The following is a 50,262-nucleotide window of genomic DNA, read 5'->3' as shown; positions in this document are numbered from 1 at the left end:
TGCTGTCGGTGCAACAGAAACAGTAACACCACACTCCCCGGTAAGGTCCGGCAGACTGGCTACATCCGCAACAGGAGCTGTTGTGTCATCCACGATCACTGTTTGTGATTGGGTCGATGTGTTGCCATTCCCATCATCATACGTCCAGCTGATGCTGTATGTGCCCTGCGTGCTATAAGTTGTGGGATCTGTTGTCGTCCCGGTAATCGTGCCCTCGCAGTTGTCCGTTGCTGTCGGTGCAACAGAAACAGTAACACCACACTCCCCGGTAAGGTCCGGCAGACTGGCTACATCCGCAACAGGAGCCTCGCCATCTGATATATTATGCACAAACGTCGTATCATTATTTGAGAGATCTGGCTCATTTGAATTATTAGTAGTATAAACGCTGGCAACATCAGTCAATTCTGTAATACTGCTACTACAATCAGCAGTTACTTGAATCGTTCTTGTGATTGCTGCTCCTTCAGCCAAATCACCAATAGTCCAAGTTACCACACCGCCAGATTCACTTCCAGCATCGGAAGGGGTAACAGAGGAAAAAGTCAAACCAGAAGGAAGCGTATTTTCAACTACAACAGTAGTTGCATCGGCCATTCCAATATTACTGATAGTAAGAGTATAAGTATAACTTTCTCCAAAATTAACAGATGCAGGACCATCAATAATAATCTTTAAATCAGGAAGAAGAGTCACTAAAACTGTGGCCGATGTGGTATTATTATAGCTACTTCTATCTGTCTCAACTAGAGTGGCATTTAGATAATTGGTTACAGGAGTAACTATTTGTGTAAACTCACTTCGATCTTTTATCGTTAATTCATAAGTATATTCCTCAAATTCACCAGGTGCCAAAGTTCCGGCATTCCAATAAATTTCTCCTGGTGTGGTAGTATAATCGCCAGTACCTCCATCACTAATATCAGAATATATTTCATCAAAATCATCAATCAATTCAACACCAGTAGCTGTGTAATTACCTACATTTTCCACTCGAACTGTATATAATACGGCATCTCCTGGATACGCCTCATTCTTATCGGCAATCTTTGTGACTTGCAGATCTGGAGCGGAGTGAACAGTAGTTTCACAGGAAGCAGTTTCTGATCCAGGTTCAGTTTTTTGTGCATCTTCAAAATAACTTATTGTTGAATTATTAACTAAAATAGTACTATCTACAATATCCGTTTTAAGCTGAGCTACAATCTCAATTTTAACAGGAGCAGAACCAATATCTCCCAGATCCCAGATATTATCCGTACCAGCTCTGGTTGCAGGATCCGTGCTTATAATATGATCAATGTATAAAGGATCGTATGTATCTGTGACAACTGCACCATAGGCATTATCACCTGCATTTGAAATAAACAAATTATAAGATAAAACACCTCCAGCCTGAACTGGGTCAGGAGAATCAGTTTTATTAAAAGATATAGCAGGTCCCTGTGGATTTAAAATAAAAGTAGTAATGGTAGCAGGTCCGGCAATACAACCGGGAGAAGACGATTCATCCCAGGTGGAAGAAACCAGAATATCAGTATAATCATAGGTATTTGCCGGAGATTGATGAACGTATACCTGAACAAAGAATATATAATTGCTACCGGGGGCAATTGAAGGTGTAGTCCAACTTCCGGTTTCGCTGTTAATAGCCGAAACTGTATCCTGATTCTCATCTAAAATTACACGATATATAGTTCCACCTGTCTGATCATCCCCTGTACCTTCAAACACATCAACATCAAATTTATCAGTAATATTTCCATTGTTGGTCAGTACGTATTGAAAAATAGTATATGACCCTTTACTTGATTTTACAGCCCCATCTAATCCTGCTGGAGGTGTCACTCCACAAAACTGTAGGACGTCGGTAGAATATGAATCAGAGTAAGGATCAAAATCTACGCCATCTGAAATAGTAACGTTGGTAGTAACAATAGTTGAAGACTGAGTTGTTGGCATATAATAAGCACCAGGATCGGGCATACTAGAAACATTCGTTGATCCAAATCGTCCTGTTATAGTCAACAAATTCCTTCGTGCGGTCACATTTCCTAATTCAGGCTTCTCGTTTTTAGTCCAAGTTACTGTTTGAGTAGAACCTACAACTTCATGGATTCCGTCATCAGAAGAAGCTTCATACGTAAAATATGTTGTATCAGGAAGCTGAACAACTACTTCTGCATCTTGTGGATTTGTTCCAGCCTCGTTCCAAAATGTAATTGTGTATGATACCAGTTCTCCCGGAGTCGCCTCATCAGGCCCAACAATTTCAATATGCAAACCTGCAGGTTGCGCATAACTTGGTACTGCAATGACCATAAGTAATCCACATACTATTGCTATCTTGAAGAAATAGTATTTGAGCTGTCTCATATTCAATATATTTTTCATACAAATAATTTTTTATCAGTATCATTGATCAATTGAGAAAGTATCATCTTTGAAAATCTTGTATTATTATGATGATAATATGATGTAGAGTAAAACAAGCATACAACTGACAAATAATCAACGATGCTTATTCTCACCAATTTTATAAGAAAAACAATGGGAAAAACCTGACCGATAGGTTCCAAGTTAAAGAATCGATTAAACTTTGTATAAACTCTCCACAAACCAACTCCAATATTGATTTCTTTCACGTCCACAATTTGCTAGGTTAATTAAAACTTGAATTCTTTGATAATTTTGCGATCTAAAAACTTTGCATTTTCAGATAAATAGTCAACAAAAAAAACAAGTTGTTTCCCACAAGTTACGGTTTTCAGGTGATTCAAGGCAAGAACATGATATGAGTAATTACCGAATTCAGTACAAACTACATGATTGAGGTATCAAACAAATGTTCTCATTGAGCAAATGAGACATTTTGCTAAGAATTTAGAATGGATCAATACAGTGTGAAATACGTAATTTACGCACCAAAACGATGCATCTATTAGCCTAACTTACAGAAATGTAATATATTATCGAAACAATTTATTAGTCCGATATTATGAAATCATCAGAATCTTTTAAAACTGGAAAATTACGTCGAAACTTCATTAACGAGGCTTTATTTAACTTAGCAATTACAATTTCCTCATTGTTCCCGGAGGAAGCCATTTCACTGCCTTTTGCATCCACTATTTGGCTTCCTCCGCTATAGCGAATTCCATTGTTATCAACTCCAACTCTATTAACACCAGCAACAAAAGCCTGATTTTCGATTGCCCGTGCTTTTAGAAGTATATTCCAAACGGTTTGACGAGGGGCTGGCCAGTTAGCACAATTTATTAGAAGATCATAATCATTTTGGTTCCGACTAAATACGGGGAAACGTAAATCGTAACATACCTGAGGTAAAATTCTAAATCCACTAATTTCAAAAACCTTTCTTTTATTTCCTGCAGTAAAATGAAGATTTTCCTGTCCCATGGCAAACAAATGGCGCTTATCGTAGGAGTCAATTTTATCGTCGGCACCAATAAATACAAACCGATTGTAAAAGTTCTCGTTTTCTTTTATCATTAAACTCCCTGCCAGTGTAATATTCCTTGCTGAAGCCTGCTGTTTCATCCAGGATATAGTTTCCCCTTGCATACCTTCTGCAAATTGTTGGACCTGCATGCTAAAGCCAGTAGCAAACATCTCCGGTAAAACCACCAAATCGACATTCGCTTCAAGACTTCCGAAAAGCGATTCAAAATGCAATCGGTTTTTCTTTGGCTCTTCCCAAAAAAGATCGGTTTGGATCAGGGCAATATTTAAAGTGTCATTTATAGTCATTGGTCATTTATTGCATTTCAATTTCTTAGTGGCCACACTCTCATTTTCATTTTGAAATTTGGAACTGGCAACATGGTGTTTCATTCTTCGGCTGTAAAGAGTGCTGGATTTTTTCCAATCACGCCTCGCTCTCGATAATAAGCTTTCATACGCTTTATATCTTCTTGCGAATCATCGCTTAAATCCATTGTCTCGATCCATCCAACCTGTTTTCTTCCAAAGTCAAAAAAACCTAAATATACGGTTGCCCCGGTTGCTTTTGCAATCGTATGAAATCCTGCTTTCCACCGCTTATTCAACTGTCTGGTTCCTTCAGGCGTTATTGCCAAATGCATTACCTCCCGGCTGTTCATTTCATTTATGATTTGCTTAACTACCGAAGTTCCCTTGCTGCGATCAATAGGAATGGCTCCCATTTTTCTTAAAAAATATCCGAGTGGCCAAACGAAAAATTCCTTTTTGATGACAACATTAGCAACTCCTCCCACAGCAGTATAATACAGGTAGGAAATAACAAAATCCCACGCACTGGTATGAGGGACTCCAATAATAATAGCTTTTTTATGAGGCATTACACCATTGACGGCTTTCCACCCCCAAAGTTTCATTAGAAATTTACAAATCAACTTCATAAATTACCGCTTATTGTTTTTATTTCAAATGCATCTGCGCTAGCAAAATCTTTCAAATATTCAACAGCCATTTTAGTCGATTCTTCCAGACCTTCCATTCCACCATATGATACAATAATCATCAAAAAATGCTTCGTTTCCAGCGAAACGCCAGTTCGCTCAGAATCAGATGTTGACGTTCCAAAAGCTCCCTGGTCATCTCTAAATACGGGCATTCCTTCAATATTCAATTCGCCCCTTCCTAAGCCGATGTAAGGTTCACCAGCAACTCCAATTTCCAATTCAATACTACCCAAAATCTTGTCAACATCGTAACCACCAATTGAATATCCTGTTGAAATTGAAACAAGATTCAGCAAATCGACAACCGTATTTATTTGATAGAGCCCTTTTCCTGAAACTACCCTTCGTAATAATGCTTCTGCCGACAACCGGTATCGAGCCGGATCTTTCCCACAAGCTTTGTAGGCCTTTCTGGCAGATGCAATAGGTGGCATCTTGCTTATTTGTTCGGTTTTCAATTCGTTTGATAATTCATCACATTTTTTATTGATGAGTTGCCATAAATTGGAATTATTCTCCCTAACATCGACAGAACATTCTATGCAGGATAGGCTAATTTCGGGACAGGCTGTACAAATATTTTCACTTAATAAAATCGAGTTCATCTTTTTGGCTGATTTCATGCAAAATTATAAAACATTGAAGAGTAGACATTCTCCGAGCTCATAAAATTAATTACAGAAAGTTTAAATTTCATTTATTAATATACTCAGGATTGCACAGGATAGGCATATTAAGTGTTTTTTCTTAATTTGTTATCCTCTTAAAATGATAGTAAACAAACTTATGCAAAAACATCACTTTTTAGCTTTCGACCTTGGAGCATCCAGCGGAAGAGCAATCCTCGGAAGCCTCGAATCCAGCAAAATTACACTTACTGAAGTGCATCGTTTTGAAAATCAAATGCAATATATAAATGGCCATTTTTTCTGGAACGTATTCAGTTTATTTAACGAACTTAAAACCGGACTTAAAAAATGTGTTCAGGATCTTGGCATTCAACCAGATTCCATCGGTGTTGATACCTGGGGAGTCGATTTTGTTCATTTGAATAAAGAAGGAATGATTGCCTCATTACCTTTTGCGTACAGAGATTCAAGAACAGAAAGCAGCATGGACGACTTGTTTCAAATTATTTCAAAAGAGGAAGTTTATTTGAAAACGGGAATCCAGTTTATGCAATTTAATAGCTTGTTTCAACTTTACTCAATGGTAAAAGAAAAGGCATCAATCCTTGATGTGACTGATAAAATATTGTTTATGCCTGATGCTTTAAATTACCTTTTTTCAGGCGTTGCAAAAACTGAATTTTCCATAGCAAGTACCAGTCAAATGATTGTCCCCGGAAAAAATGAATGGCAACTTCCAATCATCGAAAAAGCGGGAATTCCAATGTCAATTCTAACAGAAATTGTTGATCCCGGAACAAAAATTGGTTTTATAAAAGATGATGTTGCAGAAGAAACCGGAAGTAACCCAGTTCCTGTTATTGCAGTTGCCGGGCATGATACAGCCTCTGCAATCGCTGCAGTACCGGCAAAAGGTAGAAACTATGCATACATCAGTTCTGGAACATGGTCGTTAATGGGCATCGAAAGTGATCAACCATTAATTTCAGAAAAAACGTTGGAAATGAATTACACCAATGAAGGTGGTGTTGAAGGTACTACCCGGTTCTTAAAGAACATCATGGGCATGTGGTTGATTCAAGAATGCCGCCGTGCATGGGAAGATGAAAAAAATTATACATGGGACGAAATGGTACAATTAGCGAAGACAGTTGATCCATTCAAATATTTGGTAAATCCGGATGATGCTTCTTTTCTAAATCCCGGGAATATGCCAAAAGCAATCGTTGAATTTTGCAAAAAAACAAATCAAGGAACTCCATCAACTCATGCCGAAATTATACGCTGTGTTTATGATAGTTTGGCTTTAAAGTATCGCTATACACTCGATCAAATAAAAACTGTGAGTGATCAACCCATTGAAAAAATACACATCATAGGTGGAGGTGCAAATAACCACTTTTTGAATCAGTTGACAGCAGACGCCACAGGGCTGGATGTTCTAGCAGGTCCAACAGAGGCAACAGCTACCGGCAATATACTATTACAGGCAAAAGCTATGGGAGCACTTCATTCACTAGATGAAATGCGGGAAGTGGTTCGAAATTCGTTTGAAGTGATAACCTTCACTCCTCAAAAAGAATTGAACTGGGAGAAAGCCTATTTGAATTTTGTGAATTTAGTTGAATAAAAATATCAGTACCTTTAAATAGTGGGAAAATTCCGGTCCTTTTTTGCCAAATAAACCTACAAACATGAAAAAATTCGTTTCACTAATTGCAGCTCTAATAATTGTTCTGGGTTCTTATGCACAACAAGTGTTTGTTGATAAAATCAATCCTGATCTTCTGATCAAACCATGGAATGCTAAATGGATTAACCATCCGACAACATCAGCAACTGATTATGGGGTCTTCAATTTTAGAAAAACATTTTCGTTAAACGAGGTTCCCGGAGAGTTTATCATTCATGTGTCAGCAGATAACCGCTACAAATTGTTTGTAAACGGAAAATTTGTTTGTCTGGGTCCCAGCCGTGGTGATCAGCTGCATTGGCGTTTTGAATCGGTTGATATTTCATCGTTCTTACAAAAAGGTGATAATTTAGTTGCAGCTGTTGTTTGGAACTATGCGGAACAAAAACCGTGGGCACAAATAAGTTATAAAACGGGATTCATACTACAAGGGAATTCATCTGCTGAATCCTTCATCAATACAAATGACAGTTGGAAAGTAGTAAAAAATGAAGCATTTTCTCCCAGTGGTGGAAAAACTTCTGGCGGCCAATTTATTGTTGTTGGTCCGTGTGACAGAATCGATGCATCACTCTACCCATGGAATTGGGAACAATTAGCTTTTGATGACTCAAACTGGAAAAATGCGAAAATCATTACCTGGGGACAGCCACGAGAAGCAGGTACCGGAATTGAATGGGGACTTGAACCTCGCCAAATACCTTTTATGGAATTGATTCCACAAGAATTCGCAAACATTCGAAGATCATCAAATATTGAAATCAGCGAAGATTTCCTAAGAGGTAATAACCCTATTACAATTAAGGCAAATCAACATTGTAGTTTTCTGTTAGACCAAAAAGTTTTAACAACAGCATATCCTAAACTATTAGTTTCCGGAGGAAAAGGAAGCGATATAAAATTAACCTATTCCGAAGCTTTGTTTGATGATAACAATCAAAAAGGGAATCGCAATGAGATTGAAGGGAAACATATAGATGGTTATAGTGACACTTTCATACCAGATGGCGCAGATAGTCGCTTATTCGAGCCTCTGTGGTTTCGCACATGGAGGTACGTTCTGGTAGAAATTAACACTTCATCGGAACCTTTAATTATAAACAAATTAACAAGTGAATTTACAGCCTACCCCCTCGAGGAAAATGCAGCCTTTATTTCTGATCAAACTGATTTAAGTAAGATCTGGGATGTAGGTTGGCACACTGCCAGACTTTGTGCAGGCGAAACCTACTTTGATTGCCCATATTACGAGCAATTGCAATATGTTGGGGATACTCGCATCCAAGCACTTGTTTCGCTCTATGTATCGGGTGACGACCGGCTCATACGAAATGCCATCCAATTGCTGGACAACTCAAGAATAAGCGAAGGACTGACAACCAGCAGATACCCAACTTCAATTCCTCAAGTAATTCCACCATTCTCCCTATACTGGGTAAATATGATTCATGACTACTGGATGCATCGGGACGATCCTGAATTTGTAATATCGTTTATGGATGGAATGGATCAGGTTCTAAATTGGTTTATTCAACGCGTTGACCCTGAAACAGGAATATTGGGCAGAATACCGTATTGGAACTTTGTAGATTGGGCAAACGAATGGTTTTGGGATGGTGAAAAAGCGGTGGGAGGAATTCCAAAAGGTGGCTATTATGGACAATCTTCCATACTTACCATGCATTTGGCATATACCGCAAAACATGCTGCGGAACTTCACCGGTACTTTGGCGAAAATAACATAGCACTTAAATATGAAAGAATAGCTTCTGATTTGTTAAAAGCAACTAAAGATCAATGTTGGGATGAGTCGAAAAATTACATAGCAGACACTCCTGAGAAAACTGATTTCAGCATGCATGCTCAAATTTTTGCAGTTCTCACTGACCTTATTTCGAAAGAAGAACAAGCTGATTTTGTTGAGCGATTTAAAGACGACAAAAGCTTAATACAGGCAACCATGTATTTCCGCTTTTATCTGACACGTTGTTTGCAAAAAACAAGCCTTGGAGATGAATACTTATCGACGCTAGGTTTATGGCATGAGATGCTGGCCAATGGTTTAACAACTTTTGCCGAAAAGCCTGACCCAACACGTTCTGATTGCCATGCATGGAGCGCTAGTCCTAATTATGATTTCCTTTCGTTGGTAGCTGGAATTCGACCTGCGGAGCCAGGTTTTAAATCAGTAGTAATTGAGCCTAACATGGGTGACCTCAAGAACATTGAAGGAAAAATGCCACATCCAAACGGGATGATAAACTTTAAACTCAAAAGAGTTGGCATAAATGGCATTAAAGGGACTATTGATTTACCTGGGACGCTGACAGGAACATTTCGTTGGAAAGGAAACGAAATTTCTTTAAAAAAGTCGACTATCATTGATCTTTAGCCGATTACCAGTACATTAATTATATTTTCAAGATCTGCTTTGAATTTAACATTCTTCCTATTAACTTCGGATTGCGGTTTGTGGTGATTCGATAATCCAGGGGATGTATTAAAGACAGATGCTAATATCCTGGAACAAAAATACTTTTACAGCTTTCATGGCCGTAATGGTCATTTTTTTATGCATAAAAAAAGTGGAGGCTGTTGGGTTTGAACCTGAAGGGTTCTCCTTTGATAACGACAAAATTGAAATTGAAGGAAGCCTTCGTCCTTTTACTTCTTCAATCGAAATTGAAGAACTAAATATGAGACGATTTCTGGTCAAGATATATTTGCATGCCCAGACTCCAAGTGCTCCCCCATCCTTTTCAGTAAAAATCAATTTTCCAAAAGACAATATCAATCAGCTTTGGAATTCACAGACATGGTCAAACAAATCGTACTTTACGATGCCATCATACGACCGGGCTGCAGCCAGTTTTGCTATTGTTTCCGGATTAACCATCAATGATCAGAATCAAATTACATTTACCTCCAGAGATAGGTATGAAAATCGGTTTATCAACACTTTTGTACAGGAAAAAGGAGACACGCTAGTATTTGGATTAGGTCTTTTTGAAGACAATCCGCCCATCTCGCAAATACAAGATTATGAAGTGCAGATTTTAGTAGATTTTCGGAACGTGCATTTCTCCAATGCCATCTATGAGGCTTCAAAGTGGAGATTGGCTGATAAATTTCAATCCATAACAACTGCAGTTGATACAAGTAAAGTTCCTGTATATTCGACTTGGTATCCGATGCATCGTAACATTCCACTTGAAAATATTTCACGGGAATTAGACTCGCTGTCAGCATTCAATTTCAAATCAATTTTAGTTGATGACGGTTGGCGATCCCTGGTAAAAATGAAGATAGATACGGTTTATAACTACGATGAAGAGAGCTTTGAAATCATGACAGATTTCAATCAAAAACGTAAAGATCTGGGATTGAAGCTTTACTTATGGTATTCCTTTCCATTTCTTGGTGGCAACCCGGCTGTTTCCGAAAAGTTTGAAGGTAAATACTTGCACTACAAAGCCCCCTTACAAAATTACGTATTAGATCCTCGTTACCCTGAAGTTCGAAAACACCTGATAAGTACATATGCCAATTTTTATAGCAATTGGATGTTCGACGGCTTTTGGTTCGATTTTCTGAGCAATTTTTACCCACCTGAAAATATATCTGTAAATGATGATTTAGGCAGAGATTATACAGATGTTGGTATCGCATTGGATAGCTTGACAAACGAACTGAACAAGCGCCTAAAAAGCATCAATCCTAATATTTTCATGGGAAATAAATTTGCTTCAGTAGGCCCAAACCGAAGCAATTACGAGAATTTTCTGGCAGGTTTTGTTGGTGTGAACAGTATTAAAATTGTTCGTGAGAAAATGGTCAACAATCGTTTACTCTATGGAAGCAAAACACCATTCCTTGAAATTATGGGAGTTCACCCAAGAGATAAAAGTATAGAAGTTGCCCGAAAGTTTCAAGCAATTATGTACGGAAATCCTTACTTGTCATTTTATATCACTACCATGCCAGAAGATAACAAACAGACAATCAGGTTTTGGTTAGAATATTGGAAGAAAAATTACGATGTTATTATGAAAGGTGATTTTGAGCCTATTAAAGTTGCCAGGCAATACCCCGCCATTCACGTTGAAAATAAAACCAAATCCATCTATACTTTATATGAAGATTATACACTTGCACTTCCGTACAGTATGACAAAAACATTGGATGTAATCAATTCAAAAGAATCCGAGCTTCTCAATTTTGTAATTAGTCAGCCAGGAATGGAATACAGCTACGAAATATATAATCATTTAGGGGCTATGACAGAAAAAGATATTTTAAAAACAAAACGCAAAAACACGGTAGAATTTTTGATTCCGTCAGGTGGTTTTATACGCTTCCTGTGATAAAATTACTTGTATTCAATTCGTGACAATTTGAAACCTAAATTTCATCTGTCGCAGGTCTGTAATGTCTTTTTAACCACCGGGCCAATCCGTCCAAGCCTGGAAACAGTACCCTCTCCGTAATATTTGCCTGATCCAACTTATCTCGAACTTCCCACTTCAATTCTTTTGGAATAATAATCCGTCGGAAAAGTTCTGGATGTTCTATGAGCCAGTCATCTAATATGGCCGTTGGATTGCTCATCACCGAGAAAAAGGCAAACTGGTTCACAATCCGTTGGTCAAGTGACGGAGGCTCGAAAAAAATAAGTTGGCTTTTTTCCAATTTATGATCCAAATCTGAAAGTGACATGATGTTTTCCTCCAGCATCTCAACGGTAAAAGCATTGCACTTTTCTTCAGAAAGCTGGCTCTTTAATGGCTCGCAAATCAAACGGTTTGCCCGAACAAAATCAACTTTCCAAATTACGCCATCAATATCAAACTTGTCCGTATTAGCCGTTGCAAAATGCATTGCAATAAATGGCGAATAAGTCCAATCTAACAGTCGGGTTGGTAAACCATGATGCTGAGCCATTACCAACGATCGCCAAAAGGATGCACTCAATTGAGCATCTTTCGAAATGGAGTATTTTCTAAAATTTCGAAGCATATGATACTCCAATTCAGGGCGCGAACCACAATTACGAATGTAACTACTCTTCAATTCATAACTTGAATCGGACAGTCCACGAAATGCATAATCCGAACGGTATCGACTCATTTGAGGTTTCCACGAATCATGATAAACTTCTTCGCAAAGTTCTTCCCACGATTCCACGACCTTATCATTTTGATATATTTCCTTGGAATTCATTTCTTTCAAAGTTGATGAAAAAATATCAAATCCAAATATGTTTTAAGCTATTTTTCCTGTTAAATAATATTTTCAAAAATGAATAGGCATGTCGCATGAATAAAGGATATTTGTATATTAGATTTTAATTTAACGACAACTTTATGAGTGCCTACCTTTTTGTTATCAGCCTTTGTGTAATAGTTATTGTATCATTCTTCTTTAACATGATCGCTAAGCGCACGAACATTCCAAGTGTGCTTATGTTGATTCTCCTTGGGCTAGGTATTCAACAGGTTTTAAACGTATACGGAATTACACCTCAATACTTTAACACCTTGGAAGTACTGGGAATAGTCGGGTTGATAATGATTGTTTTAGAGGCAGCTCTCGATCTGGAATTAAGAAAAGAAAAATGGCCAATAATATGGAAATCATTGGTAATTGCTTTTAGTTCACTATTATTTACCAGTTTGCTTATTGCATATATATTACAATTCTTTATTCAAAACATGGAATTCCTACCTGCATTGGTATATGCAATTCCTTTTTCCATTATGAGCAGTGCCATAATTATTCCAAGTGTGGCCAATCTAGGTAAAGACAAACGCGAATTCATGATTTATGAAAGCACTTTTTCGGATATACTGGGAATCATGTTTTTTTATTTTCTAATTGAAAATGTAAATGCTGCAGGTGTTGGCGAAGTTGCTCTTTTATTAAGTGGTAACATTATCATTACGCTTGTTATTTCTGTTGTGCTAAGTTATTTTTTAACGTATATAATTCAGTTCATAAAATCAGACGCTAAATTTTTCTTATTCCTTGCTGTATTGGTTCTATTATATGCCTCAGCGAAGTTGCTGCACCTTTCTTCATTACTCATCATTTTAATGTTTGGCTTGCTCCTGAGAAACCATAAGGTTCTGTTATTTGGCAAACTGAAAAGATTACTGAATGATGAATCCATTGATGCCCTGTTTGAGGATTTCAAGATGATCACCATTGAATCTTCCTTTTTGGTAAGAACATTTTTCTTCGTTGTTTTTGGAATCAGTCTGTCATTGTCCTCCCTTTTGAATTGGGAAGTTTGGACCATAAGCTTATTGTTTTTAACAGTAATATATGGAGTTAGATATTTTATGTTTTTAGGCGTCGAACGAAAAGATATTATTCCCCAGGTATTTCTTGCTCCTCGAGGTTTAGTCTCAGTACTCTTATTTTTTGCGATTCCTGAGGACTTCAAAGTACCGGAATTCGAAAGCGGTGCATTACTGGTTGTGATAATCGTCTCGAGTCTTGTTATGGCATTTTCTCTAATTGCAAATAAAACCGATGGTGCTGCCAACACTGAAAATCATAATATAGCGCAACCAGAAACAACCATAAAATAACAAAACTGCAAATTTTAAAAGCTAACTTATGAAACTAACATATTTTCTAATCCTACTATTATTTTCATGTGCATCAATGGCACAACGTCCAGCTTCTATTACAGATGAGGATGAAGTCCCTGCTTACCAATCGCCCGAACTACTAAAAAGTAAAACTGGGAAGAAGATAAAATCTGTTAAGAAATGGGAGAAAAGCAGAAGACCGGAAATACTCAAATTATTTACTCAGGAGATTTATGGTGAAATACCAGGAGAAATTGAAATCTCCAGCATACACGTTTTCGACGAAGACGAAAATGCCTTAGATGGAACGGCAATCAGAAAACAAGTTGAACTTTCCTTTGAAAAAAACGGACATAAAATCAGCTTTGATATTCTGATTTATTTGCCAAAATCTGAGCAGAAAGCCCCAATTTTTTTAGGACTTAATTTTTATGGGAACCACACCATTGACAAAGATCCCAATATACGATTAACAGAATCCTGGGCTCCAGACAATCCGTCTATCGGAATTATTCACAATCAAATTACCGAACAATCAAGAGGCGCCAGTTCCAATCGTTGGCCTGTAAAAAAGATATTAGAAGCAGGATATGGTCTAGCCACCATTTATTGTGGAGATATTGATCCAGACTGGAATGATTTTTCAAATGGAGTTCACCCACTTTTGTACAAAGAAGGTCAAATGAACCCTAGGGTGAATGAATGGGGAGCTATTTCTGCATGGTCATGGGGACTATCCAGAGCTCTGGATTACTTTGAAACTGATGAAGATATCGATGAAGAAAAAGTGGTTGTTGTGGGACACTCACGTTTGGGCAAGACTTCATTGTGGGCGGCAGCGCAAGATCAACGTTTTGCAATATGCGTTTCTAATGAATCTGGCTGCATGGGAGCAGCTTTATCAAGAAGACGATTTGGTGAAACGGTTGGACGAATTGCGTATACCTTTCCGTATTGGTTTTGCGATAACATTAAAAAATATGCTGGATTAGAAGGTGAAATGCCAGTTGATCAACACATGCTCCTCGCATTAATTGCACCAAGACCACTTTATGTTGCAAGTGCAAAAGAAGATTTATGGTCCGATCCAAAAGGGGAATTCCTTTCCGCACTTTATGCGTCTCCAGCTTATAAATTATATGATCTGGAAGGGCTACCTGCAACAGAAATGCCAGATATAGAACATCCCGTTATGGGATCAATTGGTTATCACATTCGAAACGGGAAACACAATTTGACCGATTATGACTGGGATCAGTTCATCAAGTTTGCAAATATGCATTTCATAAAAGCTCAGCCTTAAAATTGAATTTGAGGTCTCAAAGCACCGAAAAATACATCCGGAAAGCTCAAACTGTCTTAAAAAATGAATTCTTAACGCTATTCAAGTCTTCAAGATTACTGTTGTATGACAGATATTCCATGCCTATTTCTAATGAAATAATCAATTGGACTTGGTTCGGTCTCTATTATTTTAGCGCAAATCAGCAGGAAATTAAGCCGATAATAATACTAACGGAAGTAGAAGAAATGCGAAGCTAGTGGATCTATTTCAAGTTTTAAAAGAGCTAATATTAATGAGTTTGAATACTCCACCAAAAATTTGAAGCTGGGTTAGTCACCTTAAACTCACCACAACACCAGACACAACATGCTGAATACAAAGACAATACACTTCTATGAAATTCATAAAAAAAGCAGCAAATCAATGATTTGCCGCTTTTGCGGAGAGAGAGGGATTCGAACCCCCGGATCCGTGAAGATCAACGGTTTTCAAGACCGCCGCATTCGACCACTCTGCCATCTCTCCGTGATGTGGCGGCAAAAGTAGAGGATTTTTTTAAAAACCAAAAACTTTTACTGAAAAAAAACTTTCGATTACTAAAAAAAAAATAAGCCGCAAAGGTTGTTTTTTTGAATCATATTTTAGAATTTTATAAACTGTAAATTTAAAGCTTCGAAAATGCTTGATTTTACTGAGGTTTTAGAAAGTTTAAACTCGTTCTAAACAGTATTTAAAAATTAATATGTCAATAAACAAACAATTATAATCAGTTTATTTTTTAACCCTAAACATGTTTTCTTATGAACAAAGCTCAATTAATTGACGCCATCGCTGAAAAAGCTGGTCTTACTAAAGCAGATGCAAAAAAAGCACTGGATGCTTTCGTTGATTCAACAACTGACGCATTAAAAAATGGTGATCGTGTAGCATTGATCGGATTTGGATCTTTCTCTGTTGCTACTCGTAGTGCAAGAACTGGAAGAAACCCTCAATCGGGTGCTCCTATCGAGATTCCAGAAAAGAAAGTTGTTAAATTCAAGCCAGGTGCTGAATTAGCTGATACAATCTAGTAAGTATCCTGAGAAGAAATTTTGAAAGGGAAGCTATAAAAAAGCTTCCCTTTTCTATTTTTGTAGCTGCATTAATAAAAAACCCGGCTTATGAATACTGACCTGATTGAATATCTTTCGGACTTTGTTACGCCTGAACGATTGCAGTTATTCAACAACGTAATTGAAAATCGTACGCGATACCTTACTGTTGCTCTAGAAGACATTTTTCAACCACAAAATGCAAGCGCTGTATTAAGAACGTGCGACTGCTTTGGCATTCAGAATGTACATATCATAGAAAATCGAAATAAGTTTAGTGTTGACCGCGAGGTGGCGATGGGTGCTTCTAAATGGTTGAATCTGCACAAATACAACGAAAATGAGCAAAATAGTCTTGTAGCCATTCACGAATTAAAAAAACAAGGTTATCGAATTGTGGCCACCACACCACACGAAGGAGATACCAAGCTGGAAGAATTTGATCTTTCAAAAGGAAAAGCGGCCATTGTTTTTGGGACTGAATTAACCGGGATAACAGACATCATTAAAGAAGAAGCAGACGAATTCGTTAAAATTCCAATGTATGGCTTCACTGAAAGTTTCAATATTTCAGTATCTGCTGCCATCACCATGCATCATCTCACCCACCAGCTACGGTTTCACTCGGGTATTGAGTGGATGCTAAGTGAAAAAGAAAAACAGGAAGTAAAATTAGAATGGCTTCGTCGAACTATTAAAAGCTCTAAATTGTTAGAGAAACGATTTATTAAAAACAGAGAGACTAAATAAAGGTATGAATGTATTTGTAGAGAAATTTGCGGACCTCAAGATATTACGATATAAACTGGATGGATTTGAAAAGCTAAACCTCCAGCAAAAAAAATATATTTACTATTTAGCGTTAGCAGCCAAAAGCGGACGGGATATCCTTTGGGATCAAAACAACCGGTATAACCTGAAAATCCGCAAATTGCTTGAAACGGCACTAGCAACATACAAAGGAGACAAAACGTCGGAGCTGTTCCGAAACGTTCATTTATATTTAAAAAGAATTTGGTTCTCAAATGGGATCCACCACCATTACTCTACCGATAAAATCACCCCAAAATTCTCTGCATCCGAATTGAGAGAATTTCTGGATCAATCAAATATATCTTCTCTCCCATTCATTTCAGAGTTGGACGAGATTATTGAAGTTATCACCAACCCTGAAAAAGAAGCCAAACGAATTTCACTCGACAGTAATACCGATATATTGAAAGCTTCAGCAATGAATTATTATCAGGATATTTCGCAAGAAGAAGCTGAAACATTTTATGCTGAGAAAAGAAAAGCGGCTGGGGAAAAAGCCCCATCATTTGGCTTGAACTCTCAACTTATTAAAGAAAATGGTAAGCTAACTGAGCGAATATGGAAAGTTGGCGGCATGTATGGAGAGGCAATCTCTGAAATTATCTCGAATCTTGAAAAAGCAGTTACGTATGTTGAAAATGATTTGCAAAAAAAACTAATTGGCGAACTCATAGAATATTATCAAACTGGAGACCTTAAAAAGTTTGACGACTACTCTGTTTCCTGGGTAGAAGAGTTGGATGGCATGGTTGATTTTGTAAATGGATTTATCGAGATCTACGGGGATCCACTTGGGATAAAAGCAAGCTGGGAATCAATTGTTAACTATAAAGATATTGAAGGGACCAAACGTGCAGTAATTCTAGCAGATAACGCGAATTGGTTTGAGGCCAATTCACCAGTAAATGATGCTTTCAAAAAGAAAGAAGTTAAAGGTGTAAGCGCAAAAGTTATCAATGTAGCTATGCTTGGCGGCGACTGTCATCCATATACTCCAATTGGTATTAACTTACCAAATGCAGAATGGATTAGGGAGGAACATGGCTCAAAGTCCGTTACAATTGAAAACATTACAAAAGCATATTTTGAAGACTCCCTGGGAAATGGTATGCTGGAAGAATTCGCGGCATCAGAAGAAGAAATTAACAGAGCCCGCCAATATGGATATTTGGCTGGTAATCTGCATACTGATTTACACGAGTGTTTGGGGCATGGTTCAGGCAAAATGAATTCCGGAGTTAGTCCTGAAAATTTAAAGAATTATTACTCTACAATTGAAGAAACTCGTGCCGATCTATTTGCACTGTATTATATCGCTGATTCAAAGCTTTTGGAACTAGGGCTGGTTCCATCAGAAGAATCGGGGAAAGCAGCATTTGATTCCTATCTGAGAAATGGATTGATCACCCAACTTACAAGAATTGAACCGGGCAAAAATCTGGAAGAATCACACATGCGCAATAGGCAGCTCATCGCTAAATGGGCCTACGAACATGGCAAAAACGAAAATGTGGTTTCATTTGTCAAAAAAGATGATAAAACTTTTATTGAAATCAATGACTATCAGAAACTGCGGGATCTATTCGGAAAACTTCTTGCCGAAGTGCAAAGAATTAAATCAGAAGGAGACTTTATAGCCGCCAAAGAATTGGTTGAAAACTACGGAGTAAAAATTGACACTGCTACACACAATGAAGTATTGGAACGCTTTAAAAGGCTTGAGATTGCTCCTTATGCTGGGTTCCTGAACCCAGAACTCGAATTGGTTGAAAATGATTCAAGAGAAGTTATAGATGTTACCGTAAATTATGCAGATGATTTTACAACGCAAATGCTTGATTATTCCGATAGGTTTGGATATCTAATTTGAACTTTTAATTCAAACAATCAGAAAAATCTTTGACAATTCCCATGTTGATTTCTTTATGATCTTTTGTTTCCTGAAAACAAGGTAATGAAACGGTAAACGTACACCCTTTATTCTCGACACACTCGACGTTTATCTCACCATTTAATGCATTTATAAAATCCTTGCAAACGGACAAGCCAAGTCCGGTACTCTTCTCTCCCAGAGTTCCTTTTCGAATTTCTCTCTGATCAGTATCGAATAAAAGCTTGACCTGCTCTGGCGACATTCCAATTCCCGTGTCTGCTACATTTATTTCAACAATATTATCATTCATTTGATACGAAACGGCAACATTCCCATGTTCAGGAGTAAACTTAATGGCATTATTAATCAGGTTTCTCATAATGGTTTTTACCATATTTCTATCGGTCCACAACAAACAGTCTTCCGTTTCCTCAAAACTTAATTCTATGCTTTTTTCATTGCTGATGCTACTGTATATTTCCAGGCACTGTTCTACTATTTCTTTAATACTAACTCTTTCAAATTGAGGGTCTAAATCTTCTGATTGACTTTTAGCCCATGAAAGCAAATTGTCAGTTAACTCCAATACATAGTCATTATTTGTCTCCAGATCTTTTCCAACCCTCTTCAACTCCTCTAATTTATTATCTCGAAGATAAAAATCAATAAGGCGAGAAAAATTCCCAATTGAAATTAGTGGACTTCTTAGGTCATGGGCAATAATGCTGAAAAGCCTGTCACGTGTCTCAATTGCTTTTTGCAACTTTTTATTCTGATTGAATATTTGCTCACTTTGCGCAACAATACGTTTACTCTGTGCTTGTAGCAAACGATTTAACTTTCTGTTGCGATTTAATGCATACATAAAAAAGCCCAACACTCCCAATATAAAAATGGCAAAAATCAATAATGAATTCCGCTGGCTATGTTGAAGTTTAATTTCTTCTTCTTTAATTTGATTATCTTTCTGCAGAAGTGCAATTTGCCCGTTTTTCTTTTCTGTTTCATATTGCTTTTCCAACTCAAAGATCTTATCAGTCATCTCTGTTTGATACATACTATCTTTCAGAAAAGCCCATTTTTGGAAATACTCCAACTCTTTTCTCAACATTTCAGAATCAGATGTTTCATCGCCAAGACGCTCATAAATCAAATATAGATTTTTGTAATTCCCAAGAATTTTTCGTCTGTTATCAATTTGCCTAGCGATATCCAAGGCTTGGAAACTTAAACGTTCTGCTTCAGCATAATTTTCCATGTCGAGCTGGATGGCGGCTAAACTCCGGGTAGAATTTTCTATCCCATTAAAATCAGACATTTTCCGGTATTCAACCAGCGCACTATTAATGAAATTATCTGCCTTTTTATATTCTTGTAACCGAACATATACAACTCCAAGGTTATAACTTACCTTAGCTAAGTTCTCCGGATTGTCTGCGCTCTTGATAATCTCATATGCTTCTAACATATACTTTTCAGCACTACTATAATCCCTTTGTGATGCCTCAACTATTCCTAAGTTATTGTAAACCGAGAATTTTTGGACGACGTCTAACTGGAAAAAGTAATTGTCTAAAATATTCTGAAATATCTCTAACGCCTTACCATAATCTTTCATAAATCGGTGGGTAATAGCCAACCCATTCATGATGTCAAACCGCAAACTAAAATCATCAGAATCTTTCAACAACTTCTGGGCAATCATCAGGTTATCAATAGATTTATCAAACTGATATTTATTTTGAAATTGCTCGCCCAATTTAATTCGGGCCTTAATTTCATATATCCGATTTTGATTTATCATAGCCTGATCAACAACCCAACTTAAAATAGAAAAAGCTGAATCGGCTTTACTAATTTCAGCATAGGCATCAGCTAAAAACAATAAAGCTTCCCAATTAATCTCCTGCTGCTTATGTATTTTAGCTTCTCTACTTACTTGTTCACTAATAATAATTGTGCTGTCATAATTACGATGACTCAATTCTTTCAACAAATCAATCTGTTGTGCCAATCGAATTGAATCAACATCCTGAGAAAAAGCAGCATACCCACTCAACAAACACAAATATATCACGAATACTCTCTTCCACATAAAAGACAGAATATCAATAATAAACACTTAAAATACAAACAATTAACTAGAACCTATATAAAATATAATACCTACTGGGCATCATCAAAGTTCAAATCCGATTCCGCATTCTGTGCGTGTCCCAGATCTCCTTCCGGCAATATCTGTTCAACGATGCACTTGATTTTTGAATATGTTTCTGATTTGTCTAGATCAATTGCTACAACTGAAGAGAGAACTGGCAACTCCGGTCCATTTACCAACTGTGTTCTTGTTGAAACACTAATAATAACTCCCCAATATAATGCATCGGCAACCTCAATCTCTTGTTGTTCAATTTTCTCAATTGAATAATTTTTCGAAACAGCCAAAACCACTTCCAACAAGTAGCTTTCAATTGTTTTGCTTAAACTAAGGTAAGGCTTGAAGACTTTCATGAGACAATTTTTTTAAAATTTAGTCCCTGAAAGATACTAAAATTTTACTATTGTAAAGATGTTGTTAAATTAATACTGACGCAAACAAAAGCATCTTAAATACTGAATGGCAAACCATTGCAAATTAAAATACGATAAAACGGTTTTCTTTCTTACTGTAATTTATTTACAAAATAATAATAGCATACTACTAATAATCCCGGGGATCGTCCTCTACAATAGCGTAATGATAATTATCGTACCACTGTCCACGAATTGGCAGGATTTTTCGGCGCAGCCCTTCCCTTGTCATACCTGTTTTTTCCAAAACCCGGATTGATTTAATGTTTGAAGTCGCAACCCCAGCTTCAACCTTATGCAAGTCAAATTGTTCGAAGCCTGCCTTTATAAGGGTTTTTGCCACTTCTGTTGCATAACCTTTTCCCCACTGAGAAGGAATAAGCTTATAATATATTTCTCCCAGCCGGAATTTGTCACGAGATAGAAACATGCCAGCCATTCCAATAAATTCATTACTATCCTTGTTAACTATTTTCCAGGTATATGATTTTCGGTTCTCTTTACTTTGTTCCTCAATTGCGGGACCAATTAACTTTCTGGTTTCATCCATATTTTCAGGCAATCCCAGGGTGTTAAATTCATCCACTTCGGGCTGGGAATTTAAGCGATGAATATCAGCCAGATCATCCCATGAGATTTCTTCTAACAGCAGTCGATCCGATTCCAGATTCACAAATTCTATCTTTCTCTTATCCTCCATGAAACTCAATTTTTCCTACAAATTACGAATTTACATTTAAGTGGTTCCTGATCATCCATGAATTTTATCGGTTCGTCAATATTTTGATAGTAGATCAGTCCGAACTTACTAAACTCTTTTTCAATACTTTCATCATCGTAAAAAAAGACTTTTAATCCAGTTGATAATTTAAATCGGTTTTTACTCAACCATTTTCCAGTTCCAAACATTTCTGACTCAATGGAAATTACAGTAAAAACCATCATTCCGCCATCTGCCAATTGATTAACACAGTTTATTAAAAATTCATTTCGCTCTCTTTTATTAAGCAAGTGGATTAAAGCATAACAAAATATTCCATCATACATTTTGCTATCAAATGGCATTTCCAGAACCGACCCATGATATATCTGACCAGAAAAGCTGCTCTGACGTGCAATTTCGATTGCTGATTTCGATATTTCAATGCCAGTAACGCAAAAGTCATTTTCTTCAAAAACCAATGCATTTCTTCCATACCCAAATCCGGGAACCAATATATTTTGTGAGTTATTTTTTCGAAACAAGTCCAGCGCAAGTATCGCAGAATCTGAGGGTTCAAATTTCCACAATGCTCCTTCATTTTTAAATTTTGATTCCCAATATTCGCTCATATAACTCACAAGTTAGTGGTCAGTTCAAAGTCCTCTTTCAAATTTTTTAGTTCCCAAACAAATATATTAACCCGCTTCTTTCCGTTTTTAATGATTGGAATTATTAATGGCTTTGATACCTTCTCAAAATGATTTTCCAATTCTTTATCAGGCGCAGTAAAATAGGCGGATGTCGTAACATAAAGCACATCAGTCCCAACAGTTAGAGGCCCTCTTCTTTTGTTTATTTTTAAGTAAAGATGCTGGTTATTTCTTTCACCATAAACAAACAGTTTCTTTTCGTGTGGCATGGCAAAATAATAATCCAAATGACTTGCCGGAAACCATTTATGAGTAAGTATTACATAATCAGCTGAAATATTCTTATTCTCAATTTCCCGATCAATTACCTGATTCAATTCATCGGCTATTTCATCCCAAAATCCGATATCAACTGTGAAGTCTCCTTTCCCCACCCGATCATTTGACACTTTTTCACTTCCGGTTAAAAAACCATAATTGATTTGAATAAGTGAAAAAACAATCAGAACAACAACTAAGGAGTGTCCGTAAATCATCACACGCTTCAATGTTTTTCTTTCAAAAACCAATCCCGTGGTACTGAAAACATACGATGCAATTAACACTAATCCAAAATAGGATGGGCCACTCCAATGAGGCAAGGTTCTATTGAAAAAGGACATCCCCAGAGTGGTGATTATTAAAGGCAAGCTAATACATAACAAGAAAGCAACATTGCGATTTAGCAATGCTTTTCGTTGCCTGTATAAAATGATCAAACTAACAACAATCAGATAAAAATTAAACGGATTGTTGTAAAAAATCTGACCAAAGAATTCTGGAAAAAAATATTTAATAGTTGGAATCAATGAATCATTACCAACCCTACTTGCATGATATGCAATTCCTGAATATTCGCTAGTCAAATTCCAATAAATTACCGGGGAGAAAACCAATATGCTAATGACTCCGGAAAGCCACATATATGGATTCAGAAATTCCTTTCGATTAAACATCAACAGATAAACGAAAACCCCAGCCCATAAATAAATTGCATGGTATTTCGACAATATGGCAAATCCGACTGCCAGTCCAAATAACAATAAATAACCTTTACCCTCTCTAATTAAATAGCTAAGAAAAAACAGTATGGATAACAACCAAAAAGTACTTTGAGGTGTGTCGGGCAATACAAAAGCTCCAACAATTATAGAACTATAAAATGAAGCAGATAAGAGAATAGCTGCCACTAATCCGGTTGTACGGTCTTTTAGCAGTTTTCCGATTTGGTAAACCAGAAACAGATTTACTGATCCCAATATTAATGCTCCAAAACGAACAAAAAAGTCATTGTAAATTAATGTCAAATTAAAGGTGGAAAGGCGAATCAATATTCCAACCATTGGTGGATGATCGAAATAACTCCAATCGGGAAATAACGCGTACAGCGTATAATAAACTTCATCGTTTCCTAAATTGGTAGCGAATAAAACAATCAGGCGCAAAAAAAAATTAACTCCCAATAACCACCAAATACTGCTTTTCTTCTGTAAAAACTGATTCATTATCACGAAATATCATATTTATTACAATAATATCAATAATACACGGCATTTTCTAATGGAGCATATAAAGACCAACTGATTTGATATTTGTATTTTTTCCTGGACATGATAGAGATATCCGATGAAAAATAACATTCTCCCAAATAAATAAAATGGCTGGTAGTTTCACCTTCTAAATTTTTCATGAACAAGCCTGTGTTTATCCTGTTTATGTAGCAAAATCTATTTTAGATGAGTGAGATTAAAGAACAAAGGGAACGTTTACCGCGTTGGATGAAATCACCTTTACCCAATGGAGAAAACTATTCGAAAGTAAAGAGATTAATTTCGGAGCATAAATTAAATACGATTTGCACCAGCGGAAATTGTCCGAATAAAGGAGAATGCTGGAATGCCGGAACTGCCAGTTTTATGATTTTAGGAGATAAATGTACGCGAAACTGTCGCTTTTGCTATGTTAAGAATTTAATTCCTGATCCTGTTGACTGGGAGGAGCCAAAACGCCTTGCAGAAACCATTCAAACACTTGGATTAAAGCATTGTGTAATCACATCAGTTGATCGGGATGACCTGGAAGATGGTGGTGCCCGTTTTTGGGCCTTGACCATTAAAACCATCAAAGAGTTAAATCCGCAGACAACCATCGAAACCTTGATTCCGGATTTTCATGCAAAAAAGGAATTGGTGCAACAAGTAATTGATGCAAAACCCGAGGTCATTTCCCACAATCTGGAAACCGTGCGAAGACTTACTCCGAAAATTAGAAGTACAGCTCGCTATGACCGTAGCTTGAAAGTTATTTCGTACATCGCAGAATCAGGTATTGTGCCGAAATCAGGAATCATGCTGGGACTTGGAGAAAAACCGGAAGAAGTTATTGAAGCAATGGATGATTTAAAAAATGCAGGATGTAAAGTGCTTACACTTGGACAATATCTTCAACCCGATCCACATTTAATGAAGGTTGTAGAATACATCACACCCGAACAATTTGAAACATATAGAAAAGAAGCCTACAAACGTGGATTCAGATATGTTGAAAGCAGCCCATTGGTTCGCTCTTCCTATCATGCAGAACGCCACGTACAAGCTTGAAAAACTACTAACATGCACAAACAAATTCATCAGGTTATAAACCTGGAACACCTAACCCCGGAAACATTTATTATTCACCTAACTCGCAATAATTTTGATTTTGAACCAGGTCAATATGTTGTTTTACGTAATCCTGACAGTGGTGAAGGAAGGGAATACTCTATTTACAGTTCAGTGAATGATGAGAAACTTTCTTTTTTGGTAAGAGAAGTCGAAGGAGGTGATTTTAGCAGGTATCTACGACATTTGAAACCGGGAAGTTCTTTACAAGTAGAAGGTCCCAGAGGATTTTTCATACTAGACGAAAGTAATAAAAATGGGCATCCGGCCTTATTCATTGCCACAGGAACGGGAATATCACCTTTTCATTCATATGTAAAAAGTTATTCAAATCTAAATTACCAGGTATTGCACGGAGTTCATTTTGCAGATGAAGCATATGGTCGTCAAGCGTTCAATAAAGACAGTTTTTGCTTGTGTACTTCAAGAATGGAAGATGGGGACTATTTTGGACGTGTCAGCTCCTATTTAAAGGAAAATCCGATCGAAGACCAGACGATTTGCTATTTGTGTGGAAATTCAGACATGATTGAGGAGGTCACGACTATATTGGAAAATGAAGGAGTACCTCCCGAGAATATACGTACCGAAGTTTTTTTCTGAAATAAAAAAGGACATCCAAAATTGAATGTCCTTTTTACTTGAGCGGGAGACGAGATTCAAACTCGCGACCCTTAGCTTGGAAGGCTAATGCTCTATCAGCTGAGCTACTCCCGCAACTTGAACCAAAATCCAAACAACAAATAACAAAACCCAAAAATTGGAATTTGATAAATGGGATTTGAATTTTCAGTGGTGGGGAGAGCAGGATTCGAACCTACGAAGGCGTGCGCCAGCAGATTTACAGTCTGCCCCAGTTGGCCACTTTGGTATCTCCCCAAAACTTATCAATATTTTTAGAACTTTATGAGCCGAATCTCAGATTCGAACTGAGGACCCCGAGATTACAAATCACGTGCTCTGGCCAACTGAGCTAATTCGGCAAAAATTTCAAAAAGGTGGGTAAGCTACCTGTGTCGCACCGCTACAACCGCCTACCCTTGCTGCCTTCCGACCCTGGGGGGATTCAGCGGGAGCTGGTCGCACAGGACTTACCCGGCGACAAAAGTAGAAAATTTTGATTTGCCTGCAAACGAAAACTGCAGACACAAGCATTTTTTTTTTCGTCAGAATGACTAACCAATTAAACTTCAACAAAATATTTAAATACTTTTTTTTCATTTTTTTTATTTCACCCCAGAAAAAGTCCTCTACTATAACTTCACTCAGAAAATTCCGATATATTTGCTATACATATCTACAAAAACTTAAATTATGGAACAAAAGTCAACTTCAATGCTCAAACCTGCAATGAATGCCGGAATCATTCTTGCAATTGTATCCATCCTTTTTTCTGTTATTGTTTGGATCACCAAGCTAATTGAAAACATGGGGATCTTTGGAAGTTTCGTCATTATGCTGGTATCGCTGGTTATCACTGTAGTTCTGCTTATCGTTTTCACAAAAAGATACAGAGATATCAACTTGGGCGGACAAATAACCTTCAAAGATGCGTTTCTATTTGGATTATTCATTGTTGTCTTGAGTACAGTTATTACCTCTCTCTACAATTATATTTTCCACAACTTTATCGATCCCGGATACCAGGAGCGCGTCATGACAAGCATGCAAGACAAAGTTTATCAAATGATGTCTAGCAAGGGTGTTCCAGAAGCACAAATTGAAGAGACACTTAACCAAATGGCTGCTCAAGAAAAACCAACTCCACTTCAATTATTACGGCAAAGTGTTATCTTTGGCCTCATTGGAGGAAGCATCATGTCTTTAATCAGTTCTGCAATTATAAAAAAGAACATCAATAATGAAGATGCTTTTGACGAAGCAATGGAAGAAGTAAAATCTGAAGAATAATATCAATTATGGATATTTCCGTCGTTATTCCTTTACTAAATGAGGAAGAATCAATTCCTGAATTAGTCTCATGGATCAGGACGGTCATGAATAAGCATGGTTTCAGCTATGAAATCATGCTTATTGATGATGGCAGCACTGATAACTCATGGCAAATAATTGAATCACTTTCGAAAGAAGACAGTTCTGTAAAGGGAATTAAATTCAGACGGAATTATGGAAAATCGGCTGCCCTATATGTTGGTTTTGCAGAAACAGAAGGGGAAGTTGTAATTACGATGGATGCAGATCTTCAGGATAATCCTGAAGAAATTCCTGAATTATACCAAATGATCGTCGATGAAAAATATGATCTGGTTTCAGGATGGAAGAAAAAAAGATACGACCCAATTCTATCAAAGAACATTCCTTCCAAATTTTATAATTGGATTGCCCGTCGGTCAACCAGAATTAAAATTCACGACTTCAACTGTGGATTGAAAGCCTATCGCAAACAAGTAATCAAAAGCATTGAAGTGTACGGTGAGATGCACCGGTATATTCCAATTTTAGCAAAATGGGCCGGATTCAAGAAGATTGGCGAAAAAGTAGTTCAACATCAGGAACGCAAATATGGAGTCACCAAATTTGGTATTGAGCGTTTTATTCGCGGACCACTTGATTTATTGTCAGTAATATTTATTTCCAGATTTGGAAAGCGTCCCATGCACTTTTTCGGCATTTTGGGTTCTATTATGTTTTTTGCAGGTTTGCTTGCTGCAGCTTGGGTTGGTATTAACAAAGTTATCTCAGTCTACCAGCATATTGCTGCTCCAAGAGTAACTGAAAGCCCTTATTTCTATTTAGCACTAACTGCAATGATTATTGGTAGTCAGCTTTTTCTGGCTGGTTTCATTGGAGAACTGGTAAGTAGAAACTCCAGTGAACGAAATAAATACCAAATCGAAAAAAAGACGTTGTAACAGCTACCTTAGATAACTCCAAAAGATTCAATTGATCACGAAAATAACTTCGTTGATCGAAAAAAATTGTTGCTTGTAAACATTCATGATAATTTTCGTGTAATCTTTTCACTCATTAAACGTCTGAATAGTATATCAAATACCAAATTCATGAAAAATATCGTCTATTTTATTTTTGCGCTTTTCCTTTTTGCATCCTGTAACAATGATCCTGCAGTTGATGCAGCATTTTCAAAATACAGTGGTCATAACGGCATCATATCAATAACAGTTCCCGGTTTTTTAATTCGAACAGCAGTCGCTTTTGGTGATTTAGAGCCTGCAGAAAAAGAACTTCTACAAAACATTGATAAAGTAAAAGTACTGGCTGTCGATGATGAATTCGCCTACCCGGATGTCAATTTTTATAACGAATTCAATCGTTTAATTGACGATAATTCCTACACGGAATTAATGACCGTGAAAGAAGATGGAAACAATGTTAAAATAATGGCACAAATGGCTGATGATGAAGAAATCAGGAATTTGATTATTATGGTAGGTGGTGAAAATAATGCATTGGTTTTTATAAAAGGCGAATTTACAATTGACCAAATCGCAAGAGTTACCAATCAATATAATGATGGCAGAAGTATTACCAGTCTTGTTCGATTTAATTAAAGAAAAATAAGTCCCAATATATAGACGACAACAAAAGAAATAATTCCCTGAATAAGAGTCGCTAGTGTATGCGTTCGGTATCCTGTTTTTACATCCATTTTGCTGAATTGCGTAACTACCCAGAAGAAACTGTCATTGGCATGAGACACAGTCATTGCACCTGCCCCAATAGCCATAACTGTTAAAGCTTTCCCGACATCAGAATCAAGGCCCAAACTTGAGAGAAGAGGAAACACCAACGCTGACGTTGCAACCAAAGAAACAGTCGAAGAACCTTGAGCAGTTTTCAATGCCGCTGCAATAATGAATGGCAGCAAAAGTCCCATTTCATAACCGGAAAGAACCTCTCCCAGATAGTCGCCAATATGAGTCGCTTTTAACATGGCGCCAAATGCCCCGCCCGCACCAGTAATAACCAATATTGAAGCAGAAGACTGAATTCCTTCTCCAATCCAACTGCTGAGCTTTTTAATATCCATACGTGGAAGTAGTGGAAAAGAGGTAAAAAGTCCAATCAATAACGCATTCACCGGATTCCCAAGAAAATCAACCAGTTGAGTGAATATATTCACCGATTCTGAAGCAACCAACAATACGATCGATCTCAATGCAATCAGTACGATGGGCAAAATAATAGGTAAAACAGAAAGTGTGGCTGAAGGTAATTTTTGAAAAGCATCATCAACAATATCCATTTTCAATTCAATGTCTTCTTCTGTTTGGTAATGTTTGCCAACAAATAACGACCATAAATATCCACCCAACATTGCAACCATTGAAACAAGTAAACCAAATAAGATGACCAATCCCAGTTGCTTATCAATTCCCAAATTTCCAGCAGCGGCAACCGGCCCTGGCGTTGGAGGCACAAAGGTGTGTGTTGCATACAAACCCGTAGCCAGCGCAATTGTCATTGCAACTGCCGACTTTCCGGTTTTCCGAACCAATGATCTTTTTAGAGACGACAAAATCACAAATGCAGAATCGCAAAACACAGGGATTGATACAATGTAACCGATGATTCCCATTGCTAAAGTCGGATATTTTTTCCCAACAAGCTTGACGGTTAAATCTGCTAATCGAATTGCCGCGCCAGACTTTTCAAGAATTGTTCCGATGATAGTTCCCAAAACAATCACAATACCAATATAAGCGAGTATTTGTCCAAAGCCACCAGTAATTGTTTGAGTGATTTCGCCTGATGGCATTCCTGCTATGAATCCGACGATGAAACACGCCAGTAATAAAACGACAAAAGGGTGCATTTTTAACTTTGCTGTACCAACGATAATAAACAGTACAGAAATTAGTAAGGCTAGTAATAAAATTGTACCGTGTCCCATAGTTTAGTTTATTGTTCCTACTAAAATAGTCTTATCATTTTGGAAATGAAACCAAATTGCTGAATTTCATTTTTGATGTTAGCCGTTTCTCTTCTTTATTTTCTATTTCATTATCATTGATTTAACAAGATGTGATCAAAACAGGATTCATTGATGTTATTAAGAAATCATGAATAGCAATGCTGAAGAAGAGGTGTTTTAGTTCTACAACATAATATCCTTGTAATTTTGCTTAAAATTTGAACTAATTTGATAAAGAGTAGATTCAATAACTTCCCTTTCCAACCGTCGAAATCAAAGATTTTCTATGGCTGGCATATTTTAATTCTTGCAACGATTGGTATTATAATGAGTGCCCCTGGTCAAACTATGGGTGTATCTACTTTTACCGACCATTTGCTTGAAGCTATGGGTATGAGTCGTGACCAACTGAGTTTAGCGTACATGCTTGGCACCATTGGCAGTTCTCTCATCATTACTTTAGGAGGAAAACTTTACGACAAAATTGGTGCGCGCTGGCTCGGGATTATTATTACCTGGCTTTTAGGAACCGTGCTTTTGATGTTGAGTCAGGTTGATAAAATAGCCATTTCATTAGGCAAATTGCTAAATATTGGTGAAGCTCAATTTTACCTTTCATTTGTCGTAATTTTATTGTGTTTTTTTCTACTTCGATTCTCTGGTCAGGGAGTGCTGACAATGCTTTCCCGAAATATGCTAATGAAATGGTTCGTTGCCAGAAGAGGTTTTGCAAGTGGGGTTAGCAGCGTTTTTGTATCTTTTGGTTTTTCAATTACGCCCTTGGTTTTTAACTTTCTAATTGAAGGTTACAATTGGAGAAATGCGTGGATTATATTGGCTATCATTTGTGGTTTTGGTTTCTCTATTTTAATATTCTTGTTTTTCAGGGATAATCCGGAAGACTGTGAACTAAAGCCGGATGGAAACTACAATGTCAAAAAGGATCCGAAAGTGATCGTAAAAGCAGAAAAGCAATTCACCTTATATGAAGCGAAACGAACACTTCCTTTTTGGGTTTTCGTGTTATCTCTTGCAATGTTTTCAATGTATTATACAGGATTCACCTTTCACCTTATCTCAATCTTTGAGCATGCACAAATGGATAAAATGAAAGCACTTTCTGTATTTATTCCAACATCAATCATATCAGTTGCAATTACGCTTGGTGGCGGTTGGTTAAGTGACAGGATTCAATTAAAAAAGTTACTCATTCTGCTACTTGCCGGAGGAATGACTTCCATGGCATCGCTTGCACTTCTTGAAAATAGCACAAGTTACGTTCTCCTTATTGTTGGTAACGCCATTATGAATGGACTTTTCAGTGTTTTGGCTGCAGTCGTCTGGCCTCGTTTTTATGGACGTGAACATCTGGGTGCAATCAGCGGTTTTGCGATGTCCATCCTTGTATTTTTTAGTGCTCTGGGACCGTTATTATTTAGTTACTCACTGTCGATATTTGGTGGATATGCTGTCGCTTCCTGGATTTGCTTTGGCCTCACCTTCATATATTTTCTGGCCGCTTTCAAAGCCAATAATCCACAAGAAAAAGCAGAATAAACTCGACTGATTATTTGAGAGGAATTATATCTTTGTTAAGTCTAATCAACTAAACAATTCAAAATGAAAAACTATTCTGCCATAATTGGTCTGATATTCCTGTACTTACTATCTATTTCCTGCTCAAAATCCAAAGATGGAGAATGGATTGATTTATTTAATGGAACTGACTTGACCGGATGGGAAGCCAACGAAAATCCGGAATCATTCAAAGTTGTTGATGGTGCTATTTATTGCGATGGCCCAAGAGCTCACCTATTTTATAAGGGTGACTATAAAAATGGAGTTTTCAAGAATTTCGAATTCAAAACAATGGTAAAAACACTACCAAGTTCAAACTCTGGCGTCGTTTTTCACACACAGGAACAGCCATATGGTCCACTACTACGAGGCTACGAAGTTCAAATAGATAACTCATACGAACGGGAAGGAGATTTTCAGGAACTTAAAAAAACGGGGAGTATCTACGGCGTTAGAAATGTATATTTCCCTACACATAATGACAATGAGTGGTTTGAGCTTTCATTTAAAGTTGTGGAAAATCATGTGGAAGTGTTTGTAAACAACAGGAAAGTAAACGACTATGTACAACCAGATGATCCGTGGAGAATCAAAAATGACAAAATGAAAGTTTTCAGTCGCGGATTGCTGGCGCTTCAATGTCATGACGAAGGAAGTAAAGTTTACTTTAAAGACATTAAAATTAAGGTGCTACCTGATGGCGAAAAACTCACTCCCCCAACTTCGAAAGAATGGGATACAAAAATTACCCAACTTCATCATGCAAATTTCCCTGTTATTGATTTTCATGTTCATTTAAAAGGTGGGCTAACAATTGAGCAGGCTATCGAAAATTCTATGAAACTTGGCATCAATTATGGGATCGCCCCAAACTGTGGATTACATTTTCCGGTAACGAATGATGAATCTCTTTTCGCCTACATGGATACAGTTAAAGCTCAGCCAATCTTTCGGGGGATGCAGGCGGAAGGTCGCGAATGGGTGACACTTTTCTCGCCAGAAGCAATTGCAAAATTTGATTATGTATTTACAGATGCAATGACATGGACAGATCGTGACGGCCACCGCATGAGACTATGGATACCAGAAGAAGTATTTGTAAAAAACGAACAGGATTTCATGGAGCAACTAGTAGGTAAAATTGAAAATATCCTATCTAAAGAACCCGTCGATATTCATGTTAATCCAACCTATCTTCCGGAAGTACTTGCTGCCAAATATGATGAATTGTGGACCGATGAAAGGATTGATCGCTTTGTAAATGTATTGGCTAAAAACAAGGTGGCACTTGAGATAAATTCAAGACTCAAGTTACCGTCCGAGAAAATATTGAAAAAAGCGAAAGAGGCAGGAGTCAAATTTACTTTTGGAACGAATAACACAACCAGTGATTTGGGAACTTTGGATTATTCATTAGAAATGATGAAAAAACTTGGACTTACTTATAAAGACATGTTTATGCCGAAACCAAATGGATCAAAACCAGTTCAAACAAAAGGATTGCCCGATCAAATAACAGGATAACAAAGTAAAGCCGGGTAGTTTAAATTACCCGGCTTTATTTTACACCGATGAAAGCTTACCGGGCTGATATGCACCGATTCCTTTCAATTCAAGGGCGGTTCGTATTAGTTTCACAATTTTTGTACTGTCCATTTTTGATGCATTAATAATAAGATCAAACTCCTCTGCAACATGTTTATCTTTCATAAAATGTTTACGGAAATTATATCTTTCCAACTCGGTTTTCTCGATGTACTTTAAAGCTTCCTCTTTTGAAATTTGATGATTAAATGCAATTTTATCAACACGCCAATCTAACGGTGCTGTTAGCTTTATATGTAAGGACTGTTCAATATCATTAGCTATAATATGCGCCGCACGACCGACGATAATACAACATCCGCTAACTGCAAAGGTCCTAACAACTTCTTTAACACCCTTTCGAATTACCCGGTCGCTTTTATATTTCTTATCACTAAATGCGGCAAGTATTTCATCAAAGGTAAACCGTTCATTAGAAGTAAATAAACGACTCACTTTTTGCGGATCTAATTCTAATTCGCGAGCACTTTTAGCTAATACTTCCTTACTAATTACCTGCCACTTCTTGCATAACAAGTATTCATTTAATGATTTAGCTAATTTTTTTGCAATTTTCAATCCACCGCATCCAACTTCTCTCGAAATTGTAACAACAGGACCGGCAGTATTTCGACCCCTGGAAGCTGAGCTTTGTGTTTGCCCCAGGCGTTTATTCATGTAGTTAAGCAATGAATTTTCCATGGCTGAGAGTATAAAGTTTATTTTCTTTTACGATTGACTTATGCGATCAGTTATATGTTTATGAGTATCAATTTATCTTACTATTTTTTCTTAAATTGAAAATTGATCAAGAGAAATATCATAAAAAGGAGCCTTAATAATTTTATATCTTTCCAATTCAATAAATATCTCAAAAAACTACATTTATGTTTCAATCAAAAATATACGTCGAAAGACGAGAAAAATTAAAAAATCTAGTTCAAAGCGGTTTAATTCTTATCCTTGGGAATAGTGATTCTCCAATGAATTATCGGGATAATACCTATCATTTCAGACAAGATAGTAACTTCCTATATTTCTTCGGATTAGACTTTCAAAACCTAGCAGGTATTATAGATGTGGATAGCGGGGAAGAAATGCTTTTCGGTGATGATGTTGATATTGAAGATATCATATGGATGGGGCCTCAAGTAAGGTTCAGCGATAATGCAAGCAAGGTTGGTATAAGTAACTCTCAACCTTTCAAAAACCTGTTTGACGTAATGTTAAAGGCAGTATCTCAAGGAAGAAAAGTTCATTTTCTCCCACCCTATCGTGCAGAAAACAAACTATTAATTCAAGAGCTTCTGGGGCTTGCTCCATCCAAACAAGAAAATTACGCTTCCCTGGAATTAATTAAGGCAGTTATATCATTGCGTTCGGTAAAAGATTTTGTTGAAATTGAAGAATTAAAGAAAGCAGCAGAAGGAGGTTACCAGATGCATATTGCTGCAATGAAAATGGCACAACCAGGTGTGTGGGAACAGAAAATTGCAGGTGTGATGGAAGGTATATCGATGTCTCATGGTGGCATGCCATCTTTCCCCATTATTTTATCACAAAATGGTGAAACATTGCACAATCACGATCACTCACAAATTCTTGAGAAGGGTCGTTTAATGTTAGTTGATGCAGGTTCCGAAACAACCTCGCATTATGCATCTGATTTTACAAGAACCACTCCTGTTGGAGGAAAATTCACACAGCAACAACGAGAAATATACGAGATCGTTTTAGCAGCCAACAACAGAGCTTTTGAATTATCAAAAGCCGGAGTTACCTATCTGTCGGTTCACTTAAAAGTTGCAGAACTGATAGCGGAAGGATTAAAAGCAATCGGATTAATGAAAGGAAATATTGAGGATGCTGTAAAAGCTGGAGCACATGCCTTATTTTTCCCACATGGACTGGGACATATGATGGGATTGGATGTACATGACATGGAAGATCTAGGTCAGATTTATGTCGGCTACGACGATGAAACCCGCCCTGTTAATCAATTCGGCACAGCCTATCTCCGTTTGGGACGAAAACTTGAAAAAGGATTTGTAATCACCAATGAACCGGGCATCTATTTTATACCAGCATTAATAGAGAAGTGGAAAAACGAAAAAATCAACTCTGGTTTTATCAATTTTGAAAAGCTTGACCACTATAAAAGCTTTGGCGGCATCCGCCTGGAAGACGATCTTTTAATCACTGATCAAGGATGTGAATTACTTGATAAGAGGATTCCAATAACAACAGAGGAAGTTGAAGCTGCAACAGTTTAAACCACAGAGTCTGAACGCAGCATATGATAGTAAAAATATTCTAGCTCAACTTTAATTTCTTCAATCAAATGTTTATATAAATTCACTTTGGTTAGGTAGTGCTCGCTCATACTATTCGGTGCTGCAAAATCAAGGTGTAATTTATGAATATATTTAAACGGCAGAGGTGATAGTTTTTCTTTATTCATGTCGTAAATGGTAATCAGATAATCAAAAACAACATCATTATGGTCGTCCAATTGCGATGTATCCGTCGTTTCAATTTTATAGCCATATTCTTCCATTAAATCAAAAATAAACTGATCAGAACATTGCATCTTTTCCATGCCATATGAGAACACCTCTATTTCTTCAGAAATAGCAAGCAATACAGTTTTTGCAATCAGACTTCTGCAAGAATTACCTCCAGGACATATAAAAATCACTTTCATGTCAGTTCACTTTTCCACTTATAAAAAGATACGTTATTGTTTATTAAAATCAAAGAACATAAATCATCGTTCCTTTTGATTTACAAACAGATAAACACAACTATCAGTATCATCTATTGCCGATTGTGTAAATCTATTTGAATTTAACAACCATTCAAATGATCTCATGTTTATACTTATAATCGCTGAACCATTAGATCAACTGCAAATACATCAGTAATTAATTTGAGAAGGAGATGAATCGTCGTTTTAGGAATATTATTAAATCTGAGGGGCTTGTTTTAGTTGATTTTTATGCGGATTGGTGTGTCCCATGTAAACAATTGGAACCAATTATTAAAGAGGTAAAAGAAAACTGTAATTTACGCTTTCGTGTGGTTAAAGTTAATGTTGATAAAAATCCATTTATAGCCAACCAATATAACGTTAAAAGCATTCCAACAATCATACTCTTTAAAGCCGGAATCCCGCAATGGACGGGCGTCGGTGTTTATAATGTAACTGAATTAGTAAATATTATTCAAAATTTGACATAAGTCAACCAGATTTATCTTTTTTTTTGCAAATTGCGTACCTAGCACGGATCAAAAATGCAAGAATTCAATAGACTAAAACAACGGGAACCGCTTGACGCAGTAATTAACAGCAAAGCAACTATTGAGCGTATTGAATACATCAAAGAAATACTTTCTTCCCTGTCTTCAATCATTTGTATCATTAATAAAAGCAATCAACTCGTATTTACGAATGATATTTTACGTGATAAATTCGGATTGGATATTGAAACTAATATTCTGGGAATGCGGCCCGGTGAAATATTCAATTGTGAGAATGCTGACAATGATACCGGAGGTTGTGGCACAACCGAAAAATGTAAATACTGTGGAGCTTTTAATGCAATTGAAATAGCGTGGAAAGAAAATAAAAAAATAACGCGTGAATGTAAAATCACATCCGTTAAGGATAATATTACCCACCAGCTTGATCTTGAAATAAGTGCAACTCCACTACTTTTCGAAGATCAATACATGATCATTTCCATTGTTGATATTTCGGAATATAAGCGCAAACAAATCCTTGAACGTATCTTCTTCCACGATATTCTTAATATTGCCGGAAGTTTAAGTGGAATTATTCAACTTTTCCCTCAGCTAGAAAAAGATGAAAAAGGTGAATACCTTACAATAATGAATAGCCTGAGTGATCAGATTATTGATGAAATTAGAGCACAGCAATTATTTATAAAAGCTGAAAGTGATGGTTTAATTGTCGATCCTAAACCGATTCGCCTCCAAACTTTCTTAGAAGAAATTTTAGGCAAAATGAAGTTTCATCAAGTTGCTTATGACAAGGAGATTGCCATTAGTAATAAAGTCGGGAACGATACCATAATTACAGATCTAACTCTATTGAGCAGGACTGTAGTTAATATGACAAAAAATGCTCTGGAAGCAATTGATTTCAAAGAAAAAGTCATTATTGAGGTGGAAAAGCAAGACGACCAATATTGCATTAGCGTTCATAATAATACATTTATACCAAAGCATATTCAAGATCAGATTTTCAAACGTTCATTCTCCACAAAAGGGATAAATCGTGGTGTAGGAACATATAGCATGAAATTACTAGTAGAGAAGTATTTGAAAGGGAAAGTCAGCTTTATCAGCACAGTAGAATCTGGCACAACGTTCTATGCTTTCTTACCCAAATCTATTTAGCCTTATAAAATATTGCAACAAGCATCCCGATTGTTATTGCTTATTTAAAATCAACTCTTTTATCTTTTGCAATTGCTCTTTTGGATATTTTTCATTTGGTTTTAATCCTAAAGCCTTATTATAATAGAAACGGGCAATACTATAATTGTTCGCATACAATGCCTTATCGGCCTCGGCCACAACGTCCAAATATTGCTGATTCTCTTCATTTTTGAACTGTTGCTCAACCAACTTGTCAATATCTTTTAGCTTAATTTGGGGATAACGTTCATCTTTTTTAATACTGAGAGATTGTGTATAATAAGACCGGGCAACTGCTAATTCTTTTTTGAAATATGCTTCATCTGCCTTGGCAATTAAATCACGATATTCTTCCTCCTCGCGTTGCGTAAGCCTTGAATTTGTTAAAACCCTAATTTCTTCAACGCGATCCTTCGGATATTGTTCCCACGACTTAATTTCCAGAGCCTTATAATAATAGAAACGTGCGATACTATAATTCTTATTTGCAAACTCAATGTCTGCTTTATTAACGGCTTCTTTATAAGCAGTCAATTCCGTCGCTAACATTGTTTGGTCAATTAAGGTAGCAATCTCTCTAATCCGTGAATTTGCATACGAAGAATTTGGTTGCTCTTTTAACGCTTTAAAATAATAGAACTGAGCCACCGTATAGTCTTTCTGTGCATATGCCTGATCTGCCAACCGAAGGCTGTTATCATATTCACTGGTGCGCACAACCGGAGTATATTCTATCGTTGGGCTATTTTGAGTAGCTACAGGTTCTGCTACAGGTTGATTAATTATTGCTGGAGTTTCAACCTGAGCAGGTACAACAACGTTCTCTCGATCTGCCAAAATCTGATCAATAATTGCAATTTGATTCTGTGGATAATCTTCTTCTGGCTTAATAGACAAGGCTAGATTATATTGTGTTTTAGCAACCGTATAGCTTTCTTGTTTAAATGAATTATCAGCCTGAGAAATCATTTGGCGATATTGGTCATCAACCATTGCTTGTTGTTGTGCCAGTTCCTCTGCCTGCTTTCGTTGAGCAATTAAATCCTGAATCTCTTTAATTTTCACATCAGGATATGTCTCATTCGGCTTTAACTCCTTGGCAAATTCAAAGTGCATTAGGGAAGCTGAAAGTTGATCATTTAATAAAGCTTGTTCTCCACTTGCAATTGCTTCTTTGTACGACTCCTCAGTCATTTCAAGAGCCTTTTGAGCTTCCTGCATCTCTTGAATATTTTGATTCACAATTACCAATTGCTGAGACGGATAACTTTCGTCATTTTTAATAGAAAGTGCTTCAGTGTATTTATCCTTCGCATTAAACCAATCTTGTGTCTCAAAATACTTATCAGCTTCACTTATTGCTGCTGTATAGTTCGCTTCTTTCGTTTGAATGACCGATTGAATGTATCGAATTCTTTCAGCCGGATAATTTTCATTGGGTTTGTATTGAAGTGCTTCCTCATAGGCACTCACCGAATTTTGCAGATTTCGATTTTGATAGAATTCATCACCTCTAGCAATCGCATCGTCGTAATTAGCTTGCTGATCTTGCAAATTTCTTTTTAGCTCCTGAACGTAACTAATTCGATCATTGACTTCCGATCTTCGATCTGGCAATATTTGGATCGCTGCCTGAAACTCGGCGATTGCATTATCAAAAGCCTTTTCAGTCACATATTGCTCTGCCTGATCCATTTTTAAACCAAACGCCTCTTCTTGCGCTGCTCTCAATGAATCCTGAAATGCCTGTTGTTTTTGTTGCATCTCAGCAACGGCACGTTCTTCAATAACACGATCAATTTCAGCAATCTGTGTTTTAGCATACTCTTCATCAGGCATCGCATCCAACGCTTGGGTGTAAAACTCTCGTGCCTGTCCCAGTTGATCTGCATTATACGCCTGATCTCCGCTAGCTATTGCAGCATAATATTTATCCTGCCTGGCTTTCAAGCGAGCCATTCGTTGTTCTTCTTCCATTTGTGCCAGGCGTTCAATCTCTTCTTGCTGAGCAATCATCGACTCAATTTCAGCAATTCGCTGCTTCGGCATTGGTTCATCTGGCTTATGAGTCAAAGCTTGCTGATAAAAACTTATTGCTTCCGGCAATTGATTTTGACGATAAGCATTCTGCCCATCCTGAATGGCCTGGGAATAAAGTTGATTAATTTCTTCCTGACGCTGCAATTCTGCCAGTAAACTATCAATTTTCTCGATTTGTTGAGCAGGCAATAGTTCTTCAGGTTTTAAGACCAATGCTTCCTGATAGGCAGTTTTTGCATTTTGGTATTGACTGCTATTAAAAGCCATTTCTCCTAATTGCATTTTTTCCTGGTATGATCGCTCCTGCTCTTCTTGTTCTTGTTGCTGGCGAGCTAATTGTTGTAATAATTGATCGATCTTAGCAATCTGGTTCGACGAATGTTGATCAGCAGGCTTTATTGCTAATGCCTCATTGTATGCAATTCTGGAATCTCTGTAATTTTCTTCAGCAAACAAACGATCAGCTCTGGCAAGTGCTTCATTGAAACTATCCTCTATTTGTTGCTGTATTCTTTGATCAATAATTGCAATCTGATCTTTTGGATAAGTCTCCTCTGGCTTAATCCTCAATGCTTCGTTATAATTCGATTTGGCATTGGGATAATCATTCTGAGAAAATGCCTGATCTGCCATTTGTATTGCTTCCTGATAAGATTCGTCGATCGCTTGTTGCCGAGCTTGTTCCTCCGCCAATTGATTCATTGCTGCATCAATCTCCCGAATCTTACTCCTTGGGTAACTTTCGTTCGGCTTTAACTCTGATGCTTTAACAAATCTTGCTTTTGAGTTGTCAAATTCATTCAAGGCAAATAAAGAATCACCAGCTTGAATTTCCGATTGATATTCATTTTCCAGTTGTTCAGCCGCTTCACGTTTTACAATCAAATCTGTTAAGCGAGCAATCTGGTTTTTAGGATATTCTTCTTCCGGACGATATTGCAAAGCCTCCTGAAACCTAGCAACTGCTTGTTCATATTCATTTTGCCGTTCAAATTGATTCGCAGCCTCAATAGCTTCATTATAGGATGCATTTAAACGAGCCAGCTCCTGAATTCGTTCTTCTACCAATTTCAACTGTTCGACCGGATAAGTTTCTTCCGGCTTGATTTCAGTTGCCGATTCAAATTGAACCTTTGCCAATTCCAATTGAGAAGCAGCAAACAAACTGTCCCCCATTTGAACCGCCCGGTTGTAATTCTGATCTTTCTCTTGCTGAATTGCAAATAAACGAGCCTCTTCCCTCGCCTTCTCCTCTGCTATTTGCTGCTCATATTCAGCTTGTAAAGAATTTGCCCGATTAATTAATTCATCAGGTAAAGTTTCTTCTGGTTTGAGTTGTTTTGCTTCTTGATAAGCAGCTCTTGCATCATCAAACGAATTCTCAGTCAATAAGTCATTCCCCCGATTAATAGCTTCCTGATAGTCCTGATCCAACGCAGCCAGTCGCTCCTGCTCAAGTCTTTGCTCTTCTGCTTTCTGCTCAATTATTTGATCAATTTCAGCGATTCGATCGGTAAGATTAACCTGACTTTTTATATCATACGCTTGATGGTACAAGTCTTTCGCCAATTGATAGTCTTCAGCTGAAAAAGCCTGCTGTGCTTGCGCTACGTACTGATCAAACTGGTTATTTCTTTCTACTATCTGATCAATTTGACTAATTCGCTCCTGAGGGTAACTTTCATCTGGCAATATGGCAATTGCCTGTTGATACAGACTTTTAGCATTCTCCCAATCTTCAGCTTCAAATGCGTCATCTGCACGAGCAATTTGCTCATCATAGCGACTTCTGGTTTCTTGCAAAGAAATCATGTTTTCAGTCTCTGTGATTCGTTCCTGGGCTACTGGATCATTTTCCTTATTGGCAAGTGCACGCTGATATGCTCCCAACGCTGCTTGATACTGACCACTTCCGAAAGCCTGACTTCCTTCTTGCATTGCAGATTGGTATAAAGCTTCCTTTTGTGCTATTTCTGCCAGTCTTGCCAACTCCTCATCAATTTTGGATAACTGGTCTTTTGGATACTGTTCATCTGGGTTTAACTCAGAAGCTTGTTGATAAGAGCTTTTGGCCTGTTCATACTGTCCGGCAACGAATTGATCATCTGCATTTTGAATTAAACCCACATACCGATCATTTAACTCCTTTTCTGCAATAAGGCGATCAATTTCACTTATCCGATTGCTAATTTGTTCATCGTCTCTAATTTTCCTGGCGTCTTCATACAAAGACCTGGATTGAGCCCAATCGCCAGCCTGAAAACGTTCATTCGCCAAATTCATTAGCATTTCAAAATCGGCATCTTGCTCAACACGGCGATCTATCTCTGCAATTTGTTCTGACGGATATGTTTCAGTCGGCAAATGAGTTAAAGCCTCCTCATAAAGTGATTTTGCCGATGCAAGGTCTCCACTATTGAAAGCTGCATCAGCATCTTGAATGTGCTTGTTGTAATTTTCCTGATTTTCATTTTGCAGGATTATTCCCTCAACCTGAGCAACCCTTTCCTTGGCGGTAGAATCATCTTGCTTTAAATCCGCAGCTTTTCTATAAGAAACTAAAGCCTGATTATAATCCTGAGAACGGAAAGCTGTTTCTCCTCTATTCATTGCTTCCTGATATTGTTGCTCCAGGGCAGCCAATTCTTGTGTCCGCTGAATTTCTTCATCTATTTTAGCAATTTGAGATTGAGCATAAGCTTCTTCTCCGGGTTTTAATGCAGCAGCCTCTACATATTTATCGCGTGCTTCCTGAAAATTGGCTGATTGAAACAATTGATCCGCTTGAGCAATTAAGTCATTGTATTGCTGGTCAATCTGCAATTGTTGATATCGTTGATCTGATTCTGAAACTCTTCCTGCTGCATATTCATCACCCGGCTTTATCTCCAATGCGTTCTGATAGATTTGTTTGGCTTGATCATATTGCTGATTATCAAACAAATCATCAGCTTGATCAATCGCGTCTTGGTATTTTGCCATTTGTTCGGCTAGTCGCTGATCCGCTAATTTTTTAGCCGCAATAAGATCATTCAATTCAGCCACACGGTCTTTCGGATATGGACGATCAGGGAACAATTCACCGGCATATGTATATTTTTCAAGCGCACCATCAAGTTGCTGCTGCTGATACATTGCATTTGCTTCTTTAATTGCTTTGTCGTACTCCTTTTCACGCGTCTCCATATCTGCGTCATTCGCCCGATTAATCTCACGTTGTTCGGCTGACAATTCATTATTTTGAATAATTGCTTCTTCAATTTGCTCCTCAATCTGTATATCTGAGAAGTATATTTCAGAATCAAAATTGTCGATAGATGCATTATAAAAAACGCGTCCGACCGGCTTATTGGTAAAGCTTTTATCAATACCCGGCAATGCCTTGAATAAATTAACTATGAATGAAAATGGAGGAAACTCATTATTACGTTCCCAAACTTCCTGGGGAACATGGGATGAGATAACAATTATCTTTTTAAAGAATCCATCTTTTTGAAAGCTGAGTTCATACTCGTTGTTGTATTCAAATTCAAAACGGAAACGTCCAGTTCGAGGAGGAGTAACAATCTCTGTTTCCGTATCGTTTTTTATAACCTGGATGGTGGCACCATCCGTACGACCATCATCAGTGGTAATTCTTCCTGTAACAACAAAGTAATTTTGCTCTTGTGCGAATAATTGTGTTACCGCAAAAAACAAAACTAGGCAGACAAAAAATCTTTTAATCCAATAAACAACCATCGTTTGCAATTTCCCCTTTTCTAATGATACCTACTTAACTTCTCTGTCCAAACTTGATTCCAGCACCAAATTAATAATTTACCAAATAAATACACACATATATTACCATTAAAAACATAATACTCCCCTCAATTATTTTAAAAAGAACATATTTATACCGTTATTTATAATGACTAAAAGCAATAATATAGTTTACGGATATTTATGAAAAGAGAACCCTACTTTTTGGAAGCATTAACGCCCATTTTAGTGTTAGTTCTTTTATTAAGCTTAAATGTAAATCTATTTGAAGATACGCTGGCTGGATCTAATCAAATTGCATTACTATTGGCAGCGACTGTTGGTGGGATTATTATTCGCCGAAATGGATTGAAGTGGGAAAAAACGATTCATAAAATTGTAAACACGATTGGTTCGGCAATGCCTTCCATGCTAATTCTGTTACTTATTGGATCATTGGCCGGAACCTGGTTAATAAGCGGTGTAGTGCCAGCCATGATTTATTATGGACTGGACATCATAAATCCGAAGATGTTTTTATTCACTGCCGTTATCGTTGGTGCTCTTGTGTCTGTTGCAACTGGTAGTTCCTGGTCAACCATAGCAACCATCGGCGTGGCTCTTATCGGCATTGGCAAAGCAATTGGCATTAATGAGTCGATTGTTGCCGGCTCCATTATTTCAGGTGCTTATTTTGGAGATAAGGTTTCACCTTTAAGTGACACCACCAACCTGGCACCAGCAATGGCAGGCACGGATCTATTTACCCATATTAGGTATATGTTTTACACAACGATTCCCAGCCTGGTACTTACGTTAATCCTATTCTTAATTATTGGGTTCAACTATGATTTTGATACCGTGGCAGTTGATGTGACAGCAGTAAAATCATCCATTGAAAATACATTTAATACATCCCCGCTACTTTTCCTGGTCCCTGTCATTTTATTAGGAATTATCATGCTAAAAGTTCCGCCAATTCCATCATTGATGATTGGCACTTTGCTAGGAGGGGTCTTTGCAGTTATCTTCCAACCCAACATCATACAGGAAATAGCAGGCCGAGATCATAGCTACCTTCGTGCTTCATATACAAGTTTTATGCAAGCCATGTTTGGTGATGTAACCCTATCAACGCCGGATGACCGAGTCAACGAGCTATTAAGTACTTCCGGCATGAGAGGGATGTTGGATACCATTTGGCTCATTTTATCTGCTATGGTATTTGGTGGGATTATGGAAGCTGGTGGATTATTATCAAGAATTACCCAGCCAATTATGAAAGTTGCCAAATCGACCGGAGCAATTGTATCCTCAACTGTAGGTACGTGCATTTTCTTTAATGCGACTGCTTCGGATCAATACATTTCAATTGTTGTACCTGGAAGAATGTTTCGAAAAGCTTACCTGGAGAAAGGATTAAAGCCGGAAGTATTAAGCAGAACACTAGAAGATTCAGGAACGATGACCTCTGTTTTAATTCCATGGAACACCTGTGGAGCGACACAATCCAGAGTATTAGGGGTCGCTACATTTGATTATCTGCCCTATTGCTTCTTCAATCTTATTAGTCCGGTGATGACAATTATTTTCGCCTATTTCAATATCAAAATCAGACGTTTAGGAAAAGATATTCCATCAATTGTGAAGTCATCAGAGACGTAATTCTTATTGAATCACATTTTTATATATTTGTTGGCTATTACCTAACCGGAAACTTATGCTGATCACAATAGGACTCGTTTTATTTTACTTTGCCTTTCCAGTATTAATCATTTATCTGACTCACATTTCCAAGACAATTAATAAAATTGGAGCAGTTGTTATGGCATATGCTATTGGATTGCTTATCGGAAATATTGGAATTCTACCCCGACCATCCGCTGCTTTAAGAGAATTGTTGTTAGGCAAAGCAAGCATGCCGGTCGACCAGATTCAGCAGTATATAAACCAAGGACTAATTACTGAAAATGATTTGATGGCCAATCAAATCGCCAGCCTTCAGGATATCATTATGACTATTGTAATCCCCCTGGCAATTCCATTGTTGCTCTTTTCACTCGATATTAAACGATGGTTAAAATTAGCAAAAGGTGCCCTCTTCTCCCTGCTATTAGCAATGGTTTCATTACTAATTGTCATATTCATCGGATATTTCCTATTTAAAAGTGATATCGCTGAATCATGGAAAATCAGCGGAATGCTCGTTGGTATATATTCTGGAGGAACTCCCAACCTGGCAGCCATCAGCACTGCACTTGATGTAAGCCCAAATACCTTTATTCTTACTCATACGTATGACATGGTACTTGGAGCAATTTGTCTTGTTTTTCTTCTTACTATTGCCCAGCGGGTATTTAATTGGTTTCTACCTCATTTTCACGAAAGCCACTCAAACATTAACTTAAAAGAAATGGTAGTTGAAAGCGAGGGAATGGACAATTTTTTAGGAATGCTTACCAAAAAAGGATTTATACAACTACTCAAAGCCTTTGGATTATCTGTACTAATCTTTGCAATTTCGGGAGGTTTAAGTTTGCTGGTTCCGGCATCGGCACAAATGGTGACTGTGATTTTGTCTATCACTACGCTGGGATTAGTTTTTAGTACGATAAAATTTATCAATCGCATAGAAAAAACATTTCAATTGGGAATGTATCTGATAATCGTTTTTTCGTTGGTTGTTTCCAGCATGGGCGACTTGAGAAGTATGTTTCAAATTGACTTTTTACATTTGTTCCTGTTTGTCGCTCTGGCTGTTTTTGGGTCAATGATTATTCACGTATTTCTTTCATGGATTTTCAAAGTTGATACAGATACAACGATTATAACAATTACAGCCTTAACCTATTCCCCTCCTTTTGTACCTGTTGTTGCTGGTGCTTTAAAAAACAAAGAAGTAATCATCTCTGGGCTCACAGTTGGAATTCTTGGATACGCCTTTGGAAATTATATAGGTGTTGTAATCGCCTATTTTCTAAAGGGATTTTAATGTTGTAGAAAAGAATCTTGCCTGTAAAAAAATCATGATTTTTCAGTTTTCAACTTCCTAACTTGAAGGAAAATAAAGCTGAAAATTATGGAATCATTTGATCCTGCATCACGAATTCAAAAACTTCGTCATTTTGGTGAATTTGGAGGAGTAAATCCGTCAATTACCGATTCTTCAACCTATACTTTTTTGCATGGGGAAGATATGTTTGAAACTTTCCTCGGACACATGGAAGGTTGCTTTTTATACTCACGCCACTGGAATCCCAGTAACAAATACCTGGCTGATGCAATTGCAACCATGGAAGATACCGAATCGGCCTGGGTCACCGCATCCGGAATGGCAGCAATCACCTGTGCATTGCTTCAACTTTGTAACACAGGCGACCATATTGTTACGAGTGTTACTACTTACGGTGGAACTTTTGCTTTTTTAAGAAACTATTTAAAGAAGTTTCAGATTGAAGTAAGTTTTGTCAATATTTCAAATCTTGAAAGTGTTGAAGCTGCAATTCAACCCAATACGAAAGTCATCTATACAGAAAGTGTGACCAACCCACTATTGCAGGTTTCAAACATTCCGGAATTAGCAAAAATTACAAAAAAGCACCAGATAAAACTGATGGTAGACAATACATTTACCCCCATGATTTTGTCCCCTGCCCAGTTAGGTGCTGACATTGTTGTGTACAGCATGACCAAATTTATCAATGGGAAAAACGATTGCGTGGCAGGTGCAATTTGTGGAACCAACCAATTTATTCACGAACTATCGAATGTGAATGACGGGACTGCAATGCTTCTGGGTCCAGTTCTCGATCCATTAAGATCGTCGTCCATTTTAAAAAACTTACACACTTTACATATTCGAATGAGGCAACATAGCATGAACGCCCAATACCTTGCTGAAAAATTGCAGGAAATTGGAGTTCCCGTCAATTATCCGGGCCTGAAAACTCACCGGGATCATAAGCTTCATACGGAAATAATGAATATAGATTATGGATACGGCGGAATGCTGGCTATTGATTTTGGCACAGTGAAAAAAGCAAATATCGTTATGCAGAAAATGCAAGATAGAGATGTTGGTTATTTAGCTGTTAGTTTGGGATATTTTAAAACCTTATTTAGTTGCTCCGGCACAAGTACTTCATCTGAAGTTCCCGAGGATATTCAAAAGGAAATTGGTCTATCAGAAGGGCTTGTACGTTTCTCCGTTGGTTTGGATAATGATATTAAGGAAACTTTTGAAACGATAAAAGCAATTTGTATGGAAGAAGGTCTTTCCTAGATTTTCCATTTTATGAGATATAAATAGAAACGCAAGAATAGTAAACCATTGAAAACAATAGAAGACAGTCGGATCCAATTGTTTCTGACTGTCTTCTACTGTCTTCTGTTTACATTAAATTCCCATTTTGCAAGAATTCAAAATATACTTTTCCCTTAATATCTAACGGAAGTTAAAATAGGTAATTCAGCCCCATATAGAAACCGGATGTTCCATCTCTTTCATCGGTTGCCAATCCATAATCAACTGCAATAATGAAATTTTCATTCATGGCAATTCTCAAACCTGCACCATAGGATGTGTGTAATTTCTCGGCATCATCTTCAAAGTAATCTGAATAAGGAATAGAAGACATGTTTGGGGATAATGGATTTTCAAATTCTATTTTATCAGTGATCACGCCAAAATCCATAAATCCATTCAGTCCTAAATAGAAATTATTATTTAACCAGCGAAAACGAGCAAATTTCCATCGCAACTCTGCATTCCCAAACAGAAATCCATCCCCCACAATTCGATTCCGTTTGATGCCTCGTAAGGTTTTTGAACCTCCCAGCCCTTCGGACGTAGCGCCTTTCATGATGGAAGTAATCACTTGTGATTGATAATAATATGGCACATCGCCCCCAAGAGTAGTTTGATATGCTAAACGATAGGCAAAGGACAAATCTTTGGGAACCAAGGTAAAATATTGACGGTGCGTCAGGCTAATTTTCGAAAATGAACTCTCTGCTCCAAGCATTTTGGGAGAAGCAACAATTACAGCTTCCGTCCAGACTCCTTTCATCGGATTGGGCTTATTATCTCGTGTATCAAATACAACCCCAGCCTTAAAAGTGGGAACAAAACCACCATCAGCTTCATTATCCGAGATGATTCCCCATTCCAAATATTTATCATACAAACCATCTACATCCGGAAGTTTATCAGCCTCATCCTGCCCCTTATTCAATTTTTCAATATCAACCGAATTTATGTCAAAGTTTAGAAAATTAACACCTGCAATCCATCGAAATCTGTCACTTGTTAACTTTCCCTGCAAATCAACCTTCCAGCGAAACATCTTACGATTGTAATTATAAAAGACACGACTGACATAACCACTCTCTTCATCATCAATCCAATTACTATTAAATACAGCGTCGTATCCATTGAATCCATAGAAATCATACGCCTGATCAGTCAAATAACTTAAATCCATCGAGGTTTGCAATCCCTTAAACAACTGGTCAGAATCATAATAAAACCGATAAATTCCGCTTCCCTTTGTATAACGAGAAACTTCAAAATAAAGCGAATGATTATAATTCGGATATCGACTACCATCTCCGTAATTATACAAATTAACTAAAGCTCCATACTGAAAGCCCAGGTCTGTATCAAAGGTGATGGTTGGCAACGCTCCAAAGTTCCATCCTTCTTTTGTGAGTTGCTCTTTATTTTCTGATTGGGAAAAAACGGTGGTGAAAACAAACATCAACACCAGAAAGGCAGCGTTCTTTTTCATGTTTTGGTTTTTAAGTCTGAAACGAAGATAAATATTTTATGATTCAAAAACACAAGCCTCAAAATTGATATTTATTACTAAATGGGAATACTGGTATCTTGTAATTTCATGACGTAATCCTCAACCTTACATCCGAACTTTTGCCACTTCGAAGGCAAATTCAAGAAATTTCTGTGAGTTACAAAAAGGAAGGCTAGTCTAAACCAGCCTTCCTTTTTCAATGCGATTGCCTAATAAATACCCTAATTTTATTCCCAAATTGATTTTAACTCGTTTATTTCAAGTTCTTCAATTTTAATAGTAGCCCAGTTTTTATCGAACTCAAAGCCATTTTTGTTTTTGGCTTCCTGCAATTGCGCTACCAAACTGAACTTACCATGATCGGCAAATATTTCCACACTGGTTCTGTCAACCAATATCTCATAGTAAAACGTTAGGTTTTCAATCTGATCACCACCATAAAATTCCCCATTGAGATTGTTCCAGTTCATATCGTAATGCAAGATGGAATTACCATTGTACTTCAAGCTAAAATCAGTCCCATCCAACAGTTTTACCTTCATCTTAATACGAAAAACATCCCCCTCCAGATTTTTTAATTTTTCATTGGCCTCTTCCCTGGTGAGATTTTCCCATTTGTAGCTTTTCTCATGCAAATGCTCAATCTCCGCAATTGGCTCTGAGAATAACCTCACTCCTTCCTTTGTGGTGCGAAGAGTAAATTCATTTGGAAACATCATCATCCGACTGAAAGGCATTCCCGGTTGCTCAATTTGCCCCCAGCCAATCTGAATGCGACGTCCATCTTCTTTAGGAATGTTATTAAAGGTTTGTCCAGCATACATTTTACCCCTAAAATACCGAAGTTTATCTGTTTCAGGTGTAAATACTTTCCCGTCAAACGATCCCAATATATAGGTTCCTGAAGCTCCATATAAAACCCACCTTGTATTTTCTTTATCACCATCAACAGGTAGTTCAAATAATTCAGGACATTCCCAAAATCCTCCTGTATGGCTTTGAAAATCCCAGTCCTTCAAGTTATCAGAATTAAAAAACGACATCCCTGTCTTTTCAAACAGTACCATCACCCATTTTCCGGATTCGGCATGCCAAAAGAT

General features: G+C 37.3%; 37 protein-coding genes, 4 tRNA genes and 1 other RNA gene (1 of these 42 cut by a window edge). 21 read left to right on the top strand and 21 right to left on the bottom strand.

The features are described 5' to 3' along the window. The 4 genes from ACUNWD_RS01680 to ACUNWD_RS01665 form a co-directional block, all read right to left on the bottom strand. Nucleotides 1-2,394 (bottom strand): DUF11 domain-containing protein (locus ACUNWD_RS01680; protein WP_445586023.1); only part of this gene is annotated, 2,394 nt, incomplete at its 3' end. Nucleotides 2,395-2,985: 591 nt separating this feature from the next. Further along, nucleotides 2,986-3,771 (bottom strand): amidohydrolase, encoded by a 786-nt coding sequence (locus ACUNWD_RS01675; RefSeq protein ID WP_445586022.1) that lies wholly within the window; start codon nt 3,769-3,771, stop codon nt 2,986-2,988. Nucleotides 3,772-3,851: 80 nt separating this feature from the next. After that, the gene (locus ACUNWD_RS01670; protein WP_445586021.1) at nt 3,852-4,403 is read right to left on the bottom strand and encodes a 1-acyl-sn-glycerol-3-phosphate acyltransferase; all 552 of its coding nucleotides are present in this window, start codon (nt 4,401-4,403) and stop codon (nt 3,852-3,854) included. Further along, nucleotides 4,400-5,071: a B3/B4 domain-containing protein gene (locus tag ACUNWD_RS01665; RefSeq protein WP_445586020.1), complete on the bottom strand. Its 672-nt coding sequence runs from the start codon at nt 5,069-5,071 to the stop codon at nt 4,400-4,402. Before ACUNWD_RS01665 ends, ACUNWD_RS01670 begins: the two co-directional genes overlap by 4 nt. A 181-nt stretch (nt 5,072-5,252) precedes the next feature. Between ACUNWD_RS01665 and rhaB the strand changes: the two genes are divergently transcribed. The 3 genes from rhaB (at nt 5,253) to ACUNWD_RS01650 (ending at nt 11,152) form a co-directional block, all read left to right on the top strand. Continuing rightward, nucleotides 5,253-6,725 carry a rhamnulokinase gene (gene rhaB, locus ACUNWD_RS01660; protein WP_445586019.1) on the top strand — a complete coding sequence of 491 codons (1,473 nt, stop codon included), beginning with the start codon at nt 5,253-5,255 and terminating at the stop codon, nt 6,723-6,725. A 64-nt stretch (nt 6,726-6,789) separates the two neighbouring features. After that, nucleotides 6,790-9,180 carry an alpha-L-rhamnosidase-related protein gene (locus ACUNWD_RS01655; RefSeq protein WP_445586018.1) on the top strand — a complete coding sequence of 797 codons (2,391 nt, stop codon included), beginning with the start codon at nt 6,790-6,792 and terminating at the stop codon, nt 9,178-9,180. A 118-nt stretch (nt 9,181-9,298) separates the two neighbouring features. Continuing rightward, complete coding sequence (locus ACUNWD_RS01650; RefSeq protein ID WP_445586017.1) at nt 9,299-11,152, top strand: hypothetical protein; 1,854 nt, start codon at nt 9,299-9,301, stop codon at nt 11,150-11,152. A 37-nt stretch (nt 11,153-11,189) separates the two neighbouring features. Here the strand turns inward: ACUNWD_RS01650 and ACUNWD_RS01645 are convergent, their stop codons facing one another. After that, nucleotides 11,190-12,008, bottom strand: coding sequence for an FRG domain-containing protein (locus tag ACUNWD_RS01645; RefSeq protein WP_445586016.1), 819 nt, complete (start codon nt 12,006-12,008; stop codon nt 11,190-11,192). A 143-nt stretch (nt 12,009-12,151) separates the two neighbouring features. Between ACUNWD_RS01645 and ACUNWD_RS01640 the strand changes: the two genes are divergently transcribed. After that, a complete protein-coding gene (locus ACUNWD_RS01640) occupies nt 12,152-13,381 on the top strand; it encodes a cation:proton antiporter domain-containing protein (RefSeq protein WP_445586015.1) in 1,230 nt (409 codons plus the stop codon). A 28-nt stretch (nt 13,382-13,409) separates the two neighbouring features. Continuing rightward, complete coding sequence (locus ACUNWD_RS01635; protein WP_445586014.1) at nt 13,410-14,687, top strand: glucuronyl esterase domain-containing protein; 1,278 nt, start codon at nt 13,410-13,412, stop codon at nt 14,685-14,687. 422 nt (nt 14,688-15,109) lie between these two features. Here ACUNWD_RS01635 and ACUNWD_RS01630 read toward each other — a convergent pair. Next, a tRNA-Ser gene (locus ACUNWD_RS01630) sits at nt 15,110-15,194 on the bottom strand. Nucleotides 15,195-15,469: 275 nt separating this feature from the next. Between ACUNWD_RS01630 and ACUNWD_RS01625 the strand changes: the two genes are divergently transcribed. The 3 genes from ACUNWD_RS01625 (at nt 15,470) to ACUNWD_RS01615 (ending at nt 18,443) form a co-directional block, all read left to right on the top strand. Further along, nucleotides 15,470-15,739 (top strand): HU family DNA-binding protein, encoded by a 270-nt coding sequence (locus tag ACUNWD_RS01625; RefSeq protein ID WP_445586013.1) that lies wholly within the window; start codon nt 15,470-15,472, stop codon nt 15,737-15,739. Between the two features lie 90 nt (nt 15,740-15,829). Further along, nucleotides 15,830-16,510: a TrmH family RNA methyltransferase gene (locus ACUNWD_RS01620; protein WP_445586012.1), complete on the top strand. Its 681-nt coding sequence runs from the start codon at nt 15,830-15,832 to the stop codon at nt 16,508-16,510. 4 nt (nt 16,511-16,514) lie between these two features. Beyond that, on the top strand, nt 16,515-18,443 hold the full coding sequence (locus ACUNWD_RS01615) for a dipeptidyl-peptidase 3 family protein (RefSeq protein ID WP_445586011.1): 1,929 nt from the start codon (nt 16,515-16,517) through the stop codon (nt 18,441-18,443). Nucleotides 18,444-18,447: 4 nt separating this feature from the next. Here ACUNWD_RS01615 and ACUNWD_RS01610 read toward each other — a convergent pair whose 3' ends face one another. The 5 genes from ACUNWD_RS01610 to ACUNWD_RS01590 form a co-directional block, all read right to left on the bottom strand. Further along, nucleotides 18,448-20,541 carry a tetratricopeptide repeat-containing sensor histidine kinase gene (locus tag ACUNWD_RS01610; protein ID WP_445586010.1) on the bottom strand — a complete coding sequence of 698 codons (2,094 nt, stop codon included), beginning with the start codon at nt 20,539-20,541 and terminating at the stop codon, nt 18,448-18,450. A 71-nt stretch (nt 20,542-20,612) separates the two neighbouring features. After that, the gene (locus ACUNWD_RS01605) at nt 20,613-20,957 is read right to left on the bottom strand and encodes a hypothetical protein (protein ID WP_445586009.1); all 345 of its coding nucleotides are present in this window, start codon (nt 20,955-20,957) and stop codon (nt 20,613-20,615) included. A gap of 190 nt (nt 20,958-21,147) precedes the next feature. Then, on the bottom strand, nt 21,148-21,717 hold the full coding sequence (locus ACUNWD_RS01600) for a GNAT family N-acetyltransferase (RefSeq protein ID WP_445586008.1): 570 nt from the start codon (nt 21,715-21,717) through the stop codon (nt 21,148-21,150). A 5-nt stretch (nt 21,718-21,722) separates the two neighbouring features. After that, complete coding sequence (locus ACUNWD_RS01595; protein ID WP_445586007.1) at nt 21,723-22,349, bottom strand: class I SAM-dependent methyltransferase; 627 nt, start codon at nt 22,347-22,349, stop codon at nt 21,723-21,725. A 5-nt stretch (nt 22,350-22,354) separates the two neighbouring features. Beyond that, nucleotides 22,355-23,914, bottom strand: coding sequence for an ArnT family glycosyltransferase (locus ACUNWD_RS01590; protein ID WP_445586006.1), 1,560 nt, complete (start codon nt 23,912-23,914; stop codon nt 22,355-22,357). A gap of 231 nt (nt 23,915-24,145) precedes the next feature. Here ACUNWD_RS01590 and lipA point away from each other — a divergent pair, with 231 nt between their 5' ends. Next, nucleotides 24,146-25,009, top strand: coding sequence for a lipoyl synthase (gene lipA / locus ACUNWD_RS01585; protein ID WP_445586005.1), 864 nt, complete (start codon nt 24,146-24,148; stop codon nt 25,007-25,009). Nucleotides 25,010-25,021: 12 nt separating this feature from the next. Beyond that, nucleotides 25,022-25,672: a ferredoxin--NADP reductase gene (locus ACUNWD_RS01580; protein ID WP_445586004.1), complete on the top strand. Its 651-nt coding sequence runs from the start codon at nt 25,022-25,024 to the stop codon at nt 25,670-25,672. A 41-nt stretch (nt 25,673-25,713) separates the two neighbouring features. On the opposite strand, the gene ACUNWD_RS01575 is transcribed toward ACUNWD_RS01580, so the two are convergent. The 4 genes from ACUNWD_RS01575 to ffs form a co-directional block, all read right to left on the bottom strand. Then, nucleotides 25,714-25,786, bottom strand: a tRNA-Gly gene (locus tag ACUNWD_RS01575). A gap of 76 nt (nt 25,787-25,862) precedes the next feature. Further along, nucleotides 25,863-25,948 (bottom strand) — tRNA-Tyr (locus ACUNWD_RS01570). Nucleotides 25,949-25,978: 30 nt separating this feature from the next. Continuing rightward, a tRNA-Thr gene (locus tag ACUNWD_RS01565) sits at nt 25,979-26,052 on the bottom strand. A gap of 14 nt (nt 26,053-26,066) precedes the next feature. After that, an RNA gene (ffs, locus tag ACUNWD_RS01560) (signal recognition particle sRNA small type) lies at nt 26,067-26,166 on the bottom strand. A gap of 217 nt (nt 26,167-26,383) precedes the next feature. On the opposite strand from ffs, the gene ACUNWD_RS01555 reads away from it, so the two are divergent. The 3 genes from ACUNWD_RS01555 to ACUNWD_RS01545 all read left to right on the top strand — a co-directional run bounded on the left by ACUNWD_RS01555 (nt 26,384) and on the right by ACUNWD_RS01545 (nt 28,602). Continuing rightward, complete coding sequence (locus ACUNWD_RS01555) at nt 26,384-26,980, top strand: DUF4199 domain-containing protein (RefSeq protein ID WP_445586003.1); 597 nt, start codon at nt 26,384-26,386, stop codon at nt 26,978-26,980. A gap of 8 nt (nt 26,981-26,988) precedes the next feature. Further along, entirely contained in the window at nt 26,989-27,942 is a 954-nt protein-coding gene (locus tag ACUNWD_RS01550) for a glycosyltransferase family 2 protein (RefSeq protein WP_445586002.1), read from the top strand. A gap of 150 nt (nt 27,943-28,092) precedes the next feature. Further along, entirely contained in the window at nt 28,093-28,602 is a 510-nt protein-coding gene (locus tag ACUNWD_RS01545; RefSeq protein ID WP_445586001.1) for a DUF4252 domain-containing protein, read from the top strand. On the opposite strand, the gene ACUNWD_RS01540 is transcribed toward ACUNWD_RS01545, so the two are convergent. Continuing rightward, nucleotides 28,599-29,945 (bottom strand): GntP family permease, encoded by a 1,347-nt coding sequence (locus tag ACUNWD_RS01540; RefSeq protein WP_445586000.1) that lies wholly within the window; start codon nt 29,943-29,945, stop codon nt 28,599-28,601. The two genes, ACUNWD_RS01545 and ACUNWD_RS01540, sit on opposite strands and share 4 nt — an antisense overlap. A gap of 249 nt (nt 29,946-30,194) precedes the next feature. Between ACUNWD_RS01540 and ACUNWD_RS01535 the strand changes: the two genes are divergently transcribed. Together ACUNWD_RS01535 and ACUNWD_RS01530 are read left to right on the top strand one after the other, a co-directional pair. Then, nucleotides 30,195-31,523, top strand: a complete 1,329-nt coding sequence (locus ACUNWD_RS01535; RefSeq protein ID WP_445585999.1) for an MFS transporter — start codon at nt 30,195-30,197, stop codon at nt 31,521-31,523. Nucleotides 31,524-31,586: 63 nt separating this feature from the next. Next, nucleotides 31,587-33,068, top strand: coding sequence for a family 16 glycoside hydrolase (locus ACUNWD_RS01530; protein WP_445585998.1), 1,482 nt, complete (start codon nt 31,587-31,589; stop codon nt 33,066-33,068). Between the two features lie 39 nt (nt 33,069-33,107). Here ACUNWD_RS01530 and ACUNWD_RS01525 read toward each other — a convergent pair whose 3' ends face one another. Continuing rightward, nucleotides 33,108-33,830 (bottom strand): cytidylate kinase-like family protein, encoded by a 723-nt coding sequence (locus ACUNWD_RS01525; RefSeq protein ID WP_445585997.1) that lies wholly within the window; start codon nt 33,828-33,830, stop codon nt 33,108-33,110. 185 nt (nt 33,831-34,015) lie between these two features. Between ACUNWD_RS01525 and ACUNWD_RS01520 the strand changes: the two genes are divergently transcribed. Further along, nucleotides 34,016-35,401 (top strand): aminopeptidase P family protein, encoded by a 1,386-nt coding sequence (locus ACUNWD_RS01520; protein ID WP_445585996.1) that lies wholly within the window; start codon nt 34,016-34,018, stop codon nt 35,399-35,401. On the opposite strand, the gene ACUNWD_RS01515 is transcribed toward ACUNWD_RS01520, so the two are convergent. Then, nucleotides 35,398-35,832 carry an arsenate reductase/protein-tyrosine-phosphatase family protein gene (locus tag ACUNWD_RS01515; protein ID WP_445585995.1) on the bottom strand — a complete coding sequence of 145 codons (435 nt, stop codon included), beginning with the start codon at nt 35,830-35,832 and terminating at the stop codon, nt 35,398-35,400. The two genes, ACUNWD_RS01520 and ACUNWD_RS01515, sit on opposite strands and share 4 nt — an antisense overlap. A 236-nt stretch (nt 35,833-36,068) precedes the next feature. On the opposite strand from ACUNWD_RS01515, the gene trxA reads away from it, so the two are divergent. Both trxA and ACUNWD_RS01505 read left to right on the top strand, forming a co-directional pair. Then, nucleotides 36,069-36,368 carry a thioredoxin gene (gene trxA / locus ACUNWD_RS01510; protein WP_445585994.1) on the top strand — a complete coding sequence of 100 codons (300 nt, stop codon included), beginning with the start codon at nt 36,069-36,071 and terminating at the stop codon, nt 36,366-36,368. 54 nt (nt 36,369-36,422) lie between these two features. Beyond that, entirely contained in the window at nt 36,423-37,550 is a 1,128-nt protein-coding gene (locus ACUNWD_RS01505) for a sensor histidine kinase (protein WP_445585993.1), read from the top strand. 33 nt (nt 37,551-37,583) lie between these two features. Here the strand turns inward: ACUNWD_RS01505 and ACUNWD_RS01500 are convergent, their stop codons facing one another. Further along, a complete protein-coding gene (locus tag ACUNWD_RS01500) occupies nt 37,584-43,352 on the bottom strand; it encodes a hypothetical protein (protein ID WP_445585992.1) in 5,769 nt (1,922 codons plus the stop codon). A 204-nt stretch (nt 43,353-43,556) separates the two neighbouring features. Between ACUNWD_RS01500 and nhaC the strand changes: the two genes are divergently transcribed. From nhaC to ACUNWD_RS01485, 3 genes are all read left to right on the top strand, one after another. Next, on the top strand, nt 43,557-45,017 hold the full coding sequence (gene nhaC / locus ACUNWD_RS01495) for a Na+/H+ antiporter NhaC (protein WP_445585991.1): 1,461 nt from the start codon (nt 43,557-43,559) through the stop codon (nt 45,015-45,017). 55 nt (nt 45,018-45,072) lie between these two features. Continuing rightward, on the top strand, nt 45,073-46,344 hold the full coding sequence (locus tag ACUNWD_RS01490) for a DUF819 family protein (RefSeq protein WP_445585990.1): 1,272 nt from the start codon (nt 45,073-45,075) through the stop codon (nt 46,342-46,344). A gap of 87 nt (nt 46,345-46,431) precedes the next feature. Then, nucleotides 46,432-47,634 carry an aminotransferase class I/II-fold pyridoxal phosphate-dependent enzyme gene (locus tag ACUNWD_RS01485; RefSeq protein ID WP_445585989.1) on the top strand — a complete coding sequence of 401 codons (1,203 nt, stop codon included), beginning with the start codon at nt 46,432-46,434 and terminating at the stop codon, nt 47,632-47,634. Between the two features lie 172 nt (nt 47,635-47,806). Here ACUNWD_RS01485 and omp85 read toward each other — a convergent pair whose 3' ends face one another. Together omp85 and ACUNWD_RS01475 are read right to left on the bottom strand one after the other, a co-directional pair. Continuing rightward, the gene (gene omp85, locus ACUNWD_RS01480) at nt 47,807-49,141 is read right to left on the bottom strand and encodes an Omp85 family outer membrane protein (RefSeq protein WP_445585988.1); all 1,335 of its coding nucleotides are present in this window, start codon (nt 49,139-49,141) and stop codon (nt 47,807-47,809) included. 248 nt (nt 49,142-49,389) lie between these two features. After that, a protein-coding gene (locus ACUNWD_RS01475; protein WP_445585987.1) for a GH32 C-terminal domain-containing protein crosses the window boundary here: on the bottom strand, nt 49,390-50,262 show its 3' portion. It continues 768 nt past the right edge of the window; the window shows 873 of its 1,641 coding nt (coding positions 769-1,641); its start codon lies beyond the right edge, outside the window; it ends in the stop codon at nt 49,390-49,392.

The sequence above is a fragment of the Sunxiuqinia sp. A32 genome, assembly GCF_052690465.1.
Note: the sequence above shows the minus strand (reverse complement) of the source record. Positions and strands in the feature narration are given on the sequence as shown.

Coding starts and splice junctions, on each gene's coding strand:
- ACUNWD_RS01520 (WP_445585996.1), top strand. CDS start 34,016: ATGTTTCAATCAAAAATATACGTCGAAAGACGAGAAAAATTAAAAAAT.
- ACUNWD_RS01580 (WP_445586004.1), top strand. CDS start 25,022: ATGCACAAACAAATTCATCAGGTTATAAACCTGGAACACCTAACCCCG.
- ACUNWD_RS01635 (WP_445586014.1), top strand. CDS start 13,410: ATGAAACTAACATATTTTCTAATCCTACTATTATTTTCATGTGCATCA.
- ACUNWD_RS01615 (WP_445586011.1), top strand. CDS start 16,515: ATGAATGTATTTGTAGAGAAATTTGCGGACCTCAAGATATTACGATAT.
- ACUNWD_RS01645 (WP_445586016.1), bottom strand. CDS start 12,008: ATGAATTCCAAGGAAATATATCAAAATGATAAGGTCGTGGAATCGTGG.
- ACUNWD_RS01640 (WP_445586015.1), top strand. CDS start 12,152: ATGAGTGCCTACCTTTTTGTTATCAGCCTTTGTGTAATAGTTATTGTA.
- ACUNWD_RS01505 (WP_445585993.1), top strand. CDS start 36,423: ATGCAAGAATTCAATAGACTAAAACAACGGGAACCGCTTGACGCAGTA.
- ACUNWD_RS01665 (WP_445586020.1), bottom strand. CDS start 5,071: ATGAACTCGATTTTATTAAGTGAAAATATTTGTACAGCCTGTCCCGAA.
- ACUNWD_RS01655 (WP_445586018.1), top strand. CDS start 6,790: ATGAAAAAATTCGTTTCACTAATTGCAGCTCTAATAATTGTTCTGGGT.
- ACUNWD_RS01620 (WP_445586012.1), top strand. CDS start 15,830: ATGAATACTGACCTGATTGAATATCTTTCGGACTTTGTTACGCCTGAA.
- ACUNWD_RS01555 (WP_445586003.1), top strand. CDS start 26,384: ATGGAACAAAAGTCAACTTCAATGCTCAAACCTGCAATGAATGCCGGA.
- ACUNWD_RS01525 (WP_445585997.1), bottom strand. CDS start 33,830: ATGGAAAATTCATTGCTTAACTACATGAATAAACGCCTGGGGCAAACA.
- trxA (WP_445585994.1), top strand. CDS start 36,069: ATGAATCGTCGTTTTAGGAATATTATTAAATCTGAGGGGCTTGTTTTA.
- ACUNWD_RS01550 (WP_445586002.1), top strand. CDS start 26,989: ATGGATATTTCCGTCGTTATTCCTTTACTAAATGAGGAAGAATCAATT.
- ACUNWD_RS01595 (WP_445586007.1), bottom strand. CDS start 22,349: ATGAGCGAATATTGGGAATCAAAATTTAAAAATGAAGGAGCATTGTGG.
- ACUNWD_RS01545 (WP_445586001.1), top strand. CDS start 28,093: ATGAAAAATATCGTCTATTTTATTTTTGCGCTTTTCCTTTTTGCATCC.
- nhaC (WP_445585991.1), top strand. CDS start 43,557: ATGAAAAGAGAACCCTACTTTTTGGAAGCATTAACGCCCATTTTAGTG.
- ACUNWD_RS01515 (WP_445585995.1), bottom strand. CDS start 35,832: ATGAAAGTGATTTTTATATGTCCTGGAGGTAATTCTTGCAGAAGTCTG.
- ACUNWD_RS01605 (WP_445586009.1), bottom strand. CDS start 20,957: ATGAAAGTCTTCAAGCCTTACCTTAGTTTAAGCAAAACAATTGAAAGC.
- ACUNWD_RS01675 (WP_445586022.1), bottom strand. CDS start 3,771: ATGACTATAAATGACACTTTAAATATTGCCCTGATCCAAACCGATCTT.
- ACUNWD_RS01590 (WP_445586006.1), bottom strand. CDS start 23,914: ATGAATCAGTTTTTACAGAAGAAAAGCAGTATTTGGTGGTTATTGGGA.
- rhaB (WP_445586019.1), top strand. CDS start 5,253: ATGCAAAAACATCACTTTTTAGCTTTCGACCTTGGAGCATCCAGCGGA.
- lipA (WP_445586005.1), top strand. CDS start 24,146: ATGAGTGAGATTAAAGAACAAAGGGAACGTTTACCGCGTTGGATGAAA.
- ACUNWD_RS01500 (WP_445585992.1), bottom strand. CDS start 43,352: ATGGTTGTTTATTGGATTAAAAGATTTTTTGTCTGCCTAGTTTTGTTT.
- omp85 (WP_445585988.1), bottom strand. CDS start 49,141: ATGAAAAAGAACGCTGCCTTTCTGGTGTTGATGTTTGTTTTCACCACC.
- ACUNWD_RS01650 (WP_445586017.1), top strand. CDS start 9,299: ATGCTAATATCCTGGAACAAAAATACTTTTACAGCTTTCATGGCCGTA.
- ACUNWD_RS01600 (WP_445586008.1), bottom strand. CDS start 21,717: ATGGAGGATAAGAGAAAGATAGAATTTGTGAATCTGGAATCGGATCGA.
- ACUNWD_RS01625 (WP_445586013.1), top strand. CDS start 15,470: ATGAACAAAGCTCAATTAATTGACGCCATCGCTGAAAAAGCTGGTCTT.
- ACUNWD_RS01490 (WP_445585990.1), top strand. CDS start 45,073: ATGCTGATCACAATAGGACTCGTTTTATTTTACTTTGCCTTTCCAGTA.
- ACUNWD_RS01610 (WP_445586010.1), bottom strand. CDS start 20,541: ATGTGGAAGAGAGTATTCGTGATATATTTGTGTTTGTTGAGTGGGTAT.
- ACUNWD_RS01530 (WP_445585998.1), top strand. CDS start 31,587: ATGAAAAACTATTCTGCCATAATTGGTCTGATATTCCTGTACTTACTA.
- ACUNWD_RS01485 (WP_445585989.1), top strand. CDS start 46,432: ATGGAATCATTTGATCCTGCATCACGAATTCAAAAACTTCGTCATTTT.
- ACUNWD_RS01670 (WP_445586021.1), bottom strand. CDS start 4,403: ATGAAGTTGATTTGTAAATTTCTAATGAAACTTTGGGGGTGGAAAGCC.
- ACUNWD_RS01540 (WP_445586000.1), bottom strand. CDS start 29,945: ATGGGACACGGTACAATTTTATTACTAGCCTTACTAATTTCTGTACTG.